Source organism: Azospirillum sp. NS33 (assembly GCF_059703765.1).
This window is the reverse complement of the sequence record NZ_BAAKJB010000036.1, coordinates 1-54053: the sequence shown is the minus strand read 5'-3', so window position 1 is coordinate 54053 and position 54053 is coordinate 1. Positions and strand designations below refer to the sequence as shown.

Sequence of the window (54053 nt, the reverse complement as noted above, 5' to 3'; positions counted from 1 at the left end):
GGTAGATGTCCGGGGCGCCGGGACCGCCGGGGTAGTCGATCACGCGCACGCCCGGGGTGTACGCCAGCGCGTCGTTGAGGTCGTCGGCGGCGCGCCGGTCCAGCTCGCCGCGGGTCACCACCGACACCGATTGCGGCACCTCAAGGAGCGGCGTGTCGGTCTTGGTGGCGGTGATGCTGCGCTGCGGCACATACGTCTCGGCCGCCGCCCCGCGCCCGGCCGTGCCCTCCACGGTCACGGGATCGAGGGTCATCGCCCCCCCGGCCGCCGGCGGCAGCAGCGTCACCGCCGCCGGACCGGTGACGCGCCAGCCGATGCCGGTGCCGTCGAGCAGCGCGCGCAGCGCCTCCTCGGCCGTGGCGGTGGCGGCCAGGCCGCCGCTCGCCCGGCCCGCCACCGTGTCCGGGGCGTAGGCGATCTGCAGGCGGGCCTGGCGGCCGAGCGCCTCCAGCGCCTGCTCCAGCGGCCCCGCCGGGATGGCGAAGGCGATGGGGCGCGTCACGGCCCCCCGGGCGGTGGCGCTCGGGGAGGCCGTCCCTTGAGCCGCCGCCGCCGCCGGCATGCCAGCGGCCAGCGCCGTCCCCAGGCACGCCGCCACCACGCGGCGGGTGCGCGCCCCGCCGGCCTTGCTCCGTGAAACGCCCATCCTGTCCTCTCGATCCGGTTCGTCGCCGCGTCATGCAGGTGCGACGCATTCTCATGAACCAGGACGGACGAGGCCGCCGGCTTTCAACAGCGCCGGCCGAAAAAAACGTGCCGGTCAGCCCGCATCGACCAGCAGAAGCCAATCGGCCAGGCGGCGCACCCGTCCGCCATAGGGGTGGACGGCGGCGCGCAGGGCCGCCTCGGGCCGGGTCAGGTCGAAGACCCCGGACACCGGGCGGCGGCCGATGGCGTCGTCCAGCACGAGGATGCGGCCGGGGTACCAGCGCCCCAGTTCGCCGGCGACGTCGGCGATCGGCCGGCGGTCGACCATCAGCATGCCGTCGCGCCACGACGCCACCCGGTCGGGCGCGGTCCGGCCGGTCTGCGCGGCCGTTGCGCCGTCGTCGGCCGCCGCCAGCCACTCGCCCGGCCCCAGCGCCGCGTCGGGTGCGGGGGCGGCGCCGGGGGCGCCGTCCACACGGGCATAGGCGCGGCCCCGGGTCACCGAGACCGCGGCGCGTCCGTCGTGGCGGCGCAGCTCGAAGGCGCCGTCCGCCGCCTCCACCCGCAGCCGGCCGGCAACGGCGGCCAGCGGCCGGTCGGGATCGGTGCGCGCCTCCACGAAGGCGAGTCCGTCGAGCATCTCCAGCCGCCGTGCCGCGCTGCCATCGATGCGCGCGACGCTGTCCGGACCCAGCGTCATCCGGCTGCCCTCGGCGAGCGGCACCTCGCGCGTCTCGGCCGTGCCGGTGACCAGGTCGCCGCGCAGGCTGCGCAGCGCCGGCGGGGCCAGCGCCAGCCCGGCCACCCCGGCCGCCAGCGCCCCCGCACCGGCCAGCGCGGCGCGCCGGCCGAGGCGCGGTCCCCGGGTGGGCCCGGGGTGGTGAAGCGGGAGGGGAACGGCGGCCATGGCGGGGCCGGGCGGCAGCGCGCCGGCGACCCGCCACACCCGCTCGGCTTCCGCCCACCGGGCGGCGTGGGCCGGGCTGCGGGCGCACCAGCGGCGCGCCTCGCGGTCCGCGGCGGCGGGGTCGGTCAGCGCCTTGACGCGGAGGACGGCCTCGATCGCCTCCTGCCAGAGGGGGTCGCCGGAGGGCGGGGTCGCGGATCGGTGGGGCACGGGGTCAGGCCTCCGGGGCCTCGTTCAGCGCGGTGCGCAGGGCGGCGTAGGCGTCATGGATCATACGCCAGACCACGGTCACGGACACCCCCAGCTCGCGGGCGATCTCGGTCTGGCTGCGTCCGCCCAGGCGGTGCATCTCGAAGGCCCGGCGGGTGCGTTCGGGCAGGGCGGCGATGGCGGCCATGGCGCGGGCCAGCTCCTCGCGGTCGGCGGCGGCGGTTTCCGGCGACGGCGCCGGCGCCACGAGGCCGGCCAGCGCCGCCTCGCCGTCCTCGGCCGGGCGGGCGACGCGGCGGTGGCGGTGATGGTCGATGGCGAGGCGGGCCGCGGTGGTGAAGAGATAGGCCCCGGCGTCCTTGATCTCCGGCGTCGCCGGGGCGCTGCGCATCAGCCGCATGAAGCATTCCTGGACGAGGTCGGCGGCGTCCTCGCGGCACGGCACGCGCCGGGCGAGGAAGCGCAGGAGGTCCGCGCGGTAGCGCCGGAACAGGCCGTTGACGTCCAGTGTCGCTCCCACCACCACGGCCCCCCGCCCTGCCCCGCACCCCACAGGCTTAGCGAAGCTGCGAACGACTCGCAATGTCAAAGCGGCGGAAGGCCGGGATCAAAGCGGCGGAAGGACGGGCGTCACCGCGCCAGGGGATCGCGCGTCAGGTCGTTGAGGCGCTGCTGGCGCTGCATCAGGTCGCGTTCCTGGAACGGGTCGAGGCGGCCCAGCGCGCGGTCGTGGCGGAGCCGGTCGAGGGCGGGCTGGTCGAGGTCGCGCTTGAAGGCGTCGGTGGCGCCGCGGATGTCGGGCGGCAACGGGACCGGCGCCGGCGCCGGTCCGGCGAGGGAGGGCGACGGCGGCGGGGTGGAGCTGCCGCGCCGCGCCGGCGGCCGGCCCTCCGGCGGCGGCGGGCGCTCCCCGGCCGGCGTGTCGCGACCGGCCTCGGGCGAAGGCACGGCCGGAGCGGCGGCGGGCGGCGGCTGGTCGCCGATTCGCCCACCCGGGGTGTAGGTCTGGAACTCGGCGGCGGCGGCGCTTCCGGCGGCGGCGCAGAGCACCGCCAGGGCCGGCAGCAGCATGGAAAGCGTCATGCCCGCCATATCGGGGCCAAGCCCCAATGCGGCAAGCCCGCCTTGCGGCGTAGGCATCCCCTGGGGACTCCACGGGGACCGCGATTCGCCCTATCATGTTCCTGTTTTGTTCGTATTCATGGGGTGCGGAAGGAGGACGGCATGGCGCGGCGCATCCTGTCGCTGTGGCTGCCCCGGCTCGCCACCGACGCGTGGGCGCGCCGGCAGGACGAGGGGGCGGGCGGCCGCCCGGCCGCCGCGGTCCTGGCCGAGCGGGGCCGGCGGGTGGTGGTCGCGGTCAACCGCGTGGCGGAGCAGGCCGGGGTGCACCCCGGTGCGACGCTGGCCGACGCCCGCGCCGTGGAGCCGGGGCTGGCCGCCTTCGACGCCGACCCCGAGGGCGACGCCCGCCGGCTCGACCGGCTGGCCGACTGGGCGCTGCGCTACACGCCGTGGACGGTGCCGGACGGCGGCGACGGGCTGCTGCTGGACGTCACCGGCTGCGCCCATCTGCTGGGCGGCGAGCAGCCCCTGCTGCGCGACCTGGCGGGGCGGCTCGCCGCCGCCGGCTTCGAATCGCGCGCCGCCATCGCCGACACCCCGGCGGCGGCCTGGGCGGTCGCCCGCTGCGCCGCAGCACCGCTGCGCGCCGTGCCCCCCGGCGGCCAGCGCGCCGCGCTGGACCCGCTGCCGGTGGCCGCCCTGCGCCTGCCGGCGGCCGCCGCGGAGGGGCTGGCGGCGGTCGGCCTGCGCCGCATCGGCGACCTTCACCCGGTGCCGCGCGCCGCCCTGGCCGCCCGCTTCGGCGAGACGGTCGGCCGCCGCCTCGACCAGGCCCTGGGCCGCCTCGACGAGCCGCTGTCGCCGCGCCGGCCGGTGCCGGCCCACGCCGCCCGCCTCGCCTTCCCCGAGCCGATCGCCGCCCCCGACTCGCTGGCCGGTGCCGCCCGCTGGCTGCTGGAGCGCCTGTGCGCCGGGTTGGAGCGGACCCAGGAGGGGGCGCGCCGGCTGGTGCTCGACGCGCACCGCGTCGACCGCCGCCTCGACGACCCGGCGCAGAGCCTCGCCATCGGCACCGCCCGGCCCCGCCGCGACCCGGCGGGGCTGCTGCGCCTGCTGGGCGAGCGGCTGGAGCGCCTCGCTCCCGGCCCGGGGTTCGAGGCGATGATCCTGACCGCCCCCGAGACCGCCCCCCTCGGCGCCACCCAGATCGGCCTGGACCGTCTCGGCGAGGATGGCGACGCCGCCCCCCTGGGGGAGCTGGTCGACCGCCTGGGCAACCGGCTGGGGCCGGAGTCGGTGCTGCGCCTGGTGCCGCGCCAGAGCTGGCTGCCGGAACGGGCGGTGGCGGGGTGCCCGCCGCTGGGGACTCCGCCAGGGGCACCGCCGGAGGTGCCGGCCTGGCCGGCCGGCCGGCTGCGGCCGGTGCGCCTGCTGGCCCCGCCCGAGCCGGTGGAGGCGATCGCCCCCATCCCCGACGACCCGCCGGTGCTGTTCCGCTGGCGCGGCGCGGTGCACCGCGTGCGCCGCGCCGACGGGCCGGAGCGCATCGAGGCGGAATGGTGGCGCCAGGAGGGGGAGCCGCGCGACTACTACCGGGTCGAGGACACCGACGGGCGTCGCTTCTGGCTGTTCCGCCACGGCCTCTACCGGCCCGGCGTCAAGGCCGCCTGGTTCCTGCACGGGTTCTTCGGATGAGGGACGGGACGGCCATGCCCGCGACGGGGAGGGTCCCTTGACCGCCCGCTACGCCGAGCTGCAGGTCACCACCAACTTCACCTTCCTGGAGGGCGCCTCCCACGCCGACGAGCTGGCGCTGACCGCGGCCAGCCTGGGGCACGCGGCGCTGGCGGTGACCGACCGCAACAGCCTGGCCGGGGTGGTGCGCGCCCATGTCGCCGCCAAGGCCAGCGGGCTGCCCCTGGTGGTGGGCTGCCGGCTCGACCTGACCGACGCCGGCAGCCTGCTGGCCTACCCCACCGACCGCGCCGCCTACGCCCGGCTGTCGCGCCTGCTGACCCTGGGCAAGCGGCGCGCGCCCAAGGGGGCCTGCTTCCTCGGCCGCGCCGACGTCCTGGAGCACGCCGCCGGCCTGCTGTTCCTCGCCATCCCCCCCGACGACCATCGCGAGCCCGGCTTCGCGGCCGAGCTGCGGCGCTGGCGCGGGGAGCTGGGGCGCCACCTGCACCTCGCGGCCAGCCACCGCTACCGCGGCGACGACGCCAAACGGCTGGCCCGGCTGGCCGCGGTGGCGGCGGCGGAACGGGTGCCCCTGGTGGCGACCAACGACGTGCTCTACCACGGGCCGGGGCGGCGGGCGCTGGCCGACGTGCTGACCTGCATCCGCACCCGCACCACCGTCGACACCGCCGGCTGGCGCCTCGCCGCCAACGCCGAGCGGCACCTCAAGGGGGCGGCGGAGATGCTGCGCCTGTTCCGCGACCGCCCCGACGCGGTGGCGCGCAGCGCGGAGATCGCCGACGCCTGCCGCTTCTCCCTGGACGAGCTGCGCTACGAGTACCCCGACGAGGTGGTCGGCGACGGCCGCACGCCCCAGGAGACGCTGGCCGCCCTGACCTGGGCGGGGGCCGCCGGGCGCTACCCCGGGGGCGTGCCGGGCGGCGTGCGGGCGGCCCTGGACCACGAGCTGGCGCTGATCGGCCAGCTCGGCTACGCCCCCTATTTCCTGACCGTGCACGACATCGTCCGCTTCGCCCGCGACCGCGGCATCCTCTGCCAGGGCCGCGGCAGCGCCGCCAACTCCGCCGTGTGCTTCTGCCTGGGCATCACCGAGATCGACCCGACCCGCTTCGACCTGCTGTTCGAGCGCTTCGTGTCGGCCGCCCGCAACGAGCCGCCGGACATCGACGTCGACTTCGAGCACGAACGGCGCGAGGAGGTGATCCAGTACATCTACGCCAAGTACGGGCGCGAGCGCGCCGGGCTGGCCGCCACCGTCATCCGCTACCGCAGCCGCGCCGCCATCCGCGAGGTCGGCGCCGCCATGGGGCTGTCGGCCGACACGGTGGGGCGGCTGGCCGGCACCGTCTGGGGCTGGAGCCGCGACGGGGTGGACGCCGAACGGGCCCGCCAGGGCGGCCTCGACCCCGACGACCCGCGCCTCGCCCGCACCCTGGAGCTGGCGCGCGAGCTGATCGGCTTCCCGCGCCACCTGTCCCAGCACGTCGGCGGCTTCGTCATCACCCGCGGCCTCTTGAGCGAGCTGTCGCCGGTGATGAACGCCGCCATGGAGGACCGCACCACCATCGAGTGGGACAAGGACGACATCGACACGCTGGGCATCCTCAAGGTCGACGTGCTGGCGCTGGGCATGCTGACCTGCGTGCGCAAGGCCTTCGACCTGATCGCCCTCCACCACGGCCGCACGTACACCATGGCCACCGTGCCGGCCGAGGACCCCGCGGTCTACGAGATGCTGTGCCACGCCGACAGTCTGGGCGTCTTCCAGGTCGAGAGCCGGGCCCAGATGTCGATGCTGCCGCGCCTGCGGCCGCGAGAGTTCTACGACCTGGTCATCGAGGTCGCCATCGTCCGCCCCGGGCCGATCCAGGGCGACATGGTGCACCCCTACCTGCGCCGCCGCCGCGGCCTGGAGCCGGTGGAGTACCCCTCCGACGCCCTGCGCCAGGTCCTGCACAAGACCCTGGGCGTCCCGCTGTTCCAGGAGCAGGCCATGAAGATCGCCATCGTCGCCGCCGGCTTCAGCCCCGAGGACGCGGACCGCCTGCGCCGGGCCATGGCGACCTTCCGCAAGACCGGGCTGGTCCACACCTTCCGCGACCGCTTCGTCACCGGCATGGCGGACAACGGCTACGCCCCCGACTTCGCCGAGCGCTGCTTCCGCCAGATCGAGGGCTTCGGCGAATACGGCTTCCCCGAGAGCCACGCCGCCAGCTTCGCCCTGCTGGTGTACGTGTCGGCCTGGATCAAGCGCGTCCACCCCGACGTGTTCGCCGCGGCGCTGCTGAACAGCCAGCCCATGGGCTTCTACGCCCCCGCCCAGATCGTCCGCGACGCCGCCGAGCACGGGGTGGAGGCGCGGCCGCCGGACGTCAACCGTTCGCAGTGGGACTGCACGCTGGAGGCGGGAGAGGGGGAAACGCGCCCCCTCCGGCTCGGCCTGCGGCTGGTCAAGGGGCTGGCGGAGGAGGACGCCGAGCGGCTGGTGCTGGGGCGCGGCGCCGGCTACCGCTCCGTACGCGACCTGTGGCGGCGCGCCCGACTGTCCCTGGGAGCGCTGGAGCGGCTGGCCAGGGCGGACGCCTTCGGCTCGCTGGGGCTGGACCGGCGGGCGGCGCTGTGGGCGGTCAAGGCGCTGGGCGCGGACCCGCTGCCGCTGTTCGCCGGGCTCGACGGAGTGGAGGCGGTCGAGCCGGCGGTGGCGCTGCCCGGCATGGCGCTGGGCGAGCACGTGGCGATGGACTACGCCAGCCTCAGCCTGTCGCTGAAGGCCCATCCCCTGGCCCTGCTGCGCGACGGGCTGGCCGGGGTGGCCCCGGCGGAGCGCCTGACGGCGGCGCGCGACGGGGCGCGGCTGACGGTGGCCGGGCTGGTGCTGGTGCGCCAGCGGCCGGGCACCGGCACGGTGATCTTCATCACCCTGGAGGACGAGACGGGGATCGCCAACCTGGTGGTGATGCCGCCGGTGTTCGAGCGCTTCCGCCGCGCGATCATCGCCGCCCGGCTGCTGGCGGCCACCGGGCGGGTGGAGAAGGAGGGCGAGGTCATCCACCTCAAGGTGGAGCGCTTCGTCGACCTCACCCACCGCCTGGGCGAGCTGACGGCCGACCACCACCGTCCCCCGCCCCCCGAGCGCACCTTCCCGGACGGCCGCAACTTCCGCTGAGAGACCGGCTCAGTAGAGTCCCTCGACCTCGCGCTTGCGGCCGTTCTCCAGCATGAACGTCACCATGTCCGGCCGCTGCCGCGCGTAGGCGCGGTGGCGGGCCCGCACCGCGGCGACCAGATCGCCGCCGCGGCCCAGCATCGCGTCGGCGTACTCCGTCATCAGCAGGTTGGGCCACGCCTTGTCGCGGATCGACACCACCGCGGCCATGGCGTCCGCCGCCGGCCGGTCGGGGCGGGCCTGGGCCAGGATCATCGTCAGCGCCGCGGTCGAGCGCGACACCCCGGCGTGGCAGTGCACCAGCAGGTGGCCGCAGCCCGCCGGCTCGCTCAGCAGGTCGCGGCCGAAGGCGAGGATGCGCTCCACCTCGGCCGGCGTCACCGCCCGCATCGACCCTTCCGGCTCGATCACGTCGTGGAACCGCAGCTCCAGCCGCTCGTGCTCGCCATAGGCGCCGAAGACGGTGGGCTCCGGGTGCTCGGGGTCGAGGATCGACAGCACGTGGCTGACCCCGGTCTCGCAATGGCCCGACAGCTCCTCCAGCCCGCAGACGGTCACGGCGAAGGGGACGAAGGTGTGCGGCATGAAACACGCTCCTTGATGTCACGGAAGGGGGCGGCGGCGGGCGTGGGCTGGACAAGGGCCGGTCCGCGTCCCACCCTGAAAGATCGGGACGACCATACCGCATGGAAAGGGGACGGATCATGACGCACGTCCTGCTGCTCGGCGCCGGCAAGATCGGCAGCATGATCTGCCACCTGCTGCACGCCACCGGCGAGTACGCGGTGACCGTCGCCGACCGGGACGAGGCCTGCCTGGCCCTGATCGCCCGCGACGAGGCGCAGTGCCGCACCCTCGACGTCGCCGACCCGGCGGCGCTCGCCGCCGCCATGGCCGGCCACGACATGGTGATCTCGGCCCTGCCCTACTACCTCAACGCCGCGGTGGCGGAGGCGGCGCGCGGCCAGGGCGTCCACTACTTCGACCTGACCGAGGACGTGGCGACCACCCGCCGGGTGCGCGCCATCGCCGAGGGCGCGGCCACCGCCTTCATGCCGCAATGCGGCCTCGCCCCCGGCTTCGTCTCGGTGGTCGCCGCCGACCTGGCGCGCCGCTTCGACAGCCTGCGCGACATCGCGATGCGGGTCGGCGCGCTGCCCCTCTACCCATCCAACGCCTTGAAATACAATCTGACCTGGAGCACCGACGGACTCATCAACGAGTACTGCAACCCGTGCGAGGCGATCCACGAGGGCGCCCTGCGCGAGGTGCTGCCGCTCCAGGGGCTGGAGACCTTCTCCCTGGACGGGGTGGCGTACGAGGCCTTCAACACCTCGGGCGGGCTCGGCACCCTGTGCGACACCCTGGCCGGGCGGGTGGAGTCGCTGAACTACAAGACCGTGCGCTATCCCGGCCACCGCGACCACGTGAAGTTCCTGGCCCAGGACCTGCGCCTGGGCGAGCGCCGCGACCTCTTCAAGGACGTGCTGGAGAACGCCGTGCCGATGACCAAGCAGGACGTGGTTCTGGTCTTCGTCACCGTCGGCGGCCGCCAGGAGGGGCGGCTGATGCAGGAGAGCTTCGCCAAGAAGATCTACAGCGCGCAGCTCGGCGGCAAGCTGTGGAGCGCCATCCAGATCACCACCGCCGCCGGGGTGTGCGCCATGGTCGACCTGCTGCGCGGCGGCAAGCTGCCCCAGGCCGGCTTCGTCCGCCAGGAGGACGCCGACCTCAAGGACTTCCTCGCCAACCGCTTCGGCCGCCACTACGCGTGACGCGCCGCACCCTCACCAGCCGCCGCTCTCCAGCCAGCGTTCCACCATGGGCAGGCGGTCCCAGCCCCAGAACGGTTCGTCGTCGACCATGATGAAGGGAGAGCCGAACACGCCGCGGGCGATGGCCTGGTCGGTCTCGGCGCGCAGCCGGTCCTTGACCACCGGATCCTGCATGGCCGCCGTCACCTCCGCCCCGTTCAGCCCCAGGGCGGCGGCGACCTCGACCACCGCGTCGGCACGGCCGATGTCGCGGCCCTCGCCCCAATGGGCGTGGTAGAGGGCCGCCGCCAGCCGCTTGGCCTGGGCCTCGCTGCGCTCCTGCAGCCACCAGACGGCGCGCGCGGGCAGCAGGGCGGACACCGGCATCACGTCGGGAAAGCGGAAGGGGCAGCCCAGCAGGCGGGCGATCCGCCCGGAGTCGTGGGCGAGGTACTCGCCGCGCAGCGGCTGCTCCATGTTCGGCTTCATGCCCGTGACCTTGAACACGGCGCCCAGCAGGATCGGGCGCCAGCGCACGGCGCGGCCGTGGCGCGCCGCCAGGTCGTCGATCTGCAAGCTGGCGAAATAGCCGTACGGCGAGGCGAAGTCGAAATAGAAGTCGATGGCGTCGGCCATGCCCGTCCCTCCCGGTCGTGGTCGACGGAGGCTAGACCGCGGCCCCGGCCCCGGCAAGGGCGGGGACGGGGCGGGCGTCAGATGGCCCGCACCTTGGCGTCGAAAACGTAGCCGGCGCCGCGCTCGGTCTTGATGATGCGCGGCTCCTTGGGGTTCGCCTCGATCTTGCGGCGCAGGCGCAGGATCAGCACGTCGATGGAGCGGTCGAACACCTCCGCCCCGTCGGCCCGGGTCAGGTCGAGCAGCTGGTCGCGGGTCAGCACCCGCTGCGGCCGCTTGACGAAGGCGGCGAGCAGGCCGAACTCCGCCTTGGTCAGCTCGACCTCGCGCCCCTCCTGGTTGCGCAGGCGCTGGGCCGTCAGGTCGAGCTCCCAGGTCGCGAACTGCACCACGGCGCGCAGGTCGTCGGCGGTGCGGGCCGGCCGGCCCTCCCCCGCCACCCGGCGCAGCACCGCCTTGATGCGGGCCAGCAGCTCGCGCGGGTTGAACGGCTTGGTCAGGTAGTCGTCGGCGCCCAGCTCCAGCCCGACGATGCGGTCCACGTCCTGGTCCTTGGACGACAGGATGATGACGGGGATCAGCGATTCGGTGCGGATCTGGCGCACCAGCCCCAGCCCGTCGCCGTCGGGAAGCCGGAGGTCGCAGACCACCAGGTCGATGGGGTCGCCCTCCAGCGCCTTGCGCGCCGCCGCCGCGTCCGGCGCCGTGGTCACCCGGTAACCTTCCGACGACAGGTAGGAGTCCAGCAGCTCGCGAATCGGTTCGTCGTCATCCACCGCAAGGATGTGCATCTCCGCCCCCTACCCCCCTGTTCCCTGCCCGCCCGGCGCCCCCACGGCGCGTCCGCCTCCCCGCCCGAAGAAGCCCGCACCCACCGTGTCGGTTACAGCCTTGTAACACAGGGGCCCGCCGCAGCGAAAGAGTGTGTGCCCTGAAACCCCGTGCGACGGGCGGGAAACCAAAAGCCCCGCGCCCTGACATCAAGGAGACATGGAGACGCCCTCAAATGAAGTCGTTGGATGCGTGACCTCCCGCCGGAGGGCGCCGGATGGACGATCCGCCCGTCGACGCCGCGCCGGCACGGCTTGAGCTTCCCGAAGCGCCCGGAGGGTGACCGGATGCTTCCCCTTGCCTCCCCTCCCCGTCCCCCGGGGAGGGGATTTTTTTGCGTGGCGTCCCGGAGGGGGCCCCCCGGTGGACCGGACGGGCGGGCTGTTCAACGGCGCGCCGTCACCTCGACCTCGATCTTCATGCGGGGATCCACCAGCCCGCACACGATGGTGGTGTTGGCCGGCCGCGACTCGCCGAGGTACTGGCCCAGCACCGGCGCCACCGTGGCGAAGTCGGCCGCGTCGGTCAGCATGACGCGGACGCGGACGACATCGGCGAAGCCCGCCTTGGCCTGCTGCAGGGCCGCCCCGATGTTGCGGAAGGTCTGGTGGGCCTGCTCCACCACGTCGTCGGCGATGGTGCCGGCGGCGTAGTCGAAGCCGGTCGTCCCGGAGACGAACACCCACCTGCCGTCGACGACCGCGCGTGAGTAGCCGGCCACCGATTCGAACGCCGATCCGGACGAAATGAGGGTGCGCGCCATGACTGTGTGTCCTCTTCTGAGCTCGCGTGCGAGGGCGGAGAGGATCGCACACGGCGACCACCGCGCAACGCCAAAGTTGGAAAAACCGCGGGGCGCCGGGGCGACGGCCGGCCGCCGGGCGTTGCATGGGGGGCCGGGCGCGCGCACCCGGCCGCCATCGCCGCCGCATTGTTTCCCGATTCCGCCGCTATGGATGGCCGGGAAACAACCCCGATCCCCGCCAACGGAGTCTCCGCCATGCCCCACCGCCCGCACCGCGCCGCCCGGCCGACGCTCGCCGCCGCCGCGCTGCTGCTGGTCGCCGTCCCCGCCCACGGCGCCGGGCTCGACCTCAAGCGGGTGCTGCTGTCGACCGGCGGCGTCGGCTATTTCGAGCACGAGGCACGGGTGACCGGCGACGCCGTGCTCACCCTGGACGTCCGCCGCGACCAGATCGACGACGTGCTGAAGAGCATCGTCGTCTACGACGACGCCGGCGGCGTCGGCACCATCGCCCTGCCGGGCGAGGCGCCGCTCGACCAGGCGTTCCGCGACCTGCCCTTCGACGCCGCCGCCCTCGCGTCGCCGGCCGCCCTGCTGGAATCCCTGCGCGGCGCCGAGGTGCGGGTGCGGGGCCCCCGCGAGGTTGCCGGGCGGCTGCTGAGCGTCAACGCGGAGACCGTCCAGCTTCCCGACGGCGGCGGCACGACGACCCGCCACCGGGTCACCCTCGCCACCCCGGCGGGCCTGCGCCAGCTGGTGCTGGAGGACGCGGAGTCGCTGCTGTTCGTCGACCCGGCGCTGCAGGGCCAGGTCGACGACGCCCTGGCCGCCCTGGCCGAGCATGGCGAGCGCGACCGCCGGCGCCTGACCGTCCGCACCACCGGCGGCGACACCCCGCGCACGGTGCGCGTCGGCTACGTCGTCGCGGCGCCGCTGTGGAAGGCCACCTACCGCCTCACCCTTCCCGGCGGCGGTGCCGGCGCCGGCGGCGCCGGCGCGCTGCAGGGCTGGGCGGTGCTGGAGAACATGAGCGGCGGCGACTGGCGCGAGGTTGACCTGACGGTGGTGTCCGGCAATCCGGTGACCTTCCACCAGGCCCTGTACCGCTCCTACTACGTCGACCGCCCGGAGGTGCCGGTGGAGGTGCTCGGCCGCGTGCTGCCGCCGCCCGACGAGGGCAGCCTGGCCATCGCCGAATCGGCGGACGCGGCCTCGGCCAAGGGCGCCCCGCCGTCGCTGCTGCGCATGGGCCCGGCCGGGGCGCCGCCGCCGGCCCCGGCCATGGCCGCCGCGCCGGAGGCCGCGCCGGTGCCGCAGCGCCCCGCCGACCTGCTGGCGGCGGACAGCCGCGAGGCGACGGCCCAGGTGGTGTTCCACTATCCCAGGCCGGTGACGGTGGAGAGCGGGCGCTCCCTGATGCTGCCCATCGTCGCCCGCCCGGTGCCGGCGGAGACCGTCGACCTCTACCGCCCGGACACCCACCCGCGCCACCCGCTGGCCGCGGTCCGGGTGACCAACGACGCCGGCAGCGGGCTGCCCCCCGGCGTGCTGACCCTGTACGAGCAGGGCGGGCCGGCGGCCGGGGTGTCGTACGTGGGCGACGCCCGCCTCGCCGCCCTGCCCGCCGGCGAGGACCGGCTGCTGAGCTTCGCGCTGGACCAGACGGTGACCGTCGACCGCGTCGAACGGCCGAGCCAGACCCTGACCCGCGCCACCATCGCCGACGGCATCCTGCGACTCACCGTCGAGGAGCGCCGCGCCACCACCTACACCCTGGCGGCCGCCGCGGCGGCCCCGGCGGCCCCGGCGCGCACGGTGATCGTCGAGCACCCCCGGGCGCCCGGCTGGGAGCTGGCGGAGCCGGCCGCGGCGACCCCGGATGGCACGGCCGAGGCGACGGCCGACGCCTACCGCCTGCCGGTCGCCGTGCCCGCCGGCGGCAGCGCCACGCTGGAGGTCGTCATGCGCCGTCCGCGGGTCGACCGCATCGCCCTGACGGACCTGGCGCCCGAGCGCGTCGCCGCCTACGCCGACGCCGAGGCCCTGGCGCCGGCGGTGCGCCAGGCTCTGCAGCGCACGGCGGAGCTGCGCGGCGCCCTGGCCGGCCACCAGCGGACCGTGACCGACCTCGAGCGGGAGCGCGAGGAGGTGCTGCGCGACCAGGACCGGCTGCGCACCAACCTGGAGGCGCTGCCGCGCGACAGCGACCTCCACCGCCGCACCCTGGACAAGATGGGCGAGCGGGAAACCCGCCTGGAGACGGTCACCGCCGAACTCGCCACCGCCCGCCAGGCGGTGGAGACGGCGCGCGCGGCGCTGGCGGCGTTCGTCAACAGCCTGTCCCTGTAGCGGCTCCGCGCTCGCCCCGGCGCGCCCCCGCTGGGCGCACCACAAAAAACCCTCCCCCGCGCCAGCGGGGGAGGGTCGGGGTCGAGGCGGCGGGCGGGCCCGATGGGACGCCCGCGGGTCGGATCAGTGGATGACGATGTCGGCGTCGCGCAGGCCGGCGATGCTGGCGGTCTCGTAGGTGACGAAGTCGTCGACACCCTGCGGCTGGCCGTACCACCAGCCGGTCATGGTGGCCGCGGCCATCTGCACCGCCGACCCGGCGGCCTGGCCGCTCTGGCCGAGCAGGCCGGCCGCGCCCTCGGTGAGGGCCGCCATGGTGGTCTGGACCGTCTCGACCGGCGCGCTCAGCGCCTTCGCCACCTGTGCCCCGACCGCGGCCGTGGCCTTGTTCGCGTTGTCGAACAGTGCGGCGATCTGGGTCTGGGCGGTGTCGCGGATCTGGTCTTCCTCTTCCCACGCCCAGACGACGCTGGCCGAGGCCACGCCGGCGGCGATGCCGCCGCCGCAGCCGATCGCCCCGATCTCCAGCAGGGTCATGCCGGGGCCGGCGCCGAGCGCCGCCGCCACCGCGGGGGCCACCGGGCTGGCCAGCAGCGCCGTCACCGCCATGGCACCGACGCCGGCGATCACGCATTCATTGGCAAGATAGCGGGCCATGGACGGGGTCGAGTTCAGCGGCTCGATCCGGTACCACATGAAATCCTCGACCACCGCGCCCGACGGCAGGTCCGGGGCCGCCACCGCCGATTGGGGAGCCGGTGCGTCAACGCCGTCCGCCAGCGCGGGGGTGGCCACCAGAAGGGCCGCCAGGCTCGCTCCGATCACAGACGTACGCATCATCGTCCCCCCTCGCATTCCCCGCCGATCGGCCTGCCCCGGCCCCATCGGCTTCCCACCAAAGTCCGAGCACATTGCTAAAATGCCCGCAGCAATGCGCCGAACGCAAGCAACAAACGGTTTCCAAGCCATTACAATCGCGACACATTTCCTCATGCGACCCAGAGCCAAACCGCTCTCCTGCCGGTATCCGCACACGCCAGCACCACATATGCCAAATCGGCCGGTGCGCGATGCCACCCGTCGATTGCCCCGCGGCGGCGCCTCTGCTTTGCCGGGGCAAGCGCAGAGGCCGCAGGACTCGCAACGCGCACAGCGAGGCGCGGTCACGACTGTCCGCGGGCGTGCGACAGCTTGCCCGCGGGCGTCACGCCCGCCTTGACCCTATTGCGACTTGGGATATTGGTGTGCCCTGCAGCATTATAGCCGGAACGCCGGGCGTAGACATCTTCTAAATGCGTACTCCGGACGGATCGGCGGCGGCAATCCGGGGGCGGGACTCAGGGACGGGACTCAGCGGCGGGACTCAGCGGCGGGCCGGGGCCAGCGGCGTCCCCACGCCGGCCCCGCCGATGCCGGCGCGCGCGCCGATGGCGCCGAGCGTCTCCGTCGCGTCGGCGTCGATGCCCCGGGCCTGGAGCAGGGCGACGGCGTCCTGCGGGGGCAGGCCGAACGCCGGCGCCGCGGACCCCAGCGGCGCCTCGGCCAGGGCGCGGAACACCGCGCCGGGATTGCCCCCGCCGCCGGTGGTCCCGGTCAGGGCGGTCACCGCCACGGACACGGCGAGGCTGAGGGCGAAGGCGGCGAGCGCCGCGTTGCGGCGCAGGTAGAGCGTGAAGGCGCGCCAGTTGCGCACGAGGTGCCACAGCGCGACGGCCGAGAAGACGACGCTCAGCCATTCGTGGGAAAAGCGCACCAGGCCGGCGTTCCAGTGGGCGAGCAGCATGACGCCGGTGACGGTCGACACGACGAAGGTCACGACGGTGAGCGGGGTGACGATGTCGCGGGTCAGGGATTTGAGGGCGGGGGACATGGCAGCACCTGAGGGGGGACGGCGTGGTGGTCGCTCTCCACACTGGCCCTGCGGTGTAACCGGCGGATGTCCGCCGCCGGCGTTTCGGTAACAGAGTGTAACGACGCCCTCAGCCCGCCAGGGCGATGCAGGTCTGCTGCATGACGGCGACGTCCGTTTCGGCACCGCCGTCGAGCATCGCCACCTCGATGGTCGAGACGGTGAGGGTCCGCCCCGCCTTCAGCACGCGGGCACGGGCGATCATCACCTCGCCCTTGGCCGGGGCCATCAGGTTGATCTTGAACTCCACCGCCAGCACCTCGGCCCCCGCGGGCATCAGGGTGTAGGCGGCGAAGCCGCCGGCGTTGTCGGCCAGCATGCTGATCATGCCGGCGTGGAGGAAGCCGTGCTGCTGGGTCAGGTCGGCGCGGAACGGCAGCCGCATCTCGCACCGCCCCGGCTCCAGGCGCGCCATCTCCACCCCCAGGGTGCGGACGATGGGCTGGGCCGCGAAGCTGGCGCGGCAGCGTGCCTCCCAGGCGGGATCGCGGGGCTGAAAGGTCGTCTCGGGCATGGGGCTGCGGCCTCCGCTGGGCGTTGGGTCACCGGGGTTCGTGACGGCAGGTTACACCAGGACGGCCCTGGCCAGCCCGAGGAAGGCGAAGAATCCGACGACGTCGGTCACGGTGGTGAGGAAAACGCTGCTCGCCACCGCCGGGTCGACCCCCATGCGGTCGAGGCCCAGTGGGATGAGCACGCCGCTGAGCCCCGCGATGAACAGGTTGACCACCATGGCGACGGCGATGACCGCGCCGATCGGCGTGCCGAACCACGCCGCGGCGATGAGCCCGCACAGCACGGCGAAGACGATTCCGTTGAGGATGCCGACCAGCATCTCCTTGCCGACCACGCGCATGGCGTTGGCCTCCGACAGCTCCCGCGTGGCCAGCGCCCGCACCGCCACCGTCAGGGTCTGGGTGCCGGCGTTGCCGCCCATCGAGGCGACGATGGGCATCAGCACCGCGAGCGCCACGATCTGCTCGATGGTCGCCTCGAACAGGGCGATCACGCCGGACGCCACGAAGGCGGTCAGCAGGTTGATGGCCAGCCACGTCACCCGCGCCTTGGCGGTGTCGATGGCCGAGCGGTAGATGCTGCCCTCGCCGGCCCCGGCCAGCTTGAAGATGTCGTCCTCCGCCTCCTCGTCGATGATGTGCACCACGTCGTCGACGGTGATCACGCCGAGCAGCCGGCCACGGCCGTCGACCACCGGGGCCGACACCAGGGCGTACTGGCGGAACAGGTTGGCCACCTCCTCCTGGTCGGTGGTCGCGGAGATCGCGTGGACCTCGTCGGTGGCGAGATCGGCGATGCGGACCGCCCGCTTCTGCCGCACCACCCGCGACAGCGGCACCGCCCCCACCACCCGGTGCAGGGGATCCACCACGAACAGGGAGTAGAAGTCCTCCGGCAGCTCGTCGCCGCCGGCGCGGAGATAGTCGATGGTCCGTCCCACGGTCCAGAACTGCGGCACCGCCACCAGGTCGCGCTGCATCAGGCGGCCGGCGGTGTACTCCTCGTAGGTGAGGTTCTCCTCCACCAGGGCCCGGGTCTCGGCCGGCAGGTTGGCGAGGATCTCGCGCTGCTGCTCCTCCTCCAGGTCTTCGATGAGGTCGACGGCGTCGTCGGTGTCGAGCGCGGCGACGGCGGCCGCCAGCTCCTTGGGCTCGAAGAGGTCGAGCACCTCCTCGCGCAGGTCGACGTTGAGGTGGGACAGAACCTCGGCGTCGAACCCGGGGCGCAGGACGTCGATGAGCTGCTCGCGCTCGTCCGGCCCGGTCTGCTCCAGCAGGTCGGCGACGTCGGCGGCGTGCAGCTCGTCCAGCAGGGCGCGCACCTCGTCGCGCCGGCCGGCGTGCAGCAGGGCGCACACCTCGTCCACAAAGTCCGGCTCGACGCCGTAGGACCGCTCCTCCTCCTCCTCGCGGAACGCCTGGGACCGGTCGGCGGGCGCGCCGCCGGGCGGCGGGGCCTGCGGCTGAGACGGGTCGGGTGCCGGCATCCGTCCCTCCTGCGGCTTCGGGGGTGAGTGCCGCGGCCGAGGCGCGGCGGCGGGGCGCCCACCGAATATAGGCGCCCTGCCGCTTTGTCCAGGGCCGCGGTCCCGCGGGTCCCGGACGTCCCGCCCGGCGGCCCCCGACCGCCGACGGAGCGGGACCATCCAGCGGCATTTCAAATAATTTGTTGAAACGAGCACAAATGATCCCGACAGCTTGACTTAAGTTTTTTTGCCGATTTCTTGTCTTTTTGACCGATCCATGGTGATGTTCGACGAGGATGTTGCCGGCGCAGCGCCACCAAAGACGGGCAGGAGAGATGGAGTACACCTTTGCCGAGGTCGACGGCCGGCAGGGCATCCTGTTGTCGGGCCGCTTCACCCACGACGACCGCGACCGCTTTCAGCACTTGCTGACCCAGTGGGATTTCGCGGCACGGCCGGAGGTGTGCGTCGACGTCCGGTGCGTGACGTTCTTCGACGCCTCCGCCGTCGGCATGCTGTTCGCGCTGGCCAACCGCTGCCGCGACGTTCACGGCAGCGTCACCGTGGTCAACGCCCATCCCCGGGTCGCCCGGGCGCTGCGCGGCATGGCGCTGGACCACGTCGCCACCCTGCGCTGAGCGGCCTCCCCGCGCCGCGGGCCAGACCCCCGAAACGCACAACGCCGGCCCCAGGGCAGGGGCCGGCGTTGTGCGTTTTCCAGTGCACCCCCTCCCGCGGGAGAGAGTGGTGCGGTCGAGAAGACTCGAACTTCCACGGCCTTTCGGCCACAGCGACCTCAACGCTGCGCGTCTACCAATTCCGCCACGACCGCAGGGCTGGTAGTCCGTCCGGGCCCGATTGGGCTTGCGTCCGGGTGGAGCGGGGGAATACCAGACTCTTCGAACCGGATCAAGCCATGCAATCGCACCGTTGGGAAAAAAAGTGACGCTCTCCTGTCCCATCCCCCACCCCGGCGCCGCCGGCGCCATCGAGTCCGGCGCCGCCGGCGCCATCGCGTCCGGCGCCGCCGGCGCCATCGAATGGCGCATCAGCGACACCCCCGTGCCCTATGACGAGGCCCTGGCCTTCATGGAGGAACGCGTCGCGGCAATCCGCGCCGGCACCGCGCCGGAGACGGTGTGGCTCCTCGAACACCCGCCCCTCTACACCGCGGGCACCAGCGCCCGCGACGAGGACCTGCTGGACCCCGGCCGTTTCCCCGTCCACCGCGCCGGGCGCGGCGGCCAGTTCACCTACCACGGCCCCGGCCAGCGCGTGGCCTACGTCATGCTGGACCTGAAGCGGCGCGGCGGTGACGTGCGGGCCTTCGTCTGCGCCCTGGAGGGGTGGCTGATCCGCACCCTGGCGGCCTTCAACATCAAGGGCGAGCGGCGCGACGGCCGGGTCGGCATCTGGGTCGACAAGGGCCCCTACGGCGGGCTGCCCGGCCAGGAAGACAAGATCGCCGCGATCGGCGTGCGGGTGCGCCGCTGGGTCACCTTCCACGGAGTCGCCCTGAACGTGGAGCCGGATCTGTCCCATTTCGCCGGCATCGTGCCCTGCGGCATCAGCCAGCACGGCGTCACCTCGATGGTGGCACTGGGCCACCTCGTGACCCTGCCGGAGGTGGATTCGGCGCTGATGGCGGCGTGGCCGGAGGTCTTCGCGCCGGCCTGACGGGCGGGGCGGCCGGGGCGGGCGGGGCTCAGCCGCGCAGGCGCTTCAACTCCGCCTCGGCGACGTCCATGCGCACCGTGCCGCGCTCCACCAGCACGCGGGCCACGGCGTCGACCTCGGCGCCGACCGCGCCCGCCATCATGGCGATGTTCTGGGCGTGCAGGGCCATGTGGCCCTTCTGGATGCCGGTGGTCGCCAGCGCCTTCAGGGCCGAGAAGTTCTGGGCCAGGCCCACCGCCGCGATGGTGCGGGCGAGGCGGTCGGCCGACCCGGCGCCGAGGATCTTCAGGCTGGCCCGCGCGGTCGGGTGCAGCTTGGTGGCGCCGCCGATCAGGCCGACCGCCATGGGCACCTCGATGGTGCCGGCGAGGTCGCCCTCGGCGGTCACCTCCCAGCGGGTCAGGCTGGCGTAGCGGCCGTCCTTGGCGGCGTAGGCGTGGGCCCCCGCCTCCACCGCGCGGGTGTCGTTGCCGGTGGCCAGCACCACGGCCGAGATGCCGTTCATGATGCCCTTGTTGTGGGTCGCCGCCCGGTAGGGGTCGGCCTCGGCGAACTGGTAGGCGCTGACGATGCCGTCGCGCACGCCGGCGCCGCCGATCGCCTCGCAGGTCCAGGTGGCGCGGGCCCGCGCCAGGCGCCGGTCGGCGTAGTTGGAGAGGATGCGCAGGTACACCCGGCCGCCGGTCCACTGCGCCACGTGGGGCGCCAGGGCCTCGGCCATGCTGTTGACGGCGTTGGCCCCCATGGCGTCGCGGGTGTCGACGATCAGGTGCGTGACCACCATGGGCCCGCCCAGACTGTCGATCACCCGCACCTCGACGTCGCGGAAGCCGCCGCCCAGGCGCACCAGCACGGGGTCGCAGGCGTCGCACACCTCCTTGATGGCGTCGCGGCGCTCCAGGATCTTGACGCGCGCGGCGAACGGGTCGGCGACGCCGACCAGCTGCACCTGGGCGATCATCAAGGAACCGGACATGGAGGTGATGAAACCGCCGCTGTCGTAGCACTGGCGCGCCGCGTTGCAGACCGCGGCGACCACCGAGGATTCCTCGGTCGCCATGGGGATCAGCACGTCCTCGCCGTCGACCCGCATGTTGGTGGCGATGCCGACGGGGATGTTCATGGTGCCGACCACGTTCTCGATCAGGTGGTCGGCGAGGTGCGGGTCGAGGTTGCCCATGTTGGCGAGGTGGGCGACGGTCTCCCCGTCCAGGCCGGCGAAGGCGGCGACGAAGTCGAGCCGTTCGCGCGGGGTCTTCTTGTGGAAACCGGAGACACGGGATGTCTTGGCCTGGGTGGTCACGGTCGATACTCCGATGGGCGGGATTGGGGCGGCTCAGCCGCCGATCATGATGCGGGGAAGCCAGGTCACCAGACCCGGGAAGGCGGCGCAGATGAGAAGACCCAGGATCTGCAGCACGAAGAACGGGATGATGCCGCGGTAGACGACGTCCATGCCGAGGTGCCGGGGCAGCGGTCCCTTGATGTAGAAGAGCGTGTAACCGAACGGCGGGCTGATGTAGCCCATCTGGATGGTCAGGGCGAACAGCACCCCGAACCAGACCTCGTCGAAGCCGAGGAAGCGGACGATGGGCAGGAACACCGGCACCGTCAGCAGGATGATGCCGATCTCGTCGAGCACGGTGCCGAGGAACACCAGCACCAGCATCATCACCGCGAGGATCAGATAGGGATGCACGTCGAGGCCGCGGATGGCGCCCATCAGCGTGTCGGCACCGCCCAGCCCGGTGAAGATGGCGACGTAGGCCTTGGCGCCAATGGTGATCCACAAGATCATCGCCGTCGCCTTCAGGGTCTCCATCGACGCCTGGGCCAGCGCGTCCACCGTGAGCCGGCGGCGCAGGGCGGCCGACACCACCGCCCCCAGCACGCCCACCGCCGCCGCCTCGGTCGGCGTGGCGATGCCGAAGAAGATGGAGCCGAGGATCATCAGGATGATGAGCGCCGGCAGCACCAGGGTGCGCAGGCTGGCCAGCTTGACCGACAGCGCCACCCGCTCGCCCGATCCGGCCGGCACCATGCCGGGGCGCAGGTAGGAGACGGCGAGGATGTAGGCGACGTAGAGGGCGGCCAGCAGGATGCCGGGGACGATGCCGGCGATCAGCATCTGGCCGATGGAGATCTGCGCGGTCACCGCATAGACGATGGTCAGCACCGAGGGCGGGATGAGGATGCCCAGCGTGCCGGACGCGCAGATGGTCCCGGTCGCCAGGCGCGGGTCGTAGCCCCGGCGCAGCATCTCCGGCAGGGCCAGCACGCCCATGGCGGTGACCGCGGCGCCGACCACCCCGGTCATCGCCGCCATGACCACGCAGATGACCACGGTGCCGATGGCGAGCCCGCCGCGCACCCGGCCGAACCACAGCTCCATGGCCCGGTACAGCTCCTCGATGATGCCCGAGCGCTGGAGGATGCTGGCCATGAGGATGTAGAGGGGGATGCCGAGCAGCGCCTCCGACCGCATGGTGTCGAAGATCTGCAGCACCAGGATGACGACGGCGTCGGCGTTCCACAGGGTGACCGTGATCAGCAGCGACAGGCCGCCCAGCACGAAGGCGATGGGCAGTCCGGTCAGCATGAACAGGGTCAGGCCGCCGAACATGACCAGCAGGATGGCGGTCGGGGTCATGCCGCACCCCCGGCGCCGGCGCCGGCACCGCCCTCGCCGGCCGGCGGTTCGTGGGAGATCGCCCCGGGATCGCGGAAGAGCACCCGCAGGAACTCCGCGGCGCTCTGCGCCGCCAGCAGCACCAGGGCCGCGGGGACGGCGAACTTGACCGGCCAGATCGGCGGGTTCCAGGCCGAGAAGGAGGTCTCCCCGAACTGCCAGGACTGCACCGCCAGCGGCCACGAATAGTAGAGCAGGATGGCGCAGAACAGGATGATCACGGGGTGGTTCAGCAGCTCCAGCACCCGGTCCCAGCGCGCCGGCAGGGCGCGCCGCACCAGGTCGAGGTTGACATGGCCGTGGGTGTGCAGCAGGTACGGCCCGCCGAGCAGGAAGTACGGGCCGAACAGCAGGGTCGCCAGCTCCATCCCCCAGGTGGTGGGGGCGTTGAAGAGGTAGCGGCTCACCACCTCGTACAGCATGACCGGCACGACCACGCCCATCAGGGCGGCGGCGACGCCGAACAGCAGCCGGTTGAAGGCGGTGACACCCCGCACGTAGTGGCGGATCGCGGTTGGCATGGCTGGCGTCTCGAAACGGGAAGGACGGGGACCGCCGTGCCGGCGGCCCCCGTGGCGCTGTGACGGGACGGCGGTGCGCCCCCGGTCAGGTGAGCAGGCCCAGGCGCTTCATGAAGGCGACCTGGCTCTCCAGGATCTTGCCGGCCAGCGCGTCGCCCTTGGTGGCCGCCTGCCAGGCCTCGCGGGCCTTGACCCGGCCCTGGCGCATGTCCGCCGGGTCCAGCGTGGTCACCTCCACCCCCTTGGCCTTGAAGGCCTCGATGGCCTTGCCGTCGGCCACCAGGATGTGCTGGCGCAGCGCCGCGGAGGTTTCGCGCGCCGCCGCCGACAGCGCCGCCTTGAACGCCTCGGGCAGCGTCTCGTAGGCGCCGCGGTTGGCGACGTAGCTGGTCGCCGTGGTCGGCTGGTGCGGGCCCGGCATGACGATGTGCTTGGCAACCTCGGCCAGCCCGGCCTCGAGGTTCGCGGTGAGGTCGCCGCGGTCGGCGAAGTCGATCAGCCCCTTGTCGAGGGCGGCGTAGACCTCGGCCGTGGGCAGCGGCGACACGGCCACGCCCAGCGCCCCCATGACCGTGGAGGCGAGGCCGACGAAGCGCCCCTTCTTGCCGCTCATGTCCGCGATCGTCTTGATCGGGAACGTGGAATGGATCGGCTCCGGGCCGTAGACGGTGGGGGCGATGTAGTGCAGGCCGGCCGGTGCGTAGGCCTCGCGGGCCATCTCGAGGCCGCCCAGCTCGTAGAACCAGCCCTCGTACTGGTCGGGTTCGGGGAAGCCGAAGGGGACCGTGCTGGTGAAGGCCAGCGACGGGATCTTGCCCGCCTCGTAGCCGTCGAAGGTCTTCATCATCTGGAAGGCGCCGCCGCGCACGGCGTCGAAGGCCTGGGCGGCGGGCACGATCTGCCCGGCCGAGAACAGCTGGATCTTGAAGCGGCCGTCGGTCAGCTCCGCCACCCGCTTGACGAACCGCTCTTCGAACGCCTGGGGCGTCGTGCCGCCGTCCCACAGGGACTGCATGCGCCAGGTCACGCCATCCTGCGCGATGGCGGGGGCGGCGACGGCGCTGCCCGCGGCGGCCGCGGCGGCCCCGAGACCGGCTGTCTTCAAGGCGGTGCGGCGGTTGATGGACTTCATGACGCTCTCCCTCCGGATTGGATTGTTGGGGCCCGGATGACTGGACGGGTGGGCCGTTGCTGGGCCGATATTCCGTGTTATAAAGGGACAGCGCAAGGGACAGTTCTCCGGATTATCGCCCAGACTGTCCCAGCCAACACCTTGGGACACATTGACCACGGACGGGGAGAGGCGCCCATGACGCGCGTGGACGGCATCGTCGCGAAGGTGGTCGGTCTGATCGATGGCGGCCGGCTGAAGCCGGGGGAGCGCCTGTTGTCGGTGCGCGCCGGCGCCCAGGAGTACGGCGTCTCCAAGAACACGATGGCGGAGGCCTACGACCGGCTGGTGGCGCTCGGCCGCCTGGAGTCCAAGCAGGGCTCGGGCTACTACGTCGCCCGCCTGCCGGCCCGCTCGGTCGAGCGGCCGTCGTCCCACGTCGCCGAGGCGGTCGACCTGGTGTCCCTGCTGCGCGAGCAGCTGGTGCAGACCTACGCGGTGCGGATCGGCGACGGACGGCCCCCGCCATCGTGGATGGAGCGCTTCGAGATCGGCAACCACGGCCGGCTGATGAAGCCGTCGCGCAGCGTCGACGGCGAGCACGGCTACGGCAACCCCTGGGGCTACCTGCCGCTGCGCGAGCGCATCGCCCTGGCCCTGGCGGAACGCTCGATCGCGGCGACGGCGGACCAGATCCTGCTGACCCAGGGCGCCAACCACGCGCTGGACCTGGTGGCCCGCCAGATCCTCGAGCCGGGCGACACCGTCCTGGTGGACAGCCCCGGCTACTACCCGCTGTTCGGCAAGCTCAAGCTGGGCAAGGTGGAGGTGGTCGGCGTGCGGCGCCTGCCCGACGGCCCCGACCTCGACGACCTCGCCGCCAAGGCGGCGGCGCGCACGCCGAAGATCTTCTTCACCCAGTCGCTGGCCCACAACCCGACGGGCGGGATGATCACGCCGGCGGTGGCCCACCGCGTGCTGCAGATCGCCGAGCAGGCGGGCTTCCACATCGTCGAGGACGACCCGTTCGCCGACATCCTGCCCCCCTCGGCGCCGCGCCTGGCGGCGCTCGACCAGCTCGACCGGGTGATCTACGTCGGCACCTTCTCCAAGACCCTGTCGGCCAGCGTCCGCGTCGGCTACGTCGCCGGCAAGCACCCGCTGATCGGCATGCTCTGCGACCTCAAGATGCTGACGGTGGTGAGCACCTCCGACTACCTGGAGCGCATCGTCTACAGCGTCATCGCCAGCGGCCAGTACCTGCGCTACCTGCGCCGCCTCAAGGGCCGGATCGAGACCGCCACCGAGGAGGCGCTGGCCAACCTGGACGGGCTGGGCATCCCCCTGTTCGTCCCGCCCAACGGCGGCCTCTACGTCTGGGGCCTGCTGCCGCCGGGCATGGAGGAGCTGCCGCTGACCCGGCGTGCCGCCGCCGCCGGCATCTTCCTCGCCCCCGGCTCGGTGTTCGCCGTGGACCGGGCGGGCCAGGCGCCGGCCCTGCGCATCAACGTCGCCTATGCCAGCGACCCGCGCTTCATCGCCTTCATGCGCGACGAGATCGCCGCCGCCGCCGGCTGAGCCACGGCGCCCCGTTCAGACGGCGCGGAAGGCGAGCACCGCGTTCAGCCCGCCGAAGGCGAAGGAGTTGGAGAGCGCGGCCGCCACCGCCGCCCGGCGCGCCACGTTGGCCACGGGGTCGACCGGGCAGGCGGGGTCGGCCTCGGTGAAGTTGGCGGTGGGCGGCAGCATGCCGTGGCGCAGCGCCAGCACCGTGGCCACCGCCTCCACCGCGCCGGCGGCGCCCAGGGCGTGGCCGAACAGGGATTTCGACGCCGACACCGGCGGCGCGTCGCGGCCGAACACGTCGACGATGGCGGCGGCCTCGCAGGCGTCGTTGGCGGTGGTGCCGGTGCCGTGGGCGTTGACGTAGCCGACCTCGCCCGGGGCCAGGCCGGCGTCGTCCAGGGCCAGGCGCATGGCCCGCGCCGCGCCGTCGCGGTCCGGCGCGGTGATGTCGCGGGCGTCGGCGGTGAGGCCGGCGCCCGCCAGCTCGGCCAGGGGCCGGGCGCCGCGGGCGGCGGCGTGGGCCGCCGTCTCCAGCACCAGCACGGCCGCCCCCTCCCCCAGCACCATGCCGCTGCGGTCGCGGCTGAACGGCCGGCAGGTGTCGGGGCTGACGATCCGCATGGCCTCCCACCCCTTGAGCGCGCCCAGGCACAGGCTGGCCTCCGCGCCCCCGGTGACGGCCACGTCGGCGAGGCCGGACCGCAGCAGCAGCAGCGCCATGGCGATGGCGTGGCCCGACGAGGCGCAGGCGCTGGCCGCGGTGAAGGCCGGCCCGGTCAGGCCGAACTCCATGGAGACGTGGGAGACCGGGGCACTGACCATCAGGCGCGGGATGGTGAAGGGGTGCAGGCGCTGGGCGTCCTCGCCGTAGAGGCGGCGGTAGCCCTCGTCCAGGGTGGCGATGCCGCCGACCCCGGTGCCCAGCACCGTCGCGGTGCGCGCCCCCAGCGCCGGGTCGAACGCCAGCCCGGCCATGGCCACCGCCTCGCGCGCCGCCACCACGGCGAACTGGGACACCCGGTCGAGCAGGCCCAGCCGGCGCGCCGGGAAATAGTCCTCGGGCACGAAGCCCGGAACCTCGGCGGCGATGCGCACGCCGAGTCGCTCCGTCGGCACCAGGGTCAGCGGGCGGATGGCGCAGCGGCCGGCGAACAGGGCGTCGGAAAAGGCGGGGACGCCGACGCCGATGGGGGCGACGACGCCGAGGCCGGTGATCACCACCGGCGCCGCGGCGCGGGGCACCGGGCGGCGCCTCAGGCCGCGCCGCGCTGGGCCACCACCCCCTGGACGGCGCGGACGATGTCGCCGACCGTCGCGAATTCGGTGCGGGCGTCGTTGGCGTTGAAGGGGATCTCCACCTTGAAGCGGTCCTCCAGCGCGAAGACGATCTCGATCACGTCCAGCGAGGCGATGGCCAGATCGGCCAGCCTGGCCTCGGGCGCCAGCCGGGCGCGCTCGACCTGGCCCTTGGCGGCGATGATGGCGAGGACGTCGTTCTCAACTGTGCTCATGTCCCGTCTCCGGCGTCGCGTCGCCGGAAACGTTAGCGCGTCCCTCCACCGCCGTGACGCGGCTCTTCAGGCCTGCCACGTCCGAGAACAGCCGCTTCAAACGGCCTAGGCTCTTCAGCTGCGAGAACGCCTGGGCCCGCGGCACGGCCGGAATGCCCATGTAGACCGACTTGTCCGGCACGTCGGAGGCGACCCCGGAATAGGCGGCGAACACGCAGTCCGACCCGATGGTGACGTGATCGGCGACGCCCACCCTGCCGGCCATGACCACGCGGTCGCCGACCACCACCGAGCCGGCGATGCCGACCTGGCCGCACAGCATGCAGTTGGTGCCGATCCGCACGTTGTGGCCGATCTGGACCAGGTTGTCGATCTTGGTGCCGCTGCCGATGCGGGTCGCGGTGACGGTGCCGCGGTCGACGCAGGACCCGGCGCCGATCTCCACGTCGTCGCCCACGATCACCGTGCCGATCGAGTTGACGCGGCGGATGATCACGTTGGTGGCGCCGACCGCGCCGGTCGCCTTGGCCGACTCGACGCTGCCCGGCTCGGGCGTGACGAAGCTGAAGCCGTCGGCGCCGACCGCGGCGTTGGGCTGGACGATGCAGCGCGCCCCCAGTTCCACCCGCTCGCCGATGCGCGCGCCGGAATGGAGCAGGCCGTCGGCGCCGATCCGCGCCTCGGCCCCCACCGTGACGTGGGGCATCAGGACGGTGCGCTCGCCCACCACCGCCCTGGGCCCGACATAGACGAAGGCGCCCACCGACGCCCCGGCGCCGACCACCGCGTCCGCCGCCACGACCGCTGTGGGATGGACCCCCGGCTCGGCGTGGACCGGCCGCTCGAACAGGTCCAGCAGCCCGGCCATGGCGTAGCGCGGCCGCGGGACGACGATGGCGCCGTCGACCGAGGCGGGCAGCGCCGCGCCCTCGGCGACCACGGCGGCGCGGGCCCGGCTGCCGGCCAGCAGGGCCAGCAGGTCCTTGTCCATGGCGAGCGCGAGGTCGCCGTCCGCCTCGGCTTCGGCGGGATGGACGGCGCGGGCGATCTCGATGGACCCGTCGCCTTCGATCCGGGCGTCGAGGGCGGCGGCGATCTCGGACAGCTTCATGGCGCTCTACGGAATCCTGAAATGACGTCGGTGGCGGACCCTAGCACGTCCGGCGCAGGACGATCCAGACGCCGCCGATCACTCGCCCGTCTGCAGCAGGGCGCCGCGGCTGCGGGCGTCGTGGAACGACCAGAGAAACGCGGCGCTTCCGCCGGCCAGCCACAGCAGGTTCAGCCCGGTCGCCGCGGCGAGGTGGCCCCACGCCACAGCACCCTCGAAGACGACGGCGCGCATGCCTTCGAACACGTGGGTCGAGGGCAGCGCCAGGGCGAGCGGCTGCAGCCAGGCGGGCAGCACGGCGACGGGGTAGTAGACGGCGCTCACCGGCGCCAGGACGAACACGACGATCCACGCCAGCCCCTCCGCCCCCATGCCGTGGCGCAGGATCATCGCCATGATGAACAGCCCCAGCGCCCAGCCCAGCACCAGCAGGTTGGCGAAGAACAGGGCGAGCGGCAGGCCCAGCGAGAACACGGAGTAGCCGAAGAAGGGGATCGCCAGCAGGGCTGCCGGCACCACGCCGATGACGGTGCGGATCAGGCTCATGGCCATCAGCGACGCCACCCATTCCCATGGGCGCAGCGGGCTGACGAACAGGTGGCCCAGATTGCGCGACCACATCTCCTCCAGGAACGATATGGACACGCCGAGCTGGCCGCGGAACAGCACGTCCCACAGCAGCACGGCGGCGATCAGCACGCCGGCCCCCTCGGCGAACCAGGCGCTCTGCTGCGCCATGAAGCGATTGATGAAGCCCCACATGACCATCTGCACGGTGGGCCAGTAGGCCAGTTCCAGCAGCCGCGGCCAGGAGCCGCGCAGCAGGTACCAGTAGCGCAGGACCATGGCGGCGATGCGCCGCGCCGAACCCGCGGCGGTCACGCCGCGGCCTCCGGCCGGCGGTGGCGGGCGATGTCCAGGAACACCTCCTCGAGGGTGGCGCGGCCGTAGCGGGAGGCCAGCGCCTCCGGCGCCCCGCGGTCGGCGATGACGCCGGCGCGCATCACCAGCACCGTGTCGCACAGCCGCTCGACCTCCTGCATGTTGTGGGAGGCGAGCAGGATCGCCGCCCCCGATTCGGCGCGGTAGCGCTCGAGATAGGTGCGGATCCAATCGGCGGTGTCGGGGTCCAGCGAGGCCGTCGGCTCGTCCAGCAGCAGCACGTCGGGGCGGTTCAGCAGGGCCTTGGCCAGCGCCACGCGGGTCTTCTGCCCGGCCGACAGGCTGCCGGCCGGCCGGTCGAGGAACCCCGCCACGTCGAGCTGCTCGGCCAGCTCCGCGACCCGCCGCCGCACCCCGGAGAGTCCGTAGAGCCGGGCGTACACGGTGAGGTTCTCGCGCACCGTCAGGCGGTGCGGCAGATCGACATAGGGGGAGGAGAAGTTCATCCGGCCGAGCGCGCGGTAGCGGTCCCGCGCCATGTCGACGCCGAGCACGCACACCCGCCCGGCGGTGGGCAGCAACAGCCCGAGAATCATGGAAATGGTCGTGGTCTTGCCGGCGCCGTTGCCGCCCAGCAGGCCGACCACGGCGCCGCGCGGCACCGCGAAATCGATCCCGCCGCGGCCCTCCCCGTCAGGGCCGCCCACCGCGGCGACCGCGCCGAAACGCTTGGTCAGCCCCTCGACCGTGATGGCATACTCGATCATGGCGCCACTATATGGTTGCCAGCGAAGGATATTCCACGCCCATGACGTTCGACTCCGTGCCCGAGTCCCGCCCCGATCCCGACCTCGCACAGCCGCCCACCCAGGCCATGTGGTCGGCGCGTGACGGCCGCATCACCCTGCGCACGCTGATCCTGATCCGCTGGATCGCCGTGGTCGGCCAGCTCACCACCGTGGTCGTCGTCCAGTTCGCCCTCGGCTTCGACCTGCCGCTGGGCCCGGTGCTGGCGGCGGTCGGCGCGTCGGTGCTGCTGAACCTGGTGGCGATGGCCCAGCGCGGCGGCCGGATGCGCCTGCCCGACCGGGACGCCGCCCTCTACCTCGCCTACGACATGTTGCAGCTGTCGTTGCTGCTCTACCTCACCGGCGGCCTCACCAACCCCTTCGCCATCCTGATCCTGGCCCCCATGACGGTGGCGGCGGCGATCCTGTCGCGCTACTCGGTGGTGCTGCTGACCGGCCTCAGCCTCGGCTGCCTGACCGTGCTGGCGCTGTGGCAGTACCCGCTGCCCTGGCCCGAACCGCTGCCCGCGGCGGTCCCGCTCTACGCCTTCGGCATCTGGCTGTCCCTGTCGGTGTCGTCGGTGTTCATCGCCGCCTACGTCTTCCGCGTGGCGGAGGAGGCACGGCGGTTCGCCGACGCCCTGTCGGCGACCCAGTTCGCCCTGTCGCGCGAGCAACGGCTGGGGGCGCTGGGGGCGCTGGCCGCGGCCGCCGCGCACGAGCTGGGCTCGCCGCTGGGCACCATCGCCGTGGTGGCCAAGGAGCTGGCCCGCGAGTTGCCGCCGGACGGCCCCTTCGCCGAGGACGTGGCGCTGCTGCAGAGCCAGGTGATGCGCTGCCGCGAGATCCTGGCCGAGCTCGCCCGCAAGCCCGAGGCGGACGGCGGGGCGCCGTTCGAGCGGCTGCCGCTGACCGCCCTCATGGAGGAGGCCGCCGCCCCCCACGCCGCGGGTCCCATCCTCCTGCAGGTCGAGCGCGACGGCGCCGCCGAGAGCGAGGAGCCGGTGGTGCGCCGCAGCCCGGAGATCCTGCACGGCCTCGGCAACTACGTGCAAAACGCCTTCCAGTTCGCCGAGCGGCAGGTCCGCGTGGCGGTGGCCTGGGATTCCGACGCGGCCATGATCTCGATCATGGACGACGGGCCCGGTTTCCCGCCGACTGTGCTGAGCCGCATCGGCGAGCCTTACATCTCGACGCGCGGCGATCGTGGCGGCGGTCACATGGGGCTGGGGATCTTCATTGCGCAGACCCTGCTCGAAAAGACCGGCGCGACTGTTGGCTACAGCAACAATCGTAGCGGTGGAGCGCGCGTTGTCGTACGGTGGCAGCGGGCGGTCCTCGAACCGGAAGACTAGGATGAGCAACGCGATGATCACGGATGAGAGTCCCGCGAGCGAGGCCCCCAATCTCACCTTCACCGGGGATGTGACTCGCAGCCTGCTGATTGTCGACGATGATGCGCCGTTCCGCCTTCGCCTGGCCCGCGCCATGGAAAAGCGCGGTTTCAACGTCGTCGCTGTCGACAGCGTGCAGCTCGGCATCGAGGTCGCCCAGGAATCGGCCCCAGCGTTCGCGGTGGTCGACCTGCGGCTGCTCGACGGCAGCGGCCTGGACGTGGTGAAGTGCCTGCGCGACGCGCGCCCCGACGCGCGCATCGTCATGCTGACCGGCTACGGCAACATCGCCACCGCGGTGGCGGCGGTCAAGGCGGGCGCCGTCGACTACCTGCCCAAGCCGGCCGACGCCGACGCCGTGGAATCCGCCCTGCTGGCCGATGGGCGCCCGCTGCCGGAGCCGCCGGACAACCCCATGTCGGCCGACCGGGTGCGCTGGGAGCACATCCAGCGCGTGTTCGAGCAGTGCGAGCGCAACGTGTCGGAAACGGCCCGGCGCCTGAAGATGCACCGCCGCACCCTGCAACGCATCCTCAACAAGCACGCGCCGCGCGGCTGACGCGGTCAGGGGCAGGCCGGGCGCGGCGGCCGGCGCGACACCTGGGCGGCGCCCCTGTTGCCAGGGGAACCGCCATCGCCCGGGAGACCCGATCATGCCCCTGCGCACCCTTGCGCCCACCGCCGCCATCGCCGCGGCAACCGCCGCCGCGTGGCTGTGCCTGGCCGGCGGCGCCACGGCGCAGCCGGCCGCCGGCAGCGGCTGCGACGCCCTGCGCCAGCACTACGACGACTACATGAAGACGGCGCACGGCGTCGCCATGTCGGCGACGGAGTCGCTTCTGAAGGCGGGCGATCCGTCCGCACAGCTCGGCAAGCTCGGGCTCGACCTCGGGCCGCTGGAATCGGCCGAGGACGCGATCCGCAAGGGCGCGGTCGCGGCGATGGCGCCGCCGGCGCAGAACGCCGTGCTGATCTACCTGCTGTTCGCCAACGCGACCATGCAGGAGATGACCTGGAAGGGCTGCTCGCCGCAGTAGGCGGCCGGGGCCGCCCCGGCGCCGGTGTCGGCGCCGGGGGGCCGGGCCGTCACGCGGCGTGGTCGCGCGACACCGGGCAGGTCTTGATGCCGAACAGGGTGTAGGCGGGACAGAATCCGATCACCGCGGTCAGCAGCGGCACCAAGCCGATCCACCCCCAGGGGGTGTGCGGCCCGACGAACACCAGGGCGATCAGGATCAGGCCGACGACGGCGCGCAGGGCGCGGTCGACGCCACCGACATTCGTGGGCATGGCGCGGTCCTCATGTTGGTTCGGTGTTGGTTGGCGTGTCGGCTGCCAACCCCCGACTTGTACGCCCGGCGGCCCGCGCCGTCTGTGACCTAGTCACCGTGGCCGGACGACGCCCGCCACCCGCCGGCAGCCCCGGCCTGGGAGGGCCCGGCCTGGGAGGTCCCGGCCAGCCGCTCCAGGGCGGCGCCGTCGCGCACCGCGACGCGCCCGCGGCCGAGGCCGACCAGGCCGCGCCGCTCGAACTCCTTGAGCTGCCGGCTCACCACCTCGCGCGCCGTTCCCAGCTCCACCGCCAGGGCCTGGTGCGTGGCGTCGAGGCCGCCCCCGGCGTCCCGGTGGTCCAGCAGGAAGCGGGCGAGGCGCAGGTCGATGCGGCCGAACGCCACCTCCTCCACCAGCATCATCATGCCCATGAGGCGCGCCCCGAAGGAGGCGAAGACGAAATCGCGGAACACGGCGGACCGGGCCACGGCATCGTGGAACAGCGCGGCGTCGAGGGCCACGGCGGTCACCGGGGATTCCGCCACCCCCTCGGCGGTGTAGTCGGCCCGCGACATCAGGCAGGCGGTGGTGAGGATGCAGGTCTCGCCCCGCTGGACGCGGTAGAGGACGATCTCCCGGCCGGATTCGCCGACCATCTGCACCCGGACCGCCCCGTCCACCACCATCAGAAAGCTGTGGCACGGGCTGCCGGGCTGGAACACCACGGTGCCGCGGGGCAGCCGGACCACGTGCGCCCCCGCCCGCACGCGGCCGAGGACATCGGCGTCCAACCCGGCCAGACCCGGAAACGCCCCCTGCCAATCCGCTCCGCCCACCATGCCGATTCCCTCTGGCCGGGCCCGGTGCGGCCGCGGCGCACGCCAGAGCCCGGCGCCCAAAATGGCGCCGCTTCCCGTTGACTCGGCCACCGCGTGTCTCTATACAGCGGGGCTCGTTTTGTCCCGAGTTCGATCTGACGGAGTAGAGTGTCGTGAAACGCACGTATCAGCCCAGCAAAATCGTGCGCAAGCGTCGGCATGGCTTCCGCGCCCGCATGGCTACGGTCGGCGGCCGCAAGGTGCTGTCCCGCCGCCGCGCCAAGGGCCGCAAGGTCCTGAGCGCCTGAGGATGCCATGACGGCGCCGGACCGAGCGGTCGGGCGCCTGAAGCGGCGGCCGGAGTTCCTGGCCGTGGCCGGAACGCGCCGCAAGCACGTCGCCCCCGGCCTGATCCTGCAGGTGCGCCGACATGATGACCGGCAGCGGCCCGCCTCCGGCGAGCCGCCGCTGCGCATTGGGCTGACGGCAAGCCGCAAGGTCGGCAACGCCGTCGTCCGGAACCGTGCCCGCCGCCGCCTGCGCGAGGCGGCGCGCCAGATTCTTCCCGCGCACGCCGCCCCCGGCCACGATTTCGTGCTGGTGGCCCGGCGCGACACCGCCACCCGGCCCTGGGCCGAGCTGATCGGCGACCTGAGCGCCGCGTTGAAGCGCCTCGGCCTGTGGCGCGAGGTCACGCCGGAGGAGCCGACGCCATGACGCCGCCGCCCGGACTGCCCGCCCTCCGGTCCCGCTCGGCCCGGGCCGCTCCGGCGGAGCGCCGGACCCCGGGCGTAGCGGTGCGCGTGCTGCGCGCGCTGGTCCTCGTCTACCAGTGGACCCTGTCGCCGTTCATCGGGCAGACCTGCCGGTACCTACCGACCTGTTCCAACTACGCGCTCGACGCGCTATCTAAGCACGGCGCGATCCGCGGCGGCTGGCTGGCCGTGCGGCGGCTTGCGCGCTGCCACCCCTGGGGCGGCTCGGGGTACGACCCCGTCCCGGAACCCGGCCAGGAGGCCAGCGGACCACACCGCGCGCCCGACCACCGCCACGGCGGCGGGTCGTGCGGCGCGGCCCACCACCATCATTAGAGCCGGCGCCTTGCCATGCCGGCGACGCCCCAAGGCGGCCCACTGAAAGGCCCGACGGACACACTCGGGGAACCATGACCGACCAACGCAACCTCCTCCTCGCGATCGTGCTGTCGATCGCCATTCTGCTGGGCTTCCAGTTCCTCTACGAGGCGCCGCGGGTCCAGCAGCGCCAGGCCGATCTGGCGCAGCAGCAGACGCAGACCGGGCAGACGGTCGCCGTCCCCGGCGCCGACGGCGCCGCGTCGGTGCCCGGCGCCGGTGGCGCCACGGCGGTGCCGGGCGTGGCCCGCGACCGGGCGGAGCTGATCGCCGAGCAGGTCGCCGAGGGCCAGCGCGTGCGCATCAACACGCCGTCGCTGCACGGGTCGGTCAACCTGGTGGGCGGGCGCATCGACGACCTGACCCTGGCCGACTACCACCTCACGCCGGCGGCGGGCAGCCCCGAGATCGTGCTGCTGTCGCCCCAGGGGGCGCCGCACGCCTATTTCGCGGAGTTCGGCTGGGTCCCCACGGACAACGCGGTGCCGACCCCGGGGCCGGCGACCCGCTGGAGCGCCGAGGGCGCCGCCACCCTGACCGCCGACTCCCCGGTGACGCTGACCTGGGACAACGGCCAGGGCCTGGTGTTCGAGCGCACCATCGCGGTCGACCCGGACTACATGTTCACGGTCACCCAGCGGGTGCGCAACACCACCGGCCAGCCCGTGGAGCTGCTGCCCTACGGCCTGGCCTCGCGCCACGGCACGCCGCAGACGGCCGGCTTCTACATCCTGCACGAGGGCCCGCTCGGCGTCTTCGACGGCAAGCTGACCGAGGTCGACTACGGCGACCTGCGCGAGGAGCCGACCATCACCCGGACCACCACCGGCGGCTGGATCGGCATCACCGACAAGTACTGGCTGGTCTCGCTGGTTCCGGAGTCGGACAAGGGCGCCACCGCGCGCTTCCTCTACACCAGCCGCGGCGGCGAGGACCGTTACCAGGTCGACCTGATGGGCACCCCGGTCACCGTCGCCCCCGGCGCCACCGCCGAGGACACCACCCGGCTGTTCGCCGGCGCCAAGGAGGTGAAGCTGCTCGACAGCTACGCCGAGCGCTACACCATCTCCAATTTCGACCTGGCGGTCGATTTCGGCTGGTTCTATTTCCTGACCAAGCCGTTCTTCTACGCGCTGGACTTCCTGGCCGGGACGATCGGCAATTTCGGGATCGCCATCCTGGTCTTCACCGTCTGCGTCAAGCTGGTGTTCTTCCCTCTGGCCAACAAGTCGTATCACGCGATGGCCCGCATGAAGAAGCTGCAGCCGAAGATGCAGGAGCTGCGCGAGAAGTTCGACGACGACAAGGCCCGCCTGAACCAGGAGATGATGGCGCTGTACAAGCGCGAGAAGGTCAACCCGATGGCGGGCTGCCTGCCCATCCTGATCCAGATTCCGGTGTTCTTCGCGCTCTACAAGGTTCTGTTCGTCACCATCGAGATGCGCCACGCCCCGTTCTTCGGCTGGATCCACGACCTGTCGGCGCCCGATCCCACCTCCATCTTCAACCTGTTCGGCCTGATCCCCTGGGACCCGCCGTCGATGCTGATGCTGGGTGCCTGGCCGATCCTCATGGGCATCACCATGTGGCTGCAGCAGAAGATGAACCCGGCGCCGCCCGACCCGGTGCAGCAGAAGGTCTTCGCCTTCCTGCCCATCGTCTTCACCTTCATGCTGGCGAGCTTCCCGGCGGGGCTGGTGATCTACTGGGCCTGGAACAACCTGCTGTCGGTCGCCCAGCAGTGGGTGATCATGCGCCAGGACGGGGTGAAGATCACCTGACGTCCCCCGCTCCCCCGACGCCCCGGGGGAGCGGCCTTCCCCGGAGCACACCCATTCCATGACCAAAGCGCCCACCCTGACCGGCGGCCTCGACGACGCCGAGATCGAAGCCGGGCGGCTGCTGTTCGCCCAGGCCTGCGACTTCGTCTGGGGGGCGGCGGTGCTCGACCAGCTGCCCGAGGCGACCCTGCCGGAGGTCGCCTTCGCCGGACGCTCCAACGTGGGAAAGTCCAGTCTGATCAACGCCCTGACCGGCCGCAAGACGCTGGCGCGCACCTCCAACACCCCGGGGCGCACGCAGCAGCTCAACTTCTTCGACCTCGGCGGCCGGCTGCGGCTCGTCGACATGCCGGGCTATGGCTACGCCAAGGAATCGAAGGAGAAGGTCGAGGCCTGGACCGAGCTGGTGCGGCAGTTCCTGAAAGGGCGGGTCACCCTGCGCCGCGCCTGCGTCCTGATCGACGGCCGCCACGGGCTCAAGCCCAACGATCACGAGATCATGACCATGCTGGACAAGGCCGCGGTGCCCTACCAGGTCGTCCTGACCAAGGCCGACAAGGTCAAGCCGCCGGCGCTCGCGGCGATCCGCGAGCGCACGCTGGCCGATCTCAAGACGCACCCGGCGGCGTTCCCGGAGGTCCACGTCACCAGCGCCGACGAGGGCACCGGCATCGCCGAGCTGCGCGCCGCGCTGGCCAGTCTCGCGACGGGCTGACGGCCCCCCGCTCAGTCCGGCGGCACGACGCGCTCGCCGGGCAGCAGCGGCGTGCGGGGCTTGGCCGACTCCTCGCGGATCTTCTTGTTGGCCTCCTCCACCTCGCGGCGGTCGGCGTCGTCGTACAGCGCCTCGGCGCGCTCCGCCTCCTCGTGCCCGGTCGGGCGGGTGTCCTTTTGCGTGTCCATCGCAGGCTCCTCATCGGTGGTCGGGGTGGCGAAATCCCGCTCTTAGGAACCTTGCCGGGGGGCGGCGGTTCCGTTAAGAGTCGCTGAACCCGCCCACCCCCCACCATTGGCACGCCCGCATCCGATGACCGACCGTGAAGAGTGGCTGGCGAAGGCCCGCACGCTGTCCGAAGCGCTTCCCTACATGCGCCGCTACGCCGGCCGCACCTTCGTGATCAAGTACGGCGGCCACGCCATGGGCGACGGCCAACTGGCCGAGATGTTCGCGCGCGACATCGTGCTGCTGAAGCAGGTCGGGATCAAGCCGGTGGTGGTGCACGGCGGCGGCCCGCAGATCGGGCAGATGCTGGAGCGCCTGGCGATCAAGAGCGAGTTCATCGACGGCCTGCGCGTCACCGACAAGGAGACGGTGGACGTGGTCGAGATGGTGCTGGCCGGCTCCATCAACAAGCAGATCGTCTCGGCCATCAACCAGGCCGGGGGCCGCGCCGTCGGCCTGTCCGGCAAGGACGGGCAACTGCTGGTCGCCCGCAAGGTGCGCCGCACCCAGCGCGACCCCGACAGCAACATCGAACGCGTGCTCGACCTCGGCTTCGTCGGCGAACCCTATCAGGTCAACCCGTCGATCCTGGAGAGCCTGGGCGAAGCCGACATCATCCCGGTCATCGCCCCGGTCGGCGTCGGCCGCCAGGGCGAGACCTACAACATCAACGCCGACACCGCGGCCGGGGCCATCGCCTCGGCGCTGGGCGCCACGCGTTTCTTCCTGCTGACCGACGTCGCCGGCGTGCTCGACAAGGCCAAGACGCTGATCCCGCGGCTGACGCTGGAGGAGGCGCGGCGCTGCATGAGCGACGGCACCGCGTCGGGCGGCATGATCCCCAAGATCGAGACCTGCGTCGACGCCGTGGAACAAGGCGTCGACGCCGCCGTCATCCTCGATGGCCGCGTGCCGCACGCCCTGCTGCTGGAGATCTTCACGGAAGGCGGCGCCGGGACCATGATCGGCCGGGAATGATCCCGGGGATCGTCGGGAACACACCCGGGGATCGCCCGGGAGCGACCCGGACGGACGGCGCGGCGGGACGGGTGGACCGATGAACGACCTGCGCAAGACCTTGCTGCGGCAGATGGCGGAGATCCGCAGCGGGCTCGACCCCAAGCTTCTCGACCGGGCGCGGCTGGCCGCGTTCGGCAAGGTGCCGTTCGACCGCGAATCCGCCCGCGCCGCGGTGGCCCGTTTCCTCGACGACCGCGACGACGACGGCGCCTTCCGCCGCAAGCTGGAGGAGGCGCTACGCCACGAGGGCTCCTCGCCCGATCTGGTGCCCGAGGAGGGCAGCGGCGCGGAGCCGCCGCCCGCCGGCGGGCCGGAGCAGGACGGGCCGGCGGCGGAGCCGGCGGAGCCCCCGCTGAAGCCGCGCCGCATCGGCCGCATCGTCTGATCCGGCGGGACCGGCCGTGCTGCACGCGTTCGTCAACGACGGCGGCACCCTGCGCTGGGCGCGGGGGGCCGAGACGGGCCCCGACCCGCTGCCCGCCGACGTGGTCTGGATCGACCTCCTCGATCCCACGCCCGACGAGATCGCCCGTGCCGAGGACCTCATCGGCCATCCCCTGCCGACCCGCGAGCAGTTGGCCGAGATCGAGGAATCCAGCCGCCTGCGCCTGCTGCCGGGTGCCCTCTACGCCACCGTTCTCGCCCTGGTGTGGACCGAGACCGACACGCCGCGCCTGACCCCCGTGGGCTTCGTGCTGGGTGGCGGCCGGCTGGTCACGGTGCACCAGGTGGACCCCCAGGCTTTCCTGGCCGTGCGGCGGCGCTGCGCCCACCGCGGCCTCCCCGGCGGCGGCGCCGCCGCCGTGCTGGCCGCCCTGGTCGACGGCCTGCTGGAGCGCACCGCCGGGGTCCTGCGCCGCACCGCCGGGACGCTCGACACCGCATCGGGAGAGGCGGACGCCGAACTCCGGCACGTCGGGCGCGCCGGCCACCTCTTCGCCAAGGCCCACGAAAGCCTGGTGTCGCTGATCCGGGTGCTCGGCGCGCTGGCCCGCGGCGAGGCGCCGGTGGCCAAGAAGACCCGCCGCTGGGCCCGCGGCGCCCTGATGGACGCCCGCGGCCTCGACGAGTACGCCCTGTTCCTGTCGGGCAAGGTGAAGCTGCGCCTGGACGCCACCCTCGGGCGCATCGGCGCCCAGCAGAACGAGATCGTGAAGATCGTCAGCGTCCTGTCGGCGGCGTTGTTCCCGCCGACCCTGGTCGCCACCATCTACGGCATGAACTTCGCCGACATCCCCGGCGAAGCCTCGCCCTGGGGCTATCCGCTGGCGCTGGCGACCATGGTGCTCTCGGCCGTGGCGTCGCTCTGGTTCTTCCGCTGGAAACGCTGGCTGTAGCGCCGGTGCCGCCCCGTCAGCCGGCGCCGAGCGCCAGCAGGCCGGCCCACCCCAGCGTCGCCGTGGTGACGGCGAACGTCATCGCCATGCCCGGCGCGCGCACATAGGGGTGGATGTGGTAGCCGGCCCAGAACAGCAGCCGGCCGGCGACGAACAGCGCGACGAACAGGACGGGCACGCCGCGATGGGCCGCCGGCAGCAGCACGGTCAGGCCCCACAGCGCCGGCAGGAAGATGACGGTCTGCTCGACCGTGTTGGTCAGCGCCCGCTGCGCGATCCGGTAGGCCCGGCTCTCCGCGTCGTCGATGGGGTTGAGGGCGAGGTGGCGCCCGCGCACCACCATGACGCCGGCCACCATCGCCAACAGCACCAGGGCCGGCGCCAGCGACAGGCGCGCCGCCAGCGCCACCGCGTCGCCCGCACCGGCCGGCGGCGGGACCACCGGCGCCAGCGCCGCCATCAGGGCCACGGTGACGGCGACGGACCCGAGGTTGACGGCCGCCGCCACGGGAAGAAGCCGGCGGGCGGCGGTCATGGCCTCAGCCCAGCCCCTTCTGGCCCATCTCCAGGAACTTCTCGCGCCGGGCGGCGCGCAGGGCCGCGCCATCCAGACCGTCGAGCTCGCGCAGCGATTCCTCGATGGCATCGCCCAGCGCCCGGAACGTCTCCGGCGGGGCGCGGTGGGCGCCACCGATCGGCTCCGTCACCACCCGGTCGATCACGCCCAGCTCCTTCAGGTCCTGGCTGGTCAGGCGCAGCGCGATGGCCGCCTCGCCCGCCATGTCGGAGCTGCGCCAGAGGATCGACGCGCAGCCCTCCGGCGAGATCACGGAATAGATGGCGTGCTCCAGCATCAGCACGCGGTCCGCCGCGGCGATGGCGATGGCGCCGCCCGAGCCGCCCTCGCCGATCACCGTGGCGACCATCGGCACCGCCAGGCGCAGGCAGGCTTCGATGCTCTTGGCGATCGCCTCGGCCTGGCCACGCTCCTCGGCGCCGACCCCGGGATAGGCCCCGGCGGTGTCGACCAGGGTCACCACCGGCAGGCCGAAGCGGTCGGCCAGGGCCATCAGGCGCTGCGCCTTGCGGTAGCCTTCGGGCTTGGCCATGCCGAAATTGTGACGCACGCGGGTTTCGGTGTCGCTGCCCTTCTCCTGGCCGATCACCACCACCGAGCGGCCGCGGAAGCGGCCGAGGCCGCCGACCACCGCCTGGTCCTCGGCGAAGTGGCGATCGCCGGCGAGCGGCGTGAAATCGTCGATCAGCGCGCGCACGTACTCCAGGCAGTGCGGGCGGTTGGGGTGGCGGGCCACCTGCACCTTCTGCGCCGGGGTCAGCTTCGCGTAGGTCTGCCGCAGCAGCTTGTCGACCTTCGCCTCGAGCTTGCTGACCTCGTCGGCGATGTTGATGTCGCCGGCGTCGGTGAGATGACGCAGTTCCTCGATCTTGCCTTCCAACTCGGCAATCGGCTTTTCGAATTCCAGAAAGGTCTGCATGGCCTAGGAAACAGGAACGGATGGGGACGGGCTTCGGCGGGGACCGGGCTTGGTAGCACGCCCCATTCGGCAGCGCCATAGGGAAGGACGCCGAAAAACGCGGCATTCCGCCGAATGGAAGGGCACAACCCGTGCCGGCGCGGGCGCGGCGGAACGGATCAGTTCCGGTGTCCCGGCGCCGCCACCAGATCGCACAGCGCCAGCCAGGCGGCGCGCACCTCCGGCGTGAACTCGGGACCGAGGCTGGATTTCAGGGTCCACACCATCGCCTGGGCGACCGACCCGGCGTGGCCGGCCAGCACCGCCGGCGCCGCGTCGGGGCGCAGGGCGGCGGCGGCGGTCGCGGGGTCGGAGAGATGGCGCACCGCGGCGGCCAGGCTGCGCATCAGCCGCCGCCCCTGCTCGCCGGGGTCGCCGCCGAAGCGGCACCGCAGCTCCGGGTCGATGGCGTAGAGGTGCTCGCAGAACTGCACGCCCGCCCGGCTGTTGAACGCGGTGACCTTGTCGAAGCTGCGGCGGATCGCGTCCATCTGCTGTGGCGTCATGGCCACCCCCTCCCCGGTTTGCCCGTAACCCGTCCCGTAGCCTGCGGGATCTTGATCGGCGAGCCATGCCAGGACAATCGGCGGGAGGCAAGGGGTCTTCTGGATGAGGCGGACCCGGGGATCGGCCGGGTCGCCCCTGGCGGGCCGCCGCGGCGCCGGGCCGGCTTGTCGTTGCGGCCGTTTCGCCGGGTGTGCGAGTATGCCCGTCCGCCGAAGGGCCATTCACCGGGAATGCCGCGTTGACCACCCAAGCCGTCCACACCGTCATGCCCGCCGACACGCCGGCGCGGCGGTCGCGGTTGCCCAGCCCCTGGACCGCGGTGACCCTGGTGATCGCCGTGCTCGTGTCGCTGCCGGTGCTGGTGGTCGCCAGCCGGGTGTTCGTGCCGAGCGACGGCGTCTGGCAGCATCTCGCGGACACCGTCCTGTGGGACTACATCGCCAACACCGTGCGCCTGGTGGTCGGGGTCGGACTCGGCACCCTGGTGATCGGCGTCGGCACGGCCTGGCTGGTCACCATGTGCCGCTTCCCGGGCAGCCGGACCCTGGAATGGGCGCTGCTGCTGCCGCTGGCGGTGCCGGCCTACGTCATGGCCTACACCTACACCGACCTGCTGCAGTACGTCGGCCCGGTGCAGACGGCGCTGCGCGAGGCGTTCGGCTGGACCCGGCGCGACTACTGGTTTCCCGACGTGCGCACGGTGGAGGGGGCGGCGGCGATGATGACGCTGGTCCTGTACCCGTACGTGTACCTGCTGTCGCGCGCCGCCTTCCTGGAGCAGTCGGTGTGCGTGCTGGAGGTCAGCCGGACGCTGGGCCGCGGCCCGTGGCGCAGCTTCTTCTCCGTCGCCCTGCCGCTGGCGCGGCCCGCCATCGTCGCCGGTCTGGCGCTGGTGCTGATGGAGGTGCTGGCCGATTTCGGCACAGTGCAGTACTTCGCCGTCAACACCTTCACCACCGGCATCTACCGCACCTGGTTCGCCATGGGCAACCCGGTGGCGGCGGCCCAGCTCGCGGCGACGCTGATGCTGTTCGTGCTGGCGCTGATCGTGATGGAGCGCTGGTCGCGCCGCCAGGCCCGCTATCATCACACCACCACCCGCTACCGCAGCCTGCCGAGCCGCCGCCTCACCGGCTGGCGGGCCGGGCTGGCGCTCGGCTGCTGCGCGCTGCCGCTGCTGCTGGGATTCGTCGTGCCGGCGGCGGTGCTGGGCAACATGGCGGTCACCGTGGGCGACGACCGGCTGCGCCGCACCTTCCTGGAACTGGCGGTGAACAGCTTCACCCTGGCCGCCGTGGCCGCGGTCCTGGCGGTGACGCTGGCCCTGGTGCTGGCCTATGGCCAGCGCCTGCGCCCGACGCCGGTGCTGAAGGGCGCGGTGCGGGTGGCCGCCATGGGGTACGCCATTCCCGGTTCGGTGATCGCGGTGGGGGTGCTGATCCCCTTCGCCCGCTTCGACAACGCCCTCGACGCGGTGATGCGCGAGACCTTCGGCGTGTCCACCGGGCTGCTGCTCAGCGGCACCATCGCCGCCGTGCTGTTCGCCTACCTCGTGCGCTTCCTGGCGGTGTCCCTCAACACCGTGGAGGCCAGCCTGGGCAAGATCCGCCCCACCATGGACCACGCGTCGCGCGTGCTCGGCCGGACCGCCGGGCAGACGCTGGTGCGGGTGCACGCACCGATCATGACCGGCAGCCTGCTGACGGCCGGGCTGCTGGTGTTCGTCGACGTGATGAAGGAGCTGCCGGCGACCATGATCGTGCGCCCCTTCAACTTCGACACCCTGGCGGTGCGCGCCTACACGCTGGCCTCGGACGAGCGCCTGACCGAGGCGGCGATGCCGGCGCTGGCCATCGTCGCCGTGGGCATCGTGCCGGTGATCCTGCTCAGCCGGTCGATCCGCCGCACCCGGCCGGGCCAGGCCGACGGCTGATTGTTGCGCCGCCTGGAACGGTGTGGCCCAGGTCCGACGGCTGGCGGCGCCCCGTTCCGGCGCCTACCTGTCGGGTATCCGCCACCCCGCGTGGGAGTTCCCCATGACCACCGCGACCGCCCGCCCCGTTCTCGCCACCGTGCCCGGCATGGAAACCTCCGACGGCGCCGGGGTCACGCTGACCCGGCTGATCGGTACGCCGCGGCTGCGCATGCTCGACCCGTTCCTGATGCTGGACTTCTTCGGGTCCGACGATCCCGGCGCCTACATCGCCGGCTTCCCCGAGCATCCCCACCGCGGCTTCGAGACGGTGACCTACATGCTGGCGGGACGGATGCGCCACGCCGACAACCGCGGCCATGCCGGGGTCATCGAGACCGGCGGCGTGCAGTGGATGACCGCCGGCCGCGGCATCCTGCATTCCGAGATGCCGGAGCAGACCGAGGGCGAGATGCGGGGCTTCCAGCTCTGGATCAACCTGCCGGCGCGGCTGAAGATGTGCGAGCCCGGGTATCAGGAGTACGCCGCCCCCCTGATCCCCGAGGAGACCCGCGACGGCGGCGTCCGCGTCAAGGCGATCGCCGGCGCCACCAGCCGCGGCACCGCCGGACCGGTCCACGCCGCGGCCACCGACGCCCGCTATTTCGACGTGGTGCTGCCGCCGGGCGCCCGCTTCGACGAGCCGGTGCCGGAGGGGCACACCGCCGCCGTGGTGGTGTACGAGGGGTCGGCCGAGGTCGCCGGCACCGCCGTGGCGGCGCTGGGCGCCGCGGTGCTGGGCGGGGCGGGCGACCACGCGTCGGTGGTGGCCGGCCCCCAGGGCGCGCGGGCGCTGCTGCTGGCCGGCCGCCCGCTGGGCGAGCCGGTGGCCTGGGGCGGGCCGGTCGTCATGAACACCCGGGAGGAGGTCCTGCAGGCCTACCGCGACTTCGACGAAGGGCGGTTCTGAGGCCGCCGCCGGCGTCCGGCCGTCAGGCGCCCGAAGGGGCGGTGGCGTCGCCCAGCCGGTCGGCGGGCAGCACCAGGCGCACGGTGGTGCCGCCGGCGCCGCTGTCCACGCCGTGGCGACCGCCGGCCTGCTGGACCAGGCGACGCAGCAGGGAGCGGCCGATGCCGGCCCGGGTCCCCGCCGCGGCGGGGGCCACCACGGTCCCGGCCGCCAGGCCCACCCCGTCGTCCGCCACCTCGACGACGGTTCCGGCGCCGTCGCATCGCACGCGCACGGCGATGGCGCCGCGCCTGGCGTCGGGAAAGGCGTGCTTGATGGCGTTGGTGATCGCCTCGTTGACGGCCAGGCCGGTGGGCACGGCACGGTCCAGCGGCATGGTGCAGGCCTGCGCGTCCAGGGTCAGGGCGATCCCCCGCTCGTCGAGCGCGAACACGTCGGCGAGCTGCTCGCACAGCTCCTCCAGATAGGCGTCGAAGGCGACCCGGTCGGCCTGGTCTGTGCGGTACAGCACGCGGTGCAGCAGCGCCATCGCGGCGACGCGGTTCAGCACGGATTCGAAGGCGCCGCGGGCGGACGCGTCGGGCGTCCGGTCGGCCTGCAGGCGCAGCATCGCCGTCACCACCTGCAGGTTGTTGGTGACGCGGTGGTGGACCTCGCGGAACAGCACCTGCTTCTCGGCCAGCGCCGCCTCCAGGCTGCGGTTGCTGCCGTCCAGCGCGGCGTTGGCGGTCTCCAGCGCGGCGCGCACCCCGACCTCGCGGTCCAGGCCGCGCAGCATCAGCACGAACAGCCCCGCCGCCGCGACCAGGCCCGCCACCGTCACCGCCGCCACCCACCCCATGCGGGAGGTCCAGCGCACGAACACGTCGTCCAGGGACAGCGATGCGAACGCCACCAGGGGCAGCCGCTCGGACGCCCGATAGGCCATCACGCGCTCGACGCCGTCCACCACCGAGACGCCGCGGTACACCCCGACCGGGCTCTGGGCGAGGTAGCTGCGGAACAGCGGCGACTCCGCCAGCGAGCGTTCCCCGACCAGCGCCGGCATGGGCTGGCGGGCGATCAGCGTGCCGTCGCGGCGCCCGATGGCGAGCACCGCGGTCGGCCCGAGTCCGGTCTTCTCGTAGACCTCGGCGAAGTAGTTGGCGTCCAGGGTGACCGCGACCAGCCCGGCGAAGCCGCCCGCGGGCGTCTCCAGGGGGCGCGACACCGTGAAGACGGCACGGCGCGAGTTGCGGCCGACGATGGTGGCGCCGATGTACGCCTCGGCCTCGCCGCCCGCCGCCTTGCCGCCGGCGTGCGCCTTGAAGTAGTCGCGGTCGCTGACGTCGACCGCGGGCGCCTGGAAGGTCGTGGTGGTGAAGCGGGCGACGCCGGCGGCGTCCACCAGCACGATCGAGGACACGTACGGCAGCGTGTCCGCCATCGCCCGCAATTCCGACCAATCGCCGCGGTCGTGGCTCACCGCCTCCAGGGGCCGGGCACCGACATAGGCGACCGCCCGCAGCGCCATCTGGTCGGCCGACAGCAGCACCCCGGTGGCGTGCTCCTCCACCAGGGCCGCCGCGGAACGGAGCTGCTGCTCGGCGTAGCGCTCGGTCTGGGCACGGTCACGCCACGCCGCCAGCACCGCCAGGGCCAGCCCGAGCAGGGCGACCGCGGCGAACAACCCGACGAGAAGGCCCCGCACCCCGGCGGGCTTGCGCGTAACGACCGACGCCATGCGACGTGCACTCCGGACCCGGCCATCACACACCTGCGGCCATCGCAGCGCACGCCGGCGGCCGCATCGTACGCCCCCGGGCGATTCCCGCAAAGCGCCGAAGCCGCGCCGGGCCCGGACGCCCCTGCCCTACCCTTCGATACGCGAGAAGTCGGCGACGGCGTTCAGCGTGGCGCGGATCTGGCTGAGCAGGCGCAGGCGGTTGGCCCGCAGGGCCGCCTCGTCGGCGTTCACCGTGACCTTGTCGAAGAAGGCATCGACCGGGCCGCGCAGCCGGGCCAGGACGGCCATGGTGGCGGCGAAGTCCTCGGCCTCCAGCAGCGGCCGGGCGGTCGCCGCGGCGTCACCCAGCGCCCCGTGCAGGTCCTTCTCCTCGGCCACCTGCAGCAGGGCGGGGTCGACCGCCTGGTCGTGGGCGGCGCCGTCCTTCTTCTCCTCGATGCGGACGATGTTGGAGGCCCGCTTGTACGCGGTCAGCAGGTTGGCGCCGTCCTCGGAGCCGACGAAGGCCTGCAGCGCCTCCACCCGCGCCAGCAGGCGCACCAGATCGTCCTCGCCGCCCAACGCCAGCACCGCGTCGATCAGGTCGTGGCGCACCCCGCGGTCGCGCAGCACCACCTTCAGCCGGTCGGCGAAGAAGGCCAGAACCTCGTCGGCCACCGTGTCGGCAGCGGCCAGGCCGTCGACGGCGAACAGCCGGTGGGCGGCGCCGAAGACCGGCCGCAGGGCCAGCCGCTGGCCGTTCTCCAGGATCAGCCGGATGATGCCCAGCGCCGCACGGCGCAGCGCGTAGGGGTCCTTGGAGCCGGTGGGCTTCTCGTCGATGGCGAAGAAGCCGACCAGCGTGTCGATCTTGTCGGCCAGGGCCAGCGCCACCGACACCGGCTGCGACGGGCAGCTGTCGCCGGGACCCAGCGGCTTGTAGTGATCGGCGATGGCGGCCGCGACGGCCTCGCTCTCGCCCTCGCCCAGCGCGTAGTAGCGGCCCATGATTCCCTGGACCTCGGGGAACTCGCCGACCACCCCGGACACCAGGTCGGCCTTGGCCAGCAGCGCGGCGCGGCTGGCGGCCTCGACGTCGGCGCCGATGGCCCGGGCCAGCTCGCCGGCCAGCGTCTGCACACGGGTGACCTTGGCGGCCAGCGTGCCGAGTCGGGCGTGGAAGGTGATCTCGGCCAGCGCCGGCACCCGCTCCTCCAGGGTCGTCCGGCGGTCCTGGTCCCAGAAGAACTTGGCGTCGGACAGCCGGGCGCGCAGCACCCGCTCGTTGCCGGCCACCACCGCCGTGCCGCCGTCCCCGGTGGCCGTGTTGGCGACGACGACGAAGCGCGGCGCCATGCGGCCCGCGGCGTCGAGCAGCGCGAAGTATTTCTGGTGCGTGCGCATGGAGGTGATCAGCACCTCCTGGGGCACGTCCATGAAGGCCTCGTCGATGCGGCCCATCAGCACCACCGGCCATTCCACCAGACCGGCGACCTCGTCCAGCAGCCCCTCGTCGGGCTTCAGCACCAGCCCCTCGGCGGCGGCCAGCGCCTCGGCGTCGGCCTTGATCTTGGCCTTGCGCTCGGCACGGTCCAGCACCACGTGGGCGGCGCGCAGCTTGGCCGCGTAGTCGGCGAAGGACGCCACCGCGAACGGCTCGGGCGACAGGAAGCGGTGGCCGCGGGTGGTGTCGGTGAAGGCCAGGGTGCCCTGGCGGGCGCCCAGGGCGATGGCGCCGTCCAGGACGCGGCCGCCGAACAGCGCCAGCACGGCGTGCAGCGGGCGCACCCAGCGCGTGTCGGTCTGCGACCAGCGCATGGACTTGGGCCAGGGGAACTCGGCCATCACCGCCGGGATCGCCTCCGCCAGAACGGCGGCGGTGTCGCGGCCCGGCCGTTCGATCACGGCGAAGTGGAACACGCCCTTGCCGGTGTCGCGCGGCTCGCACTGGTCCAGCGAGGTGAGGCCGGCGGACTTCAGGAAGCCCTGCACCGCCTGGTCGGGCGCGCCCAGGCGCGGTCCCTTCTTCTCCTCGCGCACGTCGGCGGTGCGCTCGGGCAGGTCCTCGACCACCAGCGCCAGGCGGCGCGGCGTGGCATGGGCCTCGGCGCGGCCGAAGCTCAGGCCGGCGGCGGCGAGCCGGTCGGTGACCAGGCGCTTGAGGTCGTCCGCGGCGCGCGCCTGCATGCGCGCCGGAATCTCCTCGGAAAAGAACTCGATCAGAAGCTCGGGCATGTTACCTCGCCCCTCCGGCGATCCACGCCTCGCAGCAGGCCTTCGCCAGCGCGCGGACGCGACCGATGTAGGACGCGCGCTCGACCACGCTGATGACACCGCGCGCGTCGAGCAGGTTGAAGAGGTGGGACGCCTTGATGCACTGGTCGTAGGCCGGCAGGGCGACGCCGCGGCCGACCAGGGCCTGGCACTCCGCCTCCGCGTCCCGGAAATGCTGGAGCAGCGCGTCGGTGTTGGCGTGTTCGAAGTTGTAGGCGGAGTACTCGACCTCGGCCCGCTTGAAGACGTCGCCATACGTCACGCCCTGGCCGTTGAAGTCCAGGTCGTAGACGTTCTCGACGCCCTGCACGTACATGGCGAGGCGCTCCAGCCCGTAGGTCAGCTCGACCGCCACGGGGTCGCACTCGATGCCGCCGACCTGCTGGAAATAGGTGAACTGCGTCACCTCCATGCCGTCGCACCAGACCTCCCAGCCCAGGCCCCAGGCGCCCAGGGTCGGGCTCTCCCAGTCGTCCTCGACGAAGCGGATGTCGTGCAGGCGGGGGTCGATGCCCAGCACCTCCAGGCTCTTCAGGTACAGCTCCTGGGCGTCGGCCGGCGACGGCTTCAGGATCACCTGGTACTGGTAGTAGTGCTGGAGGCGGTTCGGGTTCTCGCCATAGCGGCCGTCCTTGGGGCGGCGCGAGGGCTGGACATACGCCGCCTTCCACGGGTCGGGACCGAGCGCCCGCAAGGTGGTCGCGGGATGGAAGGTGCCCGCCCCCACTTCCATGTCGTAGGGCTGCAGGATGACGCAGCCCTGTTCGGACCAGAACTGGTGGAGCTTCAGGATCAGGGCCTGGAAGGACAGGCCGGAGGGAGTCGCGCTGTTCGGCGCCATGGGCGGCCACGTCGCAGTCTTGTTGAGGCGCGGCGCACCATACGCGGCGCCTCCCGGTGAATCAAGCGCCCCCGCCCGCTGGTCCGGAGAGCCCCGCGGCCCGGCTCTCAGCGGCCGTAGGGGCAGCCCGGGCGGCCGCACCCGGTGGCCGAGCGCGGCGCCACATAGGCCCCGCATTCCGGGCACTTCTCCATGTCCTCGGCGCCGTGTGCCGCGCCCTTGGCCGCGCCGGCCGCGCCGGAGCGGCCGGGGGCCGGGCGGCGCGGCGCCGGCCGCTCGCCACGCTCGCGCAGCCGGTCGCGGCCCACCGCCTCCACCCGCTTCAGCCAGCGCCAGCCGAAGACGACGAGGACAACGACGACGACGAGCAGGAGAATCTTGGACAAGGACAGCATGGGGGGCAGGATTAGGGGGCGCGGCGGCGGCGGTCAAGGACGCAGGCGCGGCCCCGGCTGGACACGGCGGGCCGGCCACCCCAGGTTCGGTGTCCCACCCCCGCACCCTGGACGCCGCCATGGACACCCACGCCTACCCGGTGATCGTCCGACCCGTGCCGCCCGGCGACGGCGTCGGCTACACCGCCGAAATTCCCGACCTGCCGGGCTGTACCGCCGGCGGGGCGACGCCGGTGGAGGCGGAAGCCAACGCCCGCGCCGCCATCGCCGCCTGGATCGCCGAGGCCGCCGCGGCCGGGCGGCCCGTGCCGCCGCCCTCGGAACGCCTCGGCGCGGTGGGGCAATAGCGCCCGGCCGGCGGACCCCGACGCGCCCCCCGGCCGTTGACTCCCCCACCGCGACCGTTCCCGATGACGAGAGAGAGACACCATGCTGAACCGCATCCGCGCCCTGTTCGACGATTGGGACGGCACCCCCGAGGCGGAGCGCCCGCCCGGCCATGGCCAGAACGACCTGCAGCTCGCCGCGGTGGCGCTGCTGGTCGAGACGGCGCGCACCGACGACCGCATCGGCCCGGAGGAACGGACGCGCATCATCGAGGTGGTGCGCCGCCGCTTCGACCTCGACGCGGCCGAGGCGGGCGAGCTGCTGCGCGCCGCCGAGGCGGAGACCGAGGGCGCCGCCCATCACTACAACTACGTCCGCCCCATCATCGATCACTGCCCGCCCGGCGAACGGCTGTGGATCGTCGAGATGCTGTGGGAGGTGGCCTACGCCGACGGCACCCTGAACGACCTGGAGTCCAACATGATGCGCCGGCTGGCCGGCATGCTGGCCCTGCCCGACCGCGAGGTCGGCGCGGCCCGTCTGCGGGTCGTCAAGCGCCTCGGCCTCGACCGCGACGAAGGGCTGCTGTAAGGGGCCGGCCTACAGGCCGAAGCGCCCCCACAGCGCCCGCTCCTCGGCGGCCGACAGAGCCGCGTCCACCAGCCCGGCGGCCCAGCCGGGCACGGCGGCGGCGTCGCCCGGGGCGGCGGCGGCGTTGAGGCGCAGGCGGCGCAGCAGGCCCTTGTCGGCCTGGACCACCCGCAGCCGGACCTTCGCGCCGAAGCGGGCGCGCAGGGTGCCGCGCAGGTCGCCGAGGCCGTCGACCAGCCCCAGCGCGTGGGCCTGCCGGCCGGCCCAGAAGGCGCCGGAGAACAGCTCCTCCTCGGGGCCGCCGAGTCGGCCGGCGCGCCGCTCTCGGACCATCGCCTTGAACGAGTCGTGGATGTCCGCCTGGATCGCCTTGAGGTGGGCGATGGCGTCCTCCCGCTCGGGCTGGAAGGGGTCGAGCAGCACCTTCTTGTCGCCGGCGGTGTGGACGCGCCGCTCCACCCCGTGGCGGGCCAGCAGGTCGTGCAGGCCGAACCCCGCATAGACCACGCCGATCGAGCCGACGATGGAGCTCTCGTCGGCGAAGATCTCGTCGGCCGCGCAGGCCAGCCAATAGCCGCCCGAGGCGGCGACGTCCTCGCAGAAGGCGATCACCGGGACCTTCTTCTCGGTGGCCAGGTCGCGGATGCGCTTGGCGATCAGCGACGACTGCACCGGCGAGCCGCCCGGGGAGTTGACGACCAGCGCCACCGCGGCCTGGCGCTTGGGCGCGAAGGCGCGCTCCAGCAGCGGTGCCACCTGGGCCAGGGTCAGGCCGCGGCGCAGCGGCCCGACGTCGCCGATCACGCCGTTCAGGCGCACCACCGAGACCAGGGGGCCGCGGTCGCGCCAGGGGCCGAAGGGGAGTCGCGCGAGGAGGGAGGGCTGTTCGCTCATGACCGTCACATGTTGGGCCAACCGAACATGGGGACGGCCGTGCTGAAGGTCAAAGGCGGGGTGCCGCTAACCGGCGAGCGGCGCGGCGTCGCGCAGCACCGCCTCGGCCGCCGCGGTGAAGGCGCCGTCGGCGCCGTGCAGCACCAGCCCGGGGGCGAGGCGCGCCGGGCCGCGCCCGCCACGCTGGGCGGCGACCAGCACGCGCTTGGCGTCCTCGCCGGCGCGCGGCCACAGGGGGACCAGGACGACCCCGCCGAAGCGGCCGTGGAGCAGGGACAGGATCTCGTCGATCCGGTCGGCACGGTGCACCAGGGTGAGCCAGCCGCGGGCCCGCAGCATGGCGGCGGCGAAGCCGACCCAGTCGGCCAGCCGGGCGTCGCCCTCGACGTGGGCGGCGGCCTTCCAGGCGCCCGGCGGCGGGGTGGCCGCGTCGGCGCGCAGATAGGGCGGATTCATCATCGCCCGGTCGAACGACCCGGGCGCCAGGATGGGCGGCGGCTGCAGCAGATCCCCGGCGTAGACCATCACGTATCCCTGGGCGCCGTTCAGCGCGACGTTGTGCCGCGCCAGCTCGGCGATCTCCGGATCCTTCTCCAGCGCCATGACGCGCACCCCCGGCACCCGCGCCGCCAGGCACAGGGCGGCCGCGCCGGTGCCGGTGCCGATGTCCAGCACCCGCTCGCCGGCCTGCGCCGCGGTGGCCGCCGCCAGCAGCACGGGGTCGATGGCGGCGCGGTAGCCGTGGCGGGGCTGCAGCAGCCGCACCCGGCCGCCCAGCAGCAGGTCCTCCTCGTGGGTGTGGGCGGAGTCGTCGCTCACCGCCCCGCCCCCCCGCCGGAGGGTCCCGGGGCGTCGCCGGTCTCCTCCCCGGCCTCGGCGAGCACCCGGCGCGCCAGGGCCTCGTCGCCGGGGGCCACCACCAGGCGGCGCGGAATGGCGCCGATGGAGCCCTCAAGGACGCTGGTGTGGGTGTCGAGAATGACCGCCTCGATCCCGGCGTCGGCGAGCAGCGCGGTCAGCCAGGACAGCCGCACGGCATCGGTCGTTCGCACAATCTCCCTCATGCCGTGCCGTTCCCCCTGGGTCCGTTCGCCGGCCTCCGCCGGCACCGCGACGCAGCGGACTTGACCGACAAGGCGTCGCCAGTATGCTCGCTGCCGGGTACTGCCACGTCAATCATCATTGGAGCCGGCCTTGGCGGTCGTCACGAATCTCGATCCGCAGCGGCGCAAGTCCTCGACCACGCCGCTGGACGATCTCACGGCGCTGGTCAGCGATGACCTGGCCGCGGTGAACGACACCATCGTCGCCCGCATGCAGTCCCCGGTTGCGCTGATCCCGCAGCTTGCCGGCTACATCGTGGCGGCCGGCGGCAAGAGGCTGCGCCCGGTGCTCACTCTGGCGTCGGCCCGGCTGTGCGGCTACGGGGGCGAGCACCACCAGTTGCTGGCCGCGGTGGTGGAGTTCATCCACACCGCCACCCTGCTGCACGACGACGTGGTCGACGAGAGCGACCTGCGCCGCGGCCTCGCCTCGGCCAACGCGGTGTTCGGCAACAAGGCCAGCGTGCTGGTCGGCGACTTCCTGTTCTCGCGCGCCTTCCAGATGATGGTGGAGGTGGGGTCGCTGGACGTGCTGCGCATCCTGTCCAACGCCTCGGCGGTGATCGCCGAGGGCGAGGTGCTGCAGCTCCAGACCACCAACGACACCGAGACCAGCGAGCAGGCCTACCTGGAGGTCATCAAGGGCAAGACGGCCGAGCTGTTCGCCGCCGCCTGCCGGGTCGGCGCCGTCGTCGCCGAGCGCCCCGCCGCCGAGGAGGCGGCGCTCAACGACTACGGCATGAACCTGGGGATCGCCTTCCAGCTGGTCGACGACGTGCTGGACTACTCGGCCAAGCAGGCGAAGCTGGGCAAGACGGTGGGCGACGACTTCCGCGAGGGCAAGATCACCCTGCCGGTGGTGCTGGCCTTCCGCCGCGGCAACGACGAGGAGCGCGCCTTCTGGCGCCGCACCATGGAGGAACTCGACCAGGCGGACGGCGACCTGGAGCACGCCCAGGCGCTGATGGAGCGCCACAGCGCGCTCAAGGACACGGTGGAGCGGGCCCGCCACTACGGCGCCATCGCCCGCGATTCCCTGGGCCTGTTCGCCGATGGCGGGGCCGCGGCGCCGGTCAAGCGGGCGATGCTGGACGTCATCGATTTCGTCATCGACCGGGAATTCTGAGGCCCGCGATTTTGGGCTTGCGCGCCCGAAACCCAGCCGCTATATACGCGGCCTCACCGGGACGGACGCCCACGGGCGGCCCCGACCGGAACGGACCGGAGAGTAGCTCAGCCTGGTAGAGCACTGCTTTCGGGAGGCAGGGGCCGGAGGTTCGAATCCTCTCTCTCCGACCATCAGCACAGCGGGCTTCCCGCTCGACACGGAACACGCCCGGCGGTTCACACACCGCCGGGCGTTTTCTTGTTGTGGGATGCCCCGGCGACCGGCCGGGATGGCATCCCCTCCGTCGGGGCCCGCGCCCGGCGGGCGCCGGTCACGTCCCAGGGCGTGGTGTAGCAGCGTGTTCGCCGGGGCAGGCCCGTAGGTCGGCGTAGCCGGCCGGAGGGCCTGCCCCGGCGGGCGGTCATCGTGGTTCTTCGG

The 54053-nt window shown here is 73.1% G+C and carries 57 protein-coding genes and 2 tRNA genes (1 of these 59 running past the window's edge); 24 read left to right on the top strand and 35 right to left on the bottom strand.

Annotated elements, in window-relative coordinates; translation table 11 throughout:
* The 4 genes from AC6H2I_RS24930 to AC6H2I_RS24915 all read right to left on the bottom strand — a co-directional run.
* On the bottom strand, window positions 1–646 hold the start of the coding sequence (locus AC6H2I_RS24930) for a TonB-dependent siderophore receptor (RefSeq protein ID WP_497503463.1). Its footprint begins 1838 nt before the window's first position; only the first 646 of its 2484 coding nucleotides appear in the window; the start codon lies at window positions 644–646; the stop codon falls past the left edge of the window.
* 114 nt (window positions 647–760) lie between these two features.
* Window positions 761–1765 carry a FecR family protein gene (locus tag AC6H2I_RS24925; RefSeq protein ID WP_497503462.1) on the bottom strand — a complete coding sequence of 335 codons (1005 nt, stop codon included), beginning with the start codon at window positions 1763–1765 and terminating at the stop codon, window positions 761–763.
* 4 nt (window positions 1766–1769) lie between these two features.
* Window positions 1770–2288, bottom strand: a complete 519-nt coding sequence (locus AC6H2I_RS24920; RefSeq protein ID WP_497503461.1) for an RNA polymerase sigma factor — start codon at window positions 2286–2288, stop codon at window positions 1770–1772.
* Window positions 2289–2395: 107 nt separating this feature from the next.
* Window positions 2396–2848, bottom strand: coding sequence for a hypothetical protein (locus AC6H2I_RS24915; protein WP_497503460.1), 453 nt, complete (start codon window positions 2846–2848; stop codon window positions 2396–2398).
* A gap of 141 nt (window positions 2849–2989) precedes the next feature.
* On the opposite strand from AC6H2I_RS24915, the gene AC6H2I_RS24910 reads away from it, so the two are divergent.
* The gene (locus tag AC6H2I_RS24910) at window positions 2990–4525 is read left to right on the top strand and encodes a Y-family DNA polymerase (protein WP_497503459.1); all 1536 of its coding nucleotides are present in this window, start codon (window positions 2990–2992) and stop codon (window positions 4523–4525) included.
* Window positions 4526–4562: 37 nt separating this feature from the next.
* A complete protein-coding gene (locus AC6H2I_RS24905; protein ID WP_497503458.1) occupies window positions 4563–7694 on the top strand; it encodes an error-prone DNA polymerase in 3132 nt (1043 codons plus the stop codon).
* 9 nt (window positions 7695–7703) lie between these two features.
* Here AC6H2I_RS24905 and AC6H2I_RS24900 read toward each other — a convergent pair whose 3' ends face one another.
* Complete coding sequence (locus tag AC6H2I_RS24900) at window positions 7704–8279, bottom strand: tyrosine phosphatase family protein (RefSeq protein ID WP_497503457.1); 576 nt, start codon at window positions 8277–8279, stop codon at window positions 7704–7706.
* Window positions 8280–8398: 119 nt separating this feature from the next.
* Between AC6H2I_RS24900 and AC6H2I_RS24895 the strand changes: the two genes are divergently transcribed.
* Window positions 8399–9469, top strand: coding sequence for a saccharopine dehydrogenase family protein (locus tag AC6H2I_RS24895; protein ID WP_497503456.1), 1071 nt, complete (start codon window positions 8399–8401; stop codon window positions 9467–9469).
* A gap of 12 nt (window positions 9470–9481) precedes the next feature.
* On the opposite strand, the gene AC6H2I_RS24890 is transcribed toward AC6H2I_RS24895, so the two are convergent.
* From AC6H2I_RS24890 to AC6H2I_RS24880, 3 genes are all read right to left on the bottom strand, one after another.
* Entirely contained in the window at window positions 9482–10084 is a 603-nt protein-coding gene (locus AC6H2I_RS24890; RefSeq protein ID WP_497503455.1) for a 2-hydroxychromene-2-carboxylate isomerase, read from the bottom strand.
* A gap of 77 nt (window positions 10085–10161) precedes the next feature.
* Window positions 10162–10875 carry a response regulator gene (locus AC6H2I_RS24885; RefSeq protein ID WP_497503454.1) on the bottom strand — a complete coding sequence of 238 codons (714 nt, stop codon included), beginning with the start codon at window positions 10873–10875 and terminating at the stop codon, window positions 10162–10164.
* A 425-nt stretch (window positions 10876–11300) separates the two neighbouring features.
* Entirely contained in the window at window positions 11301–11678 is a 378-nt protein-coding gene (locus tag AC6H2I_RS24880) for a RidA family protein (RefSeq protein WP_497503453.1), read from the bottom strand.
* 237 nt (window positions 11679–11915) lie between these two features.
* On the opposite strand from AC6H2I_RS24880, the gene AC6H2I_RS24875 reads away from it, so the two are divergent.
* Entirely contained in the window at window positions 11916–14009 is a 2094-nt protein-coding gene (locus AC6H2I_RS24875; protein ID WP_497503452.1) for a hypothetical protein, read from the top strand.
* A gap of 123 nt (window positions 14010–14132) precedes the next feature.
* On the opposite strand, the gene AC6H2I_RS24870 is transcribed toward AC6H2I_RS24875, so the two are convergent.
* The 4 genes from AC6H2I_RS24870 to mgtE form a co-directional block, all read right to left on the bottom strand.
* Complete coding sequence (locus AC6H2I_RS24870; protein ID WP_497503451.1) at window positions 14133–14849, bottom strand: hypothetical protein; 717 nt, start codon at window positions 14847–14849, stop codon at window positions 14133–14135.
* Window positions 14850–15372: 523 nt separating this feature from the next.
* Entirely contained in the window at window positions 15373–15879 is a 507-nt protein-coding gene (locus AC6H2I_RS24865) for a DUF4405 domain-containing protein (protein ID WP_497503450.1), read from the bottom strand.
* Between the two features lie 109 nt (window positions 15880–15988).
* Entirely contained in the window at window positions 15989–16432 is a 444-nt protein-coding gene (locus AC6H2I_RS24860) for a PaaI family thioesterase (protein WP_497503449.1), read from the bottom strand.
* Between the two features lie 51 nt (window positions 16433–16483).
* Window positions 16484–17920 (bottom strand): magnesium transporter, encoded by a 1437-nt coding sequence (gene mgtE / locus AC6H2I_RS24855; RefSeq protein WP_497503447.1) that lies wholly within the window; start codon window positions 17918–17920, stop codon window positions 16484–16486.
* Between the two features lie 314 nt (window positions 17921–18234).
* Between mgtE and AC6H2I_RS24850 the strand changes: the two genes are divergently transcribed.
* Entirely contained in the window at window positions 18235–18537 is a 303-nt protein-coding gene (locus tag AC6H2I_RS24850; RefSeq protein WP_497503446.1) for an STAS domain-containing protein, read from the top strand.
* A gap of 107 nt (window positions 18538–18644) precedes the next feature.
* Here AC6H2I_RS24850 and AC6H2I_RS24845 read toward each other — a convergent pair.
* Window positions 18645–18731: transfer RNA gene (locus AC6H2I_RS24845), tRNA-Leu, on the bottom strand.
* 203 nt (window positions 18732–18934) lie between these two features.
* On the opposite strand from AC6H2I_RS24845, the gene lipB reads away from it, so the two are divergent.
* On the top strand, window positions 18935–19576 hold the full coding sequence (lipB, locus tag AC6H2I_RS24840; protein WP_497503473.1) for a lipoyl(octanoyl) transferase LipB: 642 nt from the start codon (window positions 18935–18937) through the stop codon (window positions 19574–19576).
* 28 nt (window positions 19577–19604) lie between these two features.
* On the opposite strand, the gene AC6H2I_RS24835 is transcribed toward lipB, so the two are convergent.
* From AC6H2I_RS24835 to dctP, 4 genes are all read right to left on the bottom strand, one after another.
* The gene (locus tag AC6H2I_RS24835) at window positions 19605–20879 is read right to left on the bottom strand and encodes a hydroxymethylglutaryl-CoA reductase, degradative (protein ID WP_497503445.1); all 1275 of its coding nucleotides are present in this window, start codon (window positions 20877–20879) and stop codon (window positions 19605–19607) included.
* 33 nt (window positions 20880–20912) lie between these two features.
* Complete coding sequence (locus AC6H2I_RS24830; protein ID WP_497503444.1) at window positions 20913–22226, bottom strand: TRAP transporter large permease; 1314 nt, start codon at window positions 22224–22226, stop codon at window positions 20913–20915.
* A complete protein-coding gene (locus AC6H2I_RS24825) occupies window positions 22223–22786 on the bottom strand; it encodes a TRAP transporter small permease subunit (protein ID WP_497503443.1) in 564 nt (187 codons plus the stop codon). Before AC6H2I_RS24825 ends, AC6H2I_RS24830 begins: the two co-directional genes overlap by 4 nt.
* 85 nt (window positions 22787–22871) lie before the next feature.
* Complete coding sequence (dctP, locus tag AC6H2I_RS24820) at window positions 22872–23918, bottom strand: TRAP transporter substrate-binding protein DctP (protein WP_497503442.1); 1047 nt, start codon at window positions 23916–23918, stop codon at window positions 22872–22874.
* A 177-nt stretch (window positions 23919–24095) separates the two neighbouring features.
* Between dctP and AC6H2I_RS24815 the strand changes: the two genes are divergently transcribed.
* Window positions 24096–25475 (top strand): aminotransferase-like domain-containing protein, encoded by a 1380-nt coding sequence (locus tag AC6H2I_RS24815; RefSeq protein WP_497503441.1) that lies wholly within the window; start codon window positions 24096–24098, stop codon window positions 25473–25475.
* Between the two features lie 15 nt (window positions 25476–25490).
* Here the strand turns inward: AC6H2I_RS24815 and AC6H2I_RS24810 are convergent, their stop codons facing one another.
* The 5 genes from AC6H2I_RS24810 to AC6H2I_RS24790 all read right to left on the bottom strand — a co-directional run bounded on the left by AC6H2I_RS24810 (window position 25491) and on the right by AC6H2I_RS24790 (window position 29734).
* Window positions 25491–26705 (bottom strand): beta-ketoacyl-[acyl-carrier-protein] synthase family protein, encoded by a 1215-nt coding sequence (locus AC6H2I_RS24810; RefSeq protein WP_497503439.1) that lies wholly within the window; start codon window positions 26703–26705, stop codon window positions 25491–25493.
* Window positions 26706–26716: 11 nt separating this feature from the next.
* Complete coding sequence (locus AC6H2I_RS24805; RefSeq protein ID WP_497503438.1) at window positions 26717–26974, bottom strand: phosphopantetheine-binding protein; 258 nt, start codon at window positions 26972–26974, stop codon at window positions 26717–26719.
* Window positions 26961–28085 carry a UDP-3-O-(3-hydroxymyristoyl)glucosamine N-acyltransferase gene (lpxD, locus tag AC6H2I_RS24800; protein WP_497503437.1) on the bottom strand — a complete coding sequence of 375 codons (1125 nt, stop codon included), beginning with the start codon at window positions 28083–28085 and terminating at the stop codon, window positions 26961–26963. Before lpxD ends, AC6H2I_RS24805 begins: the two co-directional genes overlap by 14 nt.
* A 78-nt stretch (window positions 28086–28163) precedes the next feature.
* Complete coding sequence (locus AC6H2I_RS24795; RefSeq protein ID WP_497503472.1) at window positions 28164–28931, bottom strand: ABC transporter permease; 768 nt, start codon at window positions 28929–28931, stop codon at window positions 28164–28166.
* 32 nt (window positions 28932–28963) lie between these two features.
* Complete coding sequence (locus tag AC6H2I_RS24790) at window positions 28964–29734, bottom strand: ABC transporter ATP-binding protein (protein ID WP_497503436.1); 771 nt, start codon at window positions 29732–29734, stop codon at window positions 28964–28966.
* Between the two features lie 41 nt (window positions 29735–29775).
* Between AC6H2I_RS24790 and AC6H2I_RS24785 the strand changes: the two genes are divergently transcribed.
* The 3 genes from AC6H2I_RS24785 (at window position 29776) to AC6H2I_RS24775 (ending at window position 32186) form a co-directional block, all read left to right on the top strand.
* Window positions 29776–31110, top strand: a complete 1335-nt coding sequence (locus AC6H2I_RS24785; RefSeq protein ID WP_497503435.1) for an ActS/PrrB/RegB family redox-sensitive histidine kinase — start codon at window positions 29776–29778, stop codon at window positions 31108–31110.
* 1 nt (window position 31111) lies between these two features.
* A complete protein-coding gene (locus AC6H2I_RS24780; protein WP_497503434.1) occupies window positions 31112–31708 on the top strand; it encodes an ActR/PrrA/RegA family redox response regulator transcription factor in 597 nt (198 codons plus the stop codon).
* A gap of 94 nt (window positions 31709–31802) precedes the next feature.
* The gene (locus AC6H2I_RS24775) at window positions 31803–32186 is read left to right on the top strand and encodes a hypothetical protein (RefSeq protein WP_497503433.1); all 384 of its coding nucleotides are present in this window, start codon (window positions 31803–31805) and stop codon (window positions 32184–32186) included.
* Window positions 32187–32235: 49 nt separating this feature from the next.
* Here AC6H2I_RS24775 and AC6H2I_RS24770 read toward each other — a convergent pair whose 3' ends face one another.
* A complete protein-coding gene (locus AC6H2I_RS24770) occupies window positions 32236–32439 on the bottom strand; it encodes a YgaP family membrane protein (RefSeq protein WP_497503432.1) in 204 nt (67 codons plus the stop codon).
* A gap of 89 nt (window positions 32440–32528) precedes the next feature.
* A complete protein-coding gene (locus tag AC6H2I_RS24765) occupies window positions 32529–33260 on the bottom strand; it encodes a Crp/Fnr family transcriptional regulator (protein ID WP_497503431.1) in 732 nt (243 codons plus the stop codon).
* A 152-nt stretch (window positions 33261–33412) separates the two neighbouring features.
* Here AC6H2I_RS24765 and rpmH point away from each other — a divergent pair, with 152 nt between their 5' ends.
* The 5 genes from rpmH (at window position 33413) to yihA (ending at window position 36868) form a co-directional block, all read left to right on the top strand.
* Window positions 33413–33547 carry a 50S ribosomal protein L34 gene (rpmH, locus tag AC6H2I_RS24760; RefSeq protein WP_029011064.1) on the top strand — a complete coding sequence of 45 codons (135 nt, stop codon included), beginning with the start codon at window positions 33413–33415 and terminating at the stop codon, window positions 33545–33547.
* 7 nt (window positions 33548–33554) lie between these two features.
* A complete protein-coding gene (gene rnpA / locus AC6H2I_RS24755; RefSeq protein WP_497503430.1) occupies window positions 33555–33956 on the top strand; it encodes a ribonuclease P protein component in 402 nt (133 codons plus the stop codon).
* Entirely contained in the window at window positions 33953–34330 is a 378-nt protein-coding gene (gene yidD / locus AC6H2I_RS24750) for a membrane protein insertion efficiency factor YidD (RefSeq protein ID WP_497503429.1), read from the top strand. The genes rnpA and yidD overlap by 4 nt, the downstream gene beginning before the upstream one ends.
* Before the next feature lie 74 nt (window positions 34331–34404).
* Window positions 34405–36153, top strand: a complete 1749-nt coding sequence (gene yidC, locus AC6H2I_RS24745; protein ID WP_497503428.1) for a membrane protein insertase YidC — start codon at window positions 34405–34407, stop codon at window positions 36151–36153.
* Window positions 36154–36211: 58 nt separating this feature from the next.
* Window positions 36212–36868 carry a ribosome biogenesis GTP-binding protein YihA/YsxC gene (gene yihA / locus AC6H2I_RS24740; RefSeq protein WP_497503427.1) on the top strand — a complete coding sequence of 219 codons (657 nt, stop codon included), beginning with the start codon at window positions 36212–36214 and terminating at the stop codon, window positions 36866–36868.
* Between the two features lie 11 nt (window positions 36869–36879).
* Here the strand turns inward: yihA and AC6H2I_RS24735 are convergent, their stop codons facing one another.
* Window positions 36880–37056 carry a hypothetical protein gene (locus tag AC6H2I_RS24735; protein WP_497503426.1) on the bottom strand — a complete coding sequence of 59 codons (177 nt, stop codon included), beginning with the start codon at window positions 37054–37056 and terminating at the stop codon, window positions 36880–36882.
* Window positions 37057–37180: 124 nt separating this feature from the next.
* Here AC6H2I_RS24735 and argB point away from each other — a divergent pair, with 124 nt between their 5' ends.
* The 3 genes from argB to AC6H2I_RS24720 all read left to right on the top strand — a co-directional run bounded on the left by argB (window position 37181) and on the right by AC6H2I_RS24720 (window position 39453).
* Window positions 37181–38074 carry an acetylglutamate kinase gene (argB, locus tag AC6H2I_RS24730; RefSeq protein WP_497503425.1) on the top strand — a complete coding sequence of 298 codons (894 nt, stop codon included), beginning with the start codon at window positions 37181–37183 and terminating at the stop codon, window positions 38072–38074.
* 79 nt (window positions 38075–38153) lie between these two features.
* Window positions 38154–38501, top strand: coding sequence for a hypothetical protein (locus AC6H2I_RS24725; RefSeq protein WP_497503424.1), 348 nt, complete (start codon window positions 38154–38156; stop codon window positions 38499–38501).
* 16 nt (window positions 38502–38517) lie between these two features.
* Window positions 38518–39453 carry a CorA family divalent cation transporter gene (locus tag AC6H2I_RS24720; RefSeq protein ID WP_497503423.1) on the top strand — a complete coding sequence of 312 codons (936 nt, stop codon included), beginning with the start codon at window positions 38518–38520 and terminating at the stop codon, window positions 39451–39453.
* A gap of 16 nt (window positions 39454–39469) precedes the next feature.
* Here the strand turns inward: AC6H2I_RS24720 and AC6H2I_RS24715 are convergent, their stop codons facing one another.
* From AC6H2I_RS24715 to AC6H2I_RS24705, 3 genes are all read right to left on the bottom strand, one after another.
* On the bottom strand, window positions 39470–39988 hold the full coding sequence (locus AC6H2I_RS24715; RefSeq protein ID WP_497503422.1) for an MAPEG family protein: 519 nt from the start codon (window positions 39986–39988) through the stop codon (window positions 39470–39472).
* A gap of 4 nt (window positions 39989–39992) precedes the next feature.
* Window positions 39993–40949 carry an acetyl-CoA carboxylase carboxyltransferase subunit alpha gene (locus tag AC6H2I_RS24710; RefSeq protein ID WP_497503421.1) on the bottom strand — a complete coding sequence of 319 codons (957 nt, stop codon included), beginning with the start codon at window positions 40947–40949 and terminating at the stop codon, window positions 39993–39995.
* 158 nt (window positions 40950–41107) lie between these two features.
* Window positions 41108–41494, bottom strand: coding sequence for a globin family protein (locus AC6H2I_RS24705; protein ID WP_497503420.1), 387 nt, complete (start codon window positions 41492–41494; stop codon window positions 41108–41110).
* 266 nt (window positions 41495–41760) lie between these two features.
* Here AC6H2I_RS24705 and AC6H2I_RS24700 point away from each other — a divergent pair, with 266 nt between their 5' ends.
* Window positions 41761–43428 carry an ABC transporter permease gene (locus tag AC6H2I_RS24700; RefSeq protein ID WP_497503471.1) on the top strand — a complete coding sequence of 556 codons (1668 nt, stop codon included), beginning with the start codon at window positions 41761–41763 and terminating at the stop codon, window positions 43426–43428.
* Between the two features lie 103 nt (window positions 43429–43531).
* Entirely contained in the window at window positions 43532–44377 is an 846-nt protein-coding gene (locus tag AC6H2I_RS24695) for a pirin family protein (RefSeq protein ID WP_497503419.1), read from the top strand.
* A gap of 22 nt (window positions 44378–44399) precedes the next feature.
* On the opposite strand, the gene AC6H2I_RS24690 is transcribed toward AC6H2I_RS24695, so the two are convergent.
* The 4 genes from AC6H2I_RS24690 to AC6H2I_RS24675 form a co-directional block, all read right to left on the bottom strand.
* Window positions 44400–46100, bottom strand: a complete 1701-nt coding sequence (locus tag AC6H2I_RS24690) for a sensor histidine kinase (protein WP_497503418.1) — start codon at window positions 46098–46100, stop codon at window positions 44400–44402.
* A gap of 129 nt (window positions 46101–46229) precedes the next feature.
* A complete protein-coding gene (glyS, locus tag AC6H2I_RS24685; RefSeq protein ID WP_497503417.1) occupies window positions 46230–48317 on the bottom strand; it encodes a glycine--tRNA ligase subunit beta in 2088 nt (695 codons plus the stop codon).
* A gap of 1 nt (window position 48318) precedes the next feature.
* Window positions 48319–49197, bottom strand: coding sequence for a glycine--tRNA ligase subunit alpha (locus AC6H2I_RS24680; protein WP_497503416.1), 879 nt, complete (start codon window positions 49195–49197; stop codon window positions 48319–48321).
* Window positions 49198–49304: 107 nt separating this feature from the next.
* Window positions 49305–49592 (bottom strand): hypothetical protein, encoded by a 288-nt coding sequence (locus AC6H2I_RS24675; protein WP_497503415.1) that lies wholly within the window; start codon window positions 49590–49592, stop codon window positions 49305–49307.
* 89 nt (window positions 49593–49681) lie between these two features.
* Between AC6H2I_RS24675 and AC6H2I_RS24670 the strand changes: the two genes are divergently transcribed.
* Both AC6H2I_RS24670 and AC6H2I_RS24665 read left to right on the top strand, forming a co-directional pair.
* Window positions 49682–49939, top strand: coding sequence for a type II toxin-antitoxin system HicB family antitoxin (locus tag AC6H2I_RS24670; protein WP_497503414.1), 258 nt, complete (start codon window positions 49682–49684; stop codon window positions 49937–49939).
* Between the two features lie 82 nt (window positions 49940–50021).
* Window positions 50022–50510, top strand: a complete 489-nt coding sequence (locus AC6H2I_RS24665; protein WP_497503413.1) for a tellurite resistance TerB family protein — start codon at window positions 50022–50024, stop codon at window positions 50508–50510.
* Between the two features lie 9 nt (window positions 50511–50519).
* Here AC6H2I_RS24665 and AC6H2I_RS24660 read toward each other — a convergent pair whose 3' ends face one another.
* The 3 genes from AC6H2I_RS24660 to AC6H2I_RS24650 form a co-directional block, all read right to left on the bottom strand.
* Complete coding sequence (locus AC6H2I_RS24660; RefSeq protein WP_497503411.1) at window positions 50520–51404, bottom strand: S49 family peptidase; 885 nt, start codon at window positions 51402–51404, stop codon at window positions 50520–50522.
* 66 nt (window positions 51405–51470) lie between these two features.
* Window positions 51471–52223, bottom strand: coding sequence for a tRNA1(Val) (adenine(37)-N6)-methyltransferase (locus tag AC6H2I_RS24655; protein WP_497503410.1), 753 nt, complete (start codon window positions 52221–52223; stop codon window positions 51471–51473).
* Window positions 52220–52468 (bottom strand): putative signal transducing protein, encoded by a 249-nt coding sequence (locus AC6H2I_RS24650; RefSeq protein ID WP_497503409.1) that lies wholly within the window; start codon window positions 52466–52468, stop codon window positions 52220–52222. The genes AC6H2I_RS24655 and AC6H2I_RS24650 overlap by 4 nt, the downstream gene beginning before the upstream one ends.
* Before the next feature lie 130 nt (window positions 52469–52598).
* Between AC6H2I_RS24650 and AC6H2I_RS24645 the strand changes: the two genes are divergently transcribed.
* On the top strand, window positions 52599–53633 hold the full coding sequence (locus AC6H2I_RS24645) for a polyprenyl synthetase family protein (protein WP_497503408.1): 1035 nt from the start codon (window positions 52599–52601) through the stop codon (window positions 53631–53633).
* Between the two features lie 96 nt (window positions 53634–53729).
* A tRNA-Pro gene (locus AC6H2I_RS24640) sits at window positions 53730–53806 on the top strand.
* Window positions 53807–54053: the final 247 nt, after the last annotated feature.

Coding starts and splice junctions, on each gene's coding strand:
- AC6H2I_RS24915 (WP_497503460.1), bottom strand. CDS start 2,848: ATGACGCTTTCCATGCTGCTGCCGGCCCTGGCGGTGCTCTGCGCCGCC.
- AC6H2I_RS24910 (WP_497503459.1), top strand. CDS start 2,990: ATGGCGCGGCGCATCCTGTCGCTGTGGCTGCCCCGGCTCGCCACCGAC.
- AC6H2I_RS24900 (WP_497503457.1), bottom strand. CDS start 8,279: ATGCCGCACACCTTCGTCCCCTTCGCCGTGACCGTCTGCGGGCTGGAG.
- AC6H2I_RS24895 (WP_497503456.1), top strand. CDS start 8,399: ATGACGCACGTCCTGCTGCTCGGCGCCGGCAAGATCGGCAGCATGATC.
- AC6H2I_RS24890 (WP_497503455.1), bottom strand. CDS start 10,084: ATGGCCGACGCCATCGACTTCTATTTCGACTTCGCCTCGCCGTACGGC.
- AC6H2I_RS24885 (WP_497503454.1), bottom strand. CDS start 10,875: ATGCACATCCTTGCGGTGGATGACGACGAACCGATTCGCGAGCTGCTG.
- AC6H2I_RS24880 (WP_497503453.1), bottom strand. CDS start 11,678: ATGGCGCGCACCCTCATTTCGTCCGGATCGGCGTTCGAATCGGTGGCC.
- AC6H2I_RS24875 (WP_497503452.1), top strand. CDS start 11,916: ATGCCCCACCGCCCGCACCGCGCCGCCCGGCCGACGCTCGCCGCCGCC.
- AC6H2I_RS24870 (WP_497503451.1), bottom strand. CDS start 14,849: ATGATGCGTACGTCTGTGATCGGAGCGAGCCTGGCGGCCCTTCTGGTG.
- AC6H2I_RS24865 (WP_497503450.1), bottom strand. CDS start 15,879: ATGTCCCCCGCCCTCAAATCCCTGACCCGCGACATCGTCACCCCGCTC.
- AC6H2I_RS24860 (WP_497503449.1), bottom strand. CDS start 16,432: ATGCCCGAGACGACCTTTCAGCCCCGCGATCCCGCCTGGGAGGCACGC.
- mgtE (WP_497503447.1), bottom strand. CDS start 17,920: ATGCCGGCACCCGACCCGTCTCAGCCGCAGGCCCCGCCGCCCGGCGGC.
- AC6H2I_RS24850 (WP_497503446.1), top strand. CDS start 18,235: ATGGAGTACACCTTTGCCGAGGTCGACGGCCGGCAGGGCATCCTGTTG.
- AC6H2I_RS24830 (WP_497503444.1), bottom strand. CDS start 22,226: ATGACCCCGACCGCCATCCTGCTGGTCATGTTCGGCGGCCTGACCCTG.
- AC6H2I_RS24825 (WP_497503443.1), bottom strand. CDS start 22,786: ATGCCAACCGCGATCCGCCACTACGTGCGGGGTGTCACCGCCTTCAAC.
- dctP (WP_497503442.1), bottom strand. CDS start 23,918: ATGAAGTCCATCAACCGCCGCACCGCCTTGAAGACAGCCGGTCTCGGG.
- AC6H2I_RS24815 (WP_497503441.1), top strand. CDS start 24,096: ATGACGCGCGTGGACGGCATCGTCGCGAAGGTGGTCGGTCTGATCGAT.
- AC6H2I_RS24805 (WP_497503438.1), bottom strand. CDS start 26,974: ATGAGCACAGTTGAGAACGACGTCCTCGCCATCATCGCCGCCAAGGGC.
- lpxD (WP_497503437.1), bottom strand. CDS start 28,085: ATGAAGCTGTCCGAGATCGCCGCCGCCCTCGACGCCCGGATCGAAGGC.
- AC6H2I_RS24795 (WP_497503472.1), bottom strand. CDS start 28,931: ATGGTCCTGCGCTACTGGTACCTGCTGCGCGGCTCCTGGCCGCGGCTG.
- AC6H2I_RS24790 (WP_497503436.1), bottom strand. CDS start 29,734: ATGATCGAGTATGCCATCACGGTCGAGGGGCTGACCAAGCGTTTCGGC.
- AC6H2I_RS24785 (WP_497503435.1), top strand. CDS start 29,776: ATGACGTTCGACTCCGTGCCCGAGTCCCGCCCCGATCCCGACCTCGCA.
- AC6H2I_RS24780 (WP_497503434.1), top strand. CDS start 31,112: ATGAGCAACGCGATGATCACGGATGAGAGTCCCGCGAGCGAGGCCCCC.
- AC6H2I_RS24775 (WP_497503433.1), top strand. CDS start 31,803: ATGCCCCTGCGCACCCTTGCGCCCACCGCCGCCATCGCCGCGGCAACC.
- AC6H2I_RS24770 (WP_497503432.1), bottom strand. CDS start 32,439: ATGCCCACGAATGTCGGTGGCGTCGACCGCGCCCTGCGCGCCGTCGTC.
- AC6H2I_RS24765 (WP_497503431.1), bottom strand. CDS start 33,260: ATGGTGGGCGGAGCGGATTGGCAGGGGGCGTTTCCGGGTCTGGCCGGG.
- rnpA (WP_497503430.1), top strand. CDS start 33,555: ATGACGGCGCCGGACCGAGCGGTCGGGCGCCTGAAGCGGCGGCCGGAG.
- yidD (WP_497503429.1), top strand. CDS start 33,953: ATGACGCCGCCGCCCGGACTGCCCGCCCTCCGGTCCCGCTCGGCCCGG.
- yidC (WP_497503428.1), top strand. CDS start 34,405: ATGACCGACCAACGCAACCTCCTCCTCGCGATCGTGCTGTCGATCGCC.
- yihA (WP_497503427.1), top strand. CDS start 36,212: ATGACCAAAGCGCCCACCCTGACCGGCGGCCTCGACGACGCCGAGATC.
- AC6H2I_RS24735 (WP_497503426.1), bottom strand. CDS start 37,056: ATGGACACGCAAAAGGACACCCGCCCGACCGGGCACGAGGAGGCGGAG.
- argB (WP_497503425.1), top strand. CDS start 37,181: ATGACCGACCGTGAAGAGTGGCTGGCGAAGGCCCGCACGCTGTCCGAA.
- AC6H2I_RS24725 (WP_497503424.1), top strand. CDS start 38,154: ATGAACGACCTGCGCAAGACCTTGCTGCGGCAGATGGCGGAGATCCGC.
- AC6H2I_RS24715 (WP_497503422.1), bottom strand. CDS start 39,988: ATGACCGCCGCCCGCCGGCTTCTTCCCGTGGCGGCGGCCGTCAACCTC.
- AC6H2I_RS24710 (WP_497503421.1), bottom strand. CDS start 40,949: ATGCAGACCTTTCTGGAATTCGAAAAGCCGATTGCCGAGTTGGAAGGC.
- AC6H2I_RS24705 (WP_497503420.1), bottom strand. CDS start 41,494: ATGACGCCACAGCAGATGGACGCGATCCGCCGCAGCTTCGACAAGGTC.
- AC6H2I_RS24700 (WP_497503471.1), top strand. CDS start 41,761: ATGCCCGCCGACACGCCGGCGCGGCGGTCGCGGTTGCCCAGCCCCTGG.
- AC6H2I_RS24695 (WP_497503419.1), top strand. CDS start 43,532: ATGACCACCGCGACCGCCCGCCCCGTTCTCGCCACCGTGCCCGGCATG.
- AC6H2I_RS24690 (WP_497503418.1), bottom strand. CDS start 46,100: ATGGCGTCGGTCGTTACGCGCAAGCCCGCCGGGGTGCGGGGCCTTCTC.
- glyS (WP_497503417.1), bottom strand. CDS start 48,317: ATGCCCGAGCTTCTGATCGAGTTCTTTTCCGAGGAGATTCCGGCGCGC.
- AC6H2I_RS24680 (WP_497503416.1), bottom strand. CDS start 49,197: ATGGCGCCGAACAGCGCGACTCCCTCCGGCCTGTCCTTCCAGGCCCTG.
- AC6H2I_RS24675 (WP_497503415.1), bottom strand. CDS start 49,592: ATGCTGTCCTTGTCCAAGATTCTCCTGCTCGTCGTCGTCGTTGTCCTC.
- AC6H2I_RS24665 (WP_497503413.1), top strand. CDS start 50,022: ATGCTGAACCGCATCCGCGCCCTGTTCGACGATTGGGACGGCACCCCC.
- AC6H2I_RS24660 (WP_497503411.1), bottom strand. CDS start 51,404: ATGAGCGAACAGCCCTCCCTCCTCGCGCGACTCCCCTTCGGCCCCTGG.
- AC6H2I_RS24650 (WP_497503409.1), bottom strand. CDS start 52,468: ATGAGGGAGATTGTGCGAACGACCGATGCCGTGCGGCTGTCCTGGCTG.